Annotated in this window: 51 protein-coding genes (2 of these 51 running past the window's edge); 33 read left to right on the plus strand and 18 right to left on the minus strand. The window is 72.2% G+C overall.

Features of this window, described 5'->3' with window-relative positions:
• Both ABZX65_RS04035 and ABZX65_RS04040 read right to left on the minus strand, forming a co-directional pair.
• On the minus strand, positions 1 to 333 hold the 5' portion of the coding sequence (locus ABZX65_RS04035; RefSeq protein ID WP_355334269.1) for a c-type cytochrome. The gene continues 477 nt to the left of window position 1, outside the view; the window shows 333 of its 810 coding nt (coding positions 1–333); its start codon is at positions 331 to 333; its stop codon lies off the left edge, out of view.
• A 66-nt stretch (positions 334 to 399) separates the two neighbouring features.
• On the minus strand, positions 400 to 1,020 hold the full coding sequence (locus ABZX65_RS04040) for a heme-copper oxidase subunit III (protein ID WP_355334271.1): 621 nt from the start codon (positions 1,018 to 1,020) through the stop codon (positions 400 to 402).
• Positions 1,021 to 1,244: 224 nt separating this feature from the next.
• Here ABZX65_RS04040 and ABZX65_RS04045 point away from each other — a divergent pair, with 224 nt between their 5' ends.
• Positions 1,245 to 1,670 carry a hypothetical protein gene (locus ABZX65_RS04045; protein WP_355334273.1) on the plus strand — a complete coding sequence of 142 codons (426 nt, stop codon included), beginning with the start codon at positions 1,245 to 1,247 and terminating at the stop codon, positions 1,668 to 1,670.
• Between the two features lie 16 nt (positions 1,671 to 1,686).
• On the opposite strand, the gene ABZX65_RS04050 is transcribed toward ABZX65_RS04045, so the two are convergent.
• From ABZX65_RS04050 to coxB, 4 genes are all read right to left on the minus strand, one after another.
• The gene (locus tag ABZX65_RS04050; RefSeq protein WP_355334275.1) at positions 1,687 to 2,964 is read right to left on the minus strand and encodes an Ig-like domain-containing protein; all 1,278 of its coding nucleotides are present in this window, start codon (positions 2,962 to 2,964) and stop codon (positions 1,687 to 1,689) included.
• Between the two features lie 169 nt (positions 2,965 to 3,133).
• Positions 3,134 to 3,532: a cytochrome c oxidase subunit 4 gene (locus tag ABZX65_RS04055; RefSeq protein ID WP_188281472.1), complete on the minus strand. Its 399-nt coding sequence runs from the start codon at positions 3,530 to 3,532 to the stop codon at positions 3,134 to 3,136.
• Complete coding sequence (gene ctaD, locus ABZX65_RS04060; RefSeq protein ID WP_355334278.1) at positions 3,529 to 5,286, minus strand: cytochrome c oxidase subunit I; 1,758 nt, start codon at positions 5,284 to 5,286, stop codon at positions 3,529 to 3,531. Before ctaD ends, ABZX65_RS04055 begins: the two co-directional genes overlap by 4 nt.
• Positions 5,283 to 6,275, minus strand: coding sequence for a cytochrome c oxidase subunit II (coxB, locus tag ABZX65_RS04065; protein ID WP_188281474.1), 993 nt, complete (start codon positions 6,273 to 6,275; stop codon positions 5,283 to 5,285). The genes ctaD and coxB overlap by 4 nt, the downstream gene beginning before the upstream one ends.
• A gap of 248 nt (positions 6,276 to 6,523) precedes the next feature.
• Between coxB and ABZX65_RS04070 the strand changes: the two genes are divergently transcribed.
• Positions 6,524 to 7,912, plus strand: a complete 1,389-nt coding sequence (locus ABZX65_RS04070; RefSeq protein WP_355334282.1) for an aminotransferase class V-fold PLP-dependent enzyme — start codon at positions 6,524 to 6,526, stop codon at positions 7,910 to 7,912.
• A 21-nt stretch (positions 7,913 to 7,933) separates the two neighbouring features.
• On the opposite strand, the gene ABZX65_RS04075 is transcribed toward ABZX65_RS04070, so the two are convergent.
• Positions 7,934 to 8,914 carry a carbohydrate kinase family protein gene (locus tag ABZX65_RS04075; RefSeq protein WP_355334284.1) on the minus strand — a complete coding sequence of 327 codons (981 nt, stop codon included), beginning with the start codon at positions 8,912 to 8,914 and terminating at the stop codon, positions 7,934 to 7,936.
• Between the two features lie 136 nt (positions 8,915 to 9,050).
• On the opposite strand from ABZX65_RS04075, the gene ABZX65_RS04080 reads away from it, so the two are divergent.
• Complete coding sequence (locus tag ABZX65_RS04080; protein WP_355334286.1) at positions 9,051 to 9,308, plus strand: hypothetical protein; 258 nt, start codon at positions 9,051 to 9,053, stop codon at positions 9,306 to 9,308.
• Positions 9,309 to 9,451: 143 nt separating this feature from the next.
• Positions 9,452 to 11,077, plus strand: a complete 1,626-nt coding sequence (locus ABZX65_RS04085; RefSeq protein WP_355334288.1) for a hypothetical protein — start codon at positions 9,452 to 9,454, stop codon at positions 11,075 to 11,077.
• Between the two features lie 107 nt (positions 11,078 to 11,184).
• Here the strand turns inward: ABZX65_RS04085 and ABZX65_RS04090 are convergent, their stop codons facing one another.
• Positions 11,185 to 11,538 (minus strand): iron-sulfur cluster assembly accessory protein, encoded by a 354-nt coding sequence (locus ABZX65_RS04090; RefSeq protein WP_188281477.1) that lies wholly within the window; start codon positions 11,536 to 11,538, stop codon positions 11,185 to 11,187.
• A 269-nt stretch (positions 11,539 to 11,807) separates the two neighbouring features.
• On the opposite strand from ABZX65_RS04090, the gene nadA reads away from it, so the two are divergent.
• Together nadA and ABZX65_RS04100 are read left to right on the plus strand one after the other, a co-directional pair.
• Positions 11,808 to 12,980: a quinolinate synthase NadA gene (nadA, locus tag ABZX65_RS04095; protein WP_355334291.1), complete on the plus strand. Its 1,173-nt coding sequence runs from the start codon at positions 11,808 to 11,810 to the stop codon at positions 12,978 to 12,980.
• A 22-nt stretch (positions 12,981 to 13,002) separates the two neighbouring features.
• Positions 13,003 to 13,881 carry a GNAT family N-acetyltransferase gene (locus ABZX65_RS04100; protein ID WP_355334294.1) on the plus strand — a complete coding sequence of 293 codons (879 nt, stop codon included), beginning with the start codon at positions 13,003 to 13,005 and terminating at the stop codon, positions 13,879 to 13,881.
• 77 nt (positions 13,882 to 13,958) lie between these two features.
• Here the strand turns inward: ABZX65_RS04100 and ABZX65_RS04105 are convergent, their stop codons facing one another.
• From ABZX65_RS04105 to ABZX65_RS04120, 4 genes are all read right to left on the minus strand, one after another.
• Positions 13,959 to 14,669, minus strand: a complete 711-nt coding sequence (locus ABZX65_RS04105; protein WP_355334296.1) for a response regulator transcription factor — start codon at positions 14,667 to 14,669, stop codon at positions 13,959 to 13,961.
• Positions 14,666 to 16,081, minus strand: coding sequence for a histidine kinase (locus tag ABZX65_RS04110; protein WP_355334298.1), 1,416 nt, complete (start codon positions 16,079 to 16,081; stop codon positions 14,666 to 14,668). The genes ABZX65_RS04105 and ABZX65_RS04110 overlap by 4 nt, the downstream gene beginning before the upstream one ends.
• An 89-nt stretch (positions 16,082 to 16,170) precedes the next feature.
• A complete protein-coding gene (locus tag ABZX65_RS04115) occupies positions 16,171 to 16,449 on the minus strand; it encodes a hypothetical protein (protein ID WP_188282672.1) in 279 nt (92 codons plus the stop codon).
• Between the two features lie 156 nt (positions 16,450 to 16,605).
• The gene (locus ABZX65_RS04120; RefSeq protein ID WP_355334301.1) at positions 16,606 to 17,397 is read right to left on the minus strand and encodes a PspA/IM30 family protein; all 792 of its coding nucleotides are present in this window, start codon (positions 17,395 to 17,397) and stop codon (positions 16,606 to 16,608) included.
• 205 nt (positions 17,398 to 17,602) lie between these two features.
• On the opposite strand from ABZX65_RS04120, the gene ABZX65_RS04125 reads away from it, so the two are divergent.
• From ABZX65_RS04125 to ABZX65_RS04135, 3 genes are all read left to right on the plus strand, one after another.
• A complete protein-coding gene (locus ABZX65_RS04125; RefSeq protein ID WP_355334304.1) occupies positions 17,603 to 18,184 on the plus strand; it encodes a DUF3043 domain-containing protein in 582 nt (193 codons plus the stop codon).
• Positions 18,185 to 18,422: 238 nt separating this feature from the next.
• On the plus strand, positions 18,423 to 19,202 hold the full coding sequence (locus tag ABZX65_RS04130; protein ID WP_355334716.1) for a methyltransferase domain-containing protein: 780 nt from the start codon (positions 18,423 to 18,425) through the stop codon (positions 19,200 to 19,202).
• Between the two features lie 158 nt (positions 19,203 to 19,360).
• The gene (locus ABZX65_RS04135) at positions 19,361 to 20,452 is read left to right on the plus strand and encodes a trypsin-like peptidase domain-containing protein (protein WP_355334307.1); all 1,092 of its coding nucleotides are present in this window, start codon (positions 19,361 to 19,363) and stop codon (positions 20,450 to 20,452) included.
• 80 nt (positions 20,453 to 20,532) lie between these two features.
• Here the strand turns inward: ABZX65_RS04135 and ABZX65_RS04140 are convergent, their stop codons facing one another.
• The gene (locus ABZX65_RS04140) at positions 20,533 to 20,742 is read right to left on the minus strand and encodes a hypothetical protein (RefSeq protein WP_355334309.1); all 210 of its coding nucleotides are present in this window, start codon (positions 20,740 to 20,742) and stop codon (positions 20,533 to 20,535) included.
• A gap of 188 nt (positions 20,743 to 20,930) precedes the next feature.
• Between ABZX65_RS04140 and ABZX65_RS04145 the strand changes: the two genes are divergently transcribed.
• From ABZX65_RS04145 to ABZX65_RS04200, 12 genes are all read left to right on the plus strand, one after another.
• Entirely contained in the window at positions 20,931 to 22,115 is a 1,185-nt protein-coding gene (locus ABZX65_RS04145) for a bifunctional adenosylcobinamide kinase/adenosylcobinamide-phosphate guanylyltransferase (protein WP_355334312.1), read from the plus strand.
• A gap of 516 nt (positions 22,116 to 22,631) precedes the next feature.
• Entirely contained in the window at positions 22,632 to 23,816 is a 1,185-nt protein-coding gene (gene cobT / locus ABZX65_RS04150) for a nicotinate-nucleotide--dimethylbenzimidazole phosphoribosyltransferase (protein WP_355334315.1), read from the plus strand.
• Between the two features lie 91 nt (positions 23,817 to 23,907).
• Positions 23,908 to 25,662, plus strand: coding sequence for a phosphatidylglycerol lysyltransferase domain-containing protein (locus ABZX65_RS04155; RefSeq protein WP_355334317.1), 1,755 nt, complete (start codon positions 23,908 to 23,910; stop codon positions 25,660 to 25,662).
• 46 nt (positions 25,663 to 25,708) lie between these two features.
• Positions 25,709 to 26,440, plus strand: coding sequence for a hypothetical protein (locus ABZX65_RS04160; protein ID WP_355334320.1), 732 nt, complete (start codon positions 25,709 to 25,711; stop codon positions 26,438 to 26,440).
• An 87-nt stretch (positions 26,441 to 26,527) separates the two neighbouring features.
• A complete protein-coding gene (locus tag ABZX65_RS04165; protein ID WP_355334719.1) occupies positions 26,528 to 27,322 on the plus strand; it encodes an adenosylcobinamide-GDP ribazoletransferase in 795 nt (264 codons plus the stop codon).
• Between the two features lie 556 nt (positions 27,323 to 27,878).
• Positions 27,879 to 29,384 (plus strand): leucyl aminopeptidase, encoded by a 1,506-nt coding sequence (locus ABZX65_RS04170; RefSeq protein ID WP_355334322.1) that lies wholly within the window; start codon positions 27,879 to 27,881, stop codon positions 29,382 to 29,384.
• A gap of 238 nt (positions 29,385 to 29,622) precedes the next feature.
• On the plus strand, positions 29,623 to 31,011 hold the full coding sequence (gene lpdA / locus ABZX65_RS04175) for a dihydrolipoyl dehydrogenase (protein WP_355334324.1): 1,389 nt from the start codon (positions 29,623 to 29,625) through the stop codon (positions 31,009 to 31,011).
• Between the two features lie 51 nt (positions 31,012 to 31,062).
• Entirely contained in the window at positions 31,063 to 32,859 is a 1,797-nt protein-coding gene (gene sucB, locus ABZX65_RS04180; RefSeq protein ID WP_355334326.1) for a 2-oxoglutarate dehydrogenase, E2 component, dihydrolipoamide succinyltransferase, read from the plus strand.
• Between the two features lie 162 nt (positions 32,860 to 33,021).
• Complete coding sequence (locus tag ABZX65_RS04185) at positions 33,022 to 33,660, plus strand: GntR family transcriptional regulator (RefSeq protein WP_355334328.1); 639 nt, start codon at positions 33,022 to 33,024, stop codon at positions 33,658 to 33,660.
• A 226-nt stretch (positions 33,661 to 33,886) separates the two neighbouring features.
• Complete coding sequence (gene aceE / locus ABZX65_RS04190; RefSeq protein ID WP_355334331.1) at positions 33,887 to 36,553, plus strand: pyruvate dehydrogenase (acetyl-transferring), homodimeric type; 2,667 nt, start codon at positions 33,887 to 33,889, stop codon at positions 36,551 to 36,553.
• Between the two features lie 448 nt (positions 36,554 to 37,001).
• Positions 37,002 to 37,892: a GNAT family N-acetyltransferase gene (locus ABZX65_RS04195; RefSeq protein ID WP_355334334.1), complete on the plus strand. Its 891-nt coding sequence runs from the start codon at positions 37,002 to 37,004 to the stop codon at positions 37,890 to 37,892.
• Between the two features lie 119 nt (positions 37,893 to 38,011).
• A complete protein-coding gene (locus ABZX65_RS04200; protein ID WP_355334336.1) occupies positions 38,012 to 38,524 on the plus strand; it encodes a DUF4240 domain-containing protein in 513 nt (170 codons plus the stop codon).
• Between the two features lie 98 nt (positions 38,525 to 38,622).
• Here ABZX65_RS04200 and ABZX65_RS04205 read toward each other — a convergent pair whose 3' ends face one another.
• Positions 38,623 to 39,123 (minus strand): GNAT family N-acetyltransferase, encoded by a 501-nt coding sequence (locus tag ABZX65_RS04205; RefSeq protein ID WP_355334338.1) that lies wholly within the window; start codon positions 39,121 to 39,123, stop codon positions 38,623 to 38,625.
• A 73-nt stretch (positions 39,124 to 39,196) separates the two neighbouring features.
• Between ABZX65_RS04205 and ABZX65_RS04210 the strand changes: the two genes are divergently transcribed.
• Together ABZX65_RS04210 and ABZX65_RS04215 are read left to right on the plus strand one after the other, a co-directional pair.
• Positions 39,197 to 40,090, plus strand: coding sequence for a TIGR01777 family oxidoreductase (locus ABZX65_RS04210; RefSeq protein ID WP_355334341.1), 894 nt, complete (start codon positions 39,197 to 39,199; stop codon positions 40,088 to 40,090).
• A 297-nt stretch (positions 40,091 to 40,387) separates the two neighbouring features.
• Complete coding sequence (locus ABZX65_RS04215; protein ID WP_355334343.1) at positions 40,388 to 41,683, plus strand: NAD(P)/FAD-dependent oxidoreductase; 1,296 nt, start codon at positions 40,388 to 40,390, stop codon at positions 41,681 to 41,683.
• A 564-nt stretch (positions 41,684 to 42,247) separates the two neighbouring features.
• Here the strand turns inward: ABZX65_RS04215 and ABZX65_RS04220 are convergent.
• Positions 42,248 to 43,753 carry a regulator gene (locus ABZX65_RS04220; RefSeq protein ID WP_355334346.1) on the minus strand — a complete coding sequence of 502 codons (1,506 nt, stop codon included), beginning with the start codon at positions 43,751 to 43,753 and terminating at the stop codon, positions 42,248 to 42,250.
• A 292-nt stretch (positions 43,754 to 44,045) separates the two neighbouring features.
• Between ABZX65_RS04220 and lipB the strand changes: the two genes are divergently transcribed.
• From lipB to ABZX65_RS04240, 4 genes are all read left to right on the plus strand, one after another.
• Positions 44,046 to 44,882: a lipoyl(octanoyl) transferase LipB gene (lipB, locus tag ABZX65_RS04225; RefSeq protein WP_355334348.1), complete on the plus strand. Its 837-nt coding sequence runs from the start codon at positions 44,046 to 44,048 to the stop codon at positions 44,880 to 44,882.
• Between the two features lie 237 nt (positions 44,883 to 45,119).
• Positions 45,120 to 46,109, plus strand: a complete 990-nt coding sequence (gene lipA / locus ABZX65_RS04230; protein WP_355334351.1) for a lipoyl synthase — start codon at positions 45,120 to 45,122, stop codon at positions 46,107 to 46,109.
• Positions 46,110 to 46,431: 322 nt separating this feature from the next.
• Positions 46,432 to 46,638, plus strand: a complete 207-nt coding sequence (locus tag ABZX65_RS04235; RefSeq protein WP_355334353.1) for a hypothetical protein — start codon at positions 46,432 to 46,434, stop codon at positions 46,636 to 46,638.
• 31 nt (positions 46,639 to 46,669) lie between these two features.
• The gene (locus tag ABZX65_RS04240) at positions 46,670 to 47,359 is read left to right on the plus strand and encodes a DUF4191 domain-containing protein (RefSeq protein ID WP_355334356.1); all 690 of its coding nucleotides are present in this window, start codon (positions 46,670 to 46,672) and stop codon (positions 47,357 to 47,359) included.
• 92 nt (positions 47,360 to 47,451) lie between these two features.
• On the opposite strand, the gene ABZX65_RS04245 is transcribed toward ABZX65_RS04240, so the two are convergent.
• The gene (locus ABZX65_RS04245) at positions 47,452 to 47,919 is read right to left on the minus strand and encodes an RDD family protein (protein ID WP_188283232.1); all 468 of its coding nucleotides are present in this window, start codon (positions 47,917 to 47,919) and stop codon (positions 47,452 to 47,454) included.
• Between the two features lie 241 nt (positions 47,920 to 48,160).
• Here ABZX65_RS04245 and glnA point away from each other — a divergent pair, with 241 nt between their 5' ends.
• Complete coding sequence (glnA, locus tag ABZX65_RS04250) at positions 48,161 to 49,570, plus strand: type I glutamate--ammonia ligase (protein ID WP_188283233.1); 1,410 nt, start codon at positions 48,161 to 48,163, stop codon at positions 49,568 to 49,570.
• Between the two features lie 245 nt (positions 49,571 to 49,815).
• Here the strand turns inward: glnA and ABZX65_RS04255 are convergent, their stop codons facing one another.
• Complete coding sequence (locus tag ABZX65_RS04255; protein ID WP_355334361.1) at positions 49,816 to 50,352, minus strand: DinB family protein; 537 nt, start codon at positions 50,350 to 50,352, stop codon at positions 49,816 to 49,818.
• A 149-nt stretch (positions 50,353 to 50,501) separates the two neighbouring features.
• On the minus strand, positions 50,502 to 50,666 hold the full coding sequence (locus ABZX65_RS04260) for a hypothetical protein (RefSeq protein WP_355334363.1): 165 nt from the start codon (positions 50,664 to 50,666) through the stop codon (positions 50,502 to 50,504).
• 196 nt (positions 50,667 to 50,862) lie between these two features.
• Between ABZX65_RS04260 and ABZX65_RS04265 the strand changes: the two genes are divergently transcribed.
• The 5 genes from ABZX65_RS04265 to ABZX65_RS04285 form a co-directional block, all read left to right on the plus strand.
• Positions 50,863 to 51,654, plus strand: a complete 792-nt coding sequence (locus ABZX65_RS04265) for a VOC family protein (RefSeq protein ID WP_355334365.1) — start codon at positions 50,863 to 50,865, stop codon at positions 51,652 to 51,654.
• A 91-nt stretch (positions 51,655 to 51,745) separates the two neighbouring features.
• Positions 51,746 to 52,684, plus strand: coding sequence for a DNA-formamidopyrimidine glycosylase family protein (locus tag ABZX65_RS04270; protein WP_355334367.1), 939 nt, complete (start codon positions 51,746 to 51,748; stop codon positions 52,682 to 52,684).
• Positions 52,685 to 53,227: 543 nt separating this feature from the next.
• A complete protein-coding gene (locus ABZX65_RS04275) occupies positions 53,228 to 53,890 on the plus strand; it encodes a response regulator transcription factor (protein ID WP_355334369.1) in 663 nt (220 codons plus the stop codon).
• Between the two features lie 299 nt (positions 53,891 to 54,189).
• On the plus strand, positions 54,190 to 56,049 hold the full coding sequence (locus tag ABZX65_RS04280) for a hypothetical protein (RefSeq protein ID WP_355334371.1): 1,860 nt from the start codon (positions 54,190 to 54,192) through the stop codon (positions 56,047 to 56,049).
• A gap of 137 nt (positions 56,050 to 56,186) precedes the next feature.
• A protein-coding gene (locus ABZX65_RS04285) for a serine hydrolase domain-containing protein (RefSeq protein WP_355334373.1) crosses the window boundary here: on the plus strand, positions 56,187 to 57,425 show its 5' portion. 6 nt of this gene lie beyond the right edge of the window; the window shows 1,239 of its 1,245 coding nt (coding positions 1–1,239); it begins with the start codon at positions 56,187 to 56,189; its stop codon lies beyond the right edge, outside the window.

A 57,425-nucleotide genomic window follows, 5' to 3' on the forward strand; every position in this document is an offset into this window, starting at 1 on the left:
GTCGTAGATGACCTTCTTCTTCGGGATCTGCGCGCCGGGCTGCTGCGCGGGCATCCGGCCGGTGCCGACCTGGAAGTCGACGGCGGCGGAGCCGACGCCGACCAGGCTCGGTCCGTCGGAGCTGCCCTGGCCCGAAGTGCCGTGGCAGCTTGCGCAGCCGACGGAGTACAGCTTCTTGCCCTCAGTGATCGCGAGGGACTGGGCCGCGTCGTCGGCCTGCGCCTTCGGCGCCGGCGCGAGCGCGGCGTACAGCCCCCCGGTGACCGCGAGCGCGAAGAGTAGGACGACAAGCGCCGCCAGCGGGTGGCGCCGTCGTGCGGAGAGCTTTTTCACGGATTACCCCGGTGTCAGGATCTCTTGCGTCGATGCTTCTGGAATGTGTGTGCGGTGTGCGACCGGCTACTTGATCAGGTAGATCGTGGCGAAGAGGCCGATCCACACGACATCGACGAAGTGCCAGTAGTAGGACACGACGATGGCTGCGGTGGCCTGCTGGTGGGTGAACCGCTTGGCCGCGTACGTCCGCCCGAGTACCAGCAGGAACGCGATCAGTCCGCCCGTCACGTGCAACCCGTGGAACCCGGTCGTCAGATAGAACACCGAGCCGTAGGGGTCCGAGCTGAGCGAGATGCCGTCCTTCTTGACCAGTTCGGTGTACTCGAAGATCTGCCCGCCGATGAAGATCGCACCCATGATGAAGGTCACGATGAACCAGGAGCGGAGCTTCTTCACGTCGCCGCGCTCAGCGGCGAAGACGCCCATCTGGCAGGTGAAGGAGGAGAGCACCAGGATCGTCGTGTTCGTCGCCGAGAACGGGACGTTCAACGCATGGGCGTGTTCCTTCCAGAAGTCGGCACCCGTGACCGACCGAAGGGTGAAGTACATCGCGAAGAGGGCCGCGAAGAACATCAGCTCGGAACTCAGCCAGATGATGGTTCCGACGCTGGTGAGGTTCGGCCGGTTGACCGACGGGTGCGCGTGCCCGGTATCTACTGCTGTTGCTGTCGCCACGTCCGACATTATGTCGGTCGCTTATCTGGCGCTGACTCCGGGGGGTGCCATTCGGTGTGTCAAGGCCCGCAGGAGACCCGCGTGGCCTAGCGGCGCCGTCCCCCGAAGGAGGGATGACGGTGCGTCGGACGACCGGGCCGCCGATCTTCGCGGGCTACGAACCCTCCTCGCGAAGGCGCTGGCGGGAGTAGCATCCGACGCACTTGAGAACGCCTTCACGAGGAGGAACCACGATGCAGGCGACCGCCACGGTGCTGGTCTACAGCGACGACGCGAACACCCGGGAGCAGGTCCGGCTCGCCGTCGGCCGCAGGCCCGCCGCCGACCTGCCGCCGGTGGAGTACGTGGAGTGCGCGACGATGCCCGCGGTTCTCACCGAGTTGGAGCGCGGCGGCATCGACGTCTGCGTCTTCGACGGTGAGACCTCCCCCGCCGGCGGCATGGGGGTGTGCCGTCAGGCGAAGGACGAGATCTTCCGCTGCCCGCCGGTGCTGGTGCTGATCGGCCGTCCCCAGGACGCCTGGCTGGCGACCTGGAGCCGGGCCGACGCGGCGGTCGCCCACCCCGTCGACCCGGTCGCCCTCAGCGAGTCCCTGGCGGGGCTGCTGCGGGCCAGGCTGGCGCCGAGGACCACGGCCGTGGCGACGACGGCGCACTGAGCGCCGCGGCGGCCGGTCAGAGCGCCTGGGGGCGCAGCCGGGCCGGGTTGGAGACGGTGGCGGTGGTGGCGGTGTTCTGCGTCGCCGCGGACTGACCCGCGGCGCCGAGGGCACTGCCCTTCTTCCACTGCGCCCAGCTCAGATTCCAGTCGCCGAAGCCGTTGTCGAACGGCGTCATCGTGTCGCCGAGGCTGTGAGTGACCTCGACGATGTCGCCCTGCCGCACGTTGTCGAAGAACCAGTGGGCGTTGTCCATGCTCATGCCGGTGCAGCCGTGGCTGACGTTGGCGTACCCCTGCGAGCCCTCGGACCACGGCGCGGCGTGCACGTATTCACCGCTCCATGTCACCCGGGTGGCCCAGTAGACCGGCAGGTCGTAGGAGTCGGAGCTGCCCGCGGCGATGCCGATGCTCTCGCTCTGCATCCGGACGAACTGCTCCTTGCCGAGCACCACCTTGACGCCGTTGCGGGTGGAGAAGCCGGGCTTGCCGGTGGTGACGGGGAGCGTACGGACCACCTTCCCGTTCCGCTTGAAGGTCATCTGGTGGGTGCCCGCGTCGGTGAGCGCCTCGACCCGGTCGCCGGTGTGCAGTTCCAGGGACTTGTCGGTGCCGCCGTAGAGCCCGTCCTGGACGCGTACGCCGTTCAGGGTGCTGGTCACGTCGATCGTGGCGTCCGCGGGCCAGTACGTGCTGGGCCGGTAGTGCAGGGTGCGGTCGTCGACCCAGTACCAGGAGCCGGGGGCGGCCTGGGGGGTCGAGCTGACCTTGAGGTTGCCCTCGACGGCGGCGCGGGCCGCCGGGTCCTTGACCGGGACGCTCAGCTCGGCGGTGATCGGCTGTCCGACGCCGTACGTACCCGCGTCGGGGCCGAAGGCGACGTGCAGTCCCGCGTCCGCGGGCGTGGTGTCGAAACCGAGCGTCTTACGGCCGGGGCGGCCGTCGGAGTCCTCGGTGCTCACCCGGACCGTGTAGTGCGCGCCTGCGGCCAGCGCGCCGGTGGAGTGCCAGCTCAGGCCGTCGGAGCCGAGTTCGCCGCGTACGTAGCGCCCTGCGGCGTCCGTAGCGGTCACGTCGGTTATCCGGCTCCCGTCCTTCTTGATGGTCACCTGGAGTGGTTTGGACGGGTCGGCCTTGCCTCCGGCCGCGGAGCCGAACGCGACCTTGGCGGCGGCGTCGTGCGGCGTGGCGGCGAGCGGATTGCCGCCGCCGCCACAAGCGGTGAGCCCCACCGCGAGGGGCGCCACCAGCAGGGAGCAGCGCAGCGCGTTACGGCGTAGAGAATTGTGGCTCATGCACTCAAGTTAGGAACAACCGGGTGATTTCGCTCGGTGGATACGTGCAAAAGAGGTCGGGCGCGCGAACGGGCGGGCCCGGACACCTGAGTCGGTGTCCGGGCCCGCCCGTACTTCTGTTCCCTGGGTGACGCGGGTCCCGTGGGGGCCGCGTCACCGCCCTGCCCGGCTACTGGGTGCGGTTCTCACCGCGGTAGTACTCGAACACCCAGCCGTACACGCCGATCAGGATCACCGGCAGCGAGACGAACAGCAGCCACCAGCCGAAGATGATGCCCATGAACGCCAGCGCGCCGCCGGTGGCCAGCGCGAGCGGCTGCCAACTGTGCGGGCTGAAGAAGCCCAGCTCGCCGGCGTCGTCCGCGACCTCCGCGTCCTCCCGGTCCTGCGCGCCGGTGTCGGCCCTGCGCGCGGTGAACGCGAGGTAGAAGCCGATCATCGTGCTCAGCGCGAAGGCGAGGAAGAGCGCCGTGGTGCCCGCGGGCTCCTTGGACCACAGGCCGTACACGATGGCCGAGGCCAGGATGAAGACGGCCAGGCCGAGGAACATCTTGCCTTGGACCCTCACTGACCGGACTCCTTACGGTCGTGGTGCAGGTCGCCACTGACGCCCGAGAGCGCCTGGTCGGGACCCCGGTTGACGAGCGAGTCGATCGCCGAGATCTCCGGGTGGTGCAGGTCGAACGCCGGGGATTCGGAGCGGATGCGCGGCAGCGTGGTGAAGTTGTGCCGCGGCGGCGGGCACGAGGTGGCCCACTCCAGCGAACGGCCGTAGCCCCACGGGTCGTCGACTTCGACCTTCTTGCCGTACTTGGCGGTCTTCCACACGTTGTAGAGGAACGGCAGTATCGACAGACCGAGCAGGAACGAGCTGATGGTGGAGATGGTGTTCAGCGTGGTGAACCCGTCCGCCGCCAGGTAGTCCGCGTACCGGCGCGGCATGCCCTCGGCGCCCAGCCAGTGCTGGACGAGGAAGGTGCCGTGGAAGCCGAAGAACAGCGTCCAGAAGGTGATCTTGCCGAGCCGCTCGTCCAGCATCTTGCCGGTCATCTTGGGCCACCAGAAGTGGAAGCCCGCGAACATCGCGAACACGACGGTGCCGAACACCACGTAGTGGAAGTGCGCGACCACGAAGTACGAGTCCGAGACGTGGAAGTCCAGCGGCGGCGCCGCCAGGATGACACCGGTCAGACCACCGAAGGCGAAGGTGATCAGGAAGCCGATGGACCACAGCATCGGGGTCTCGAAACTCAGTGACCCCTTCCACATCGTGCCGATCCAGTTGAAGAACTTCACACCGGTCGGCACCGCGATCAGGAAGGTCATGAACGAGAAGAACGGCAGCAGCACCCCGCCGGTGACGTACATGTGGTGCGCCCACACGGTCACGGACAGACCGGCGATGGAGATCGTCGCGGCCACCAGGCCGATGTAGCCGAACATCGGCTTGCGGCTGAAGACCGGGATGACCTCGGAGATGATGCCGAAGAAGGGCAACGCGATGATGTACACCTCTGGATGGCCGAAGAACCAGAAGAGGTGTTGCCAGAGCAACGCGCCGCCGTTGGCGGCGTCGAACACATGCGCCCCGAATTTCCGGTCGGCCTCCAGGGCGAGCAGCGCGGCGGCGAGCACCGGGAAGGCCAGCAGGACGAGGACACCGGTCAGCAGCACGTTCCAGCAGAAGATCGGCATGCGGAACATCGTCATACCGGGTGCGCGCATGCAGATGATCGTGGTGATGAAGTTGACCGCGCCGAGGATGGTGCCGAAGCCGGACAGGGCCAGGCCCATGATCCACATGTCGGCGCCGATGCCCGGCGAGCGGACCGCGTCCGACAGCGGCGAGTACGCGAACCAGCCGAAGTCGGCCGCGCCCTGCGGGGTCACGAAGCCGCCGACCGCGATGAGCGAGCCGAACAGGTAGAGCCAGTAGGCGAACATGTTCAGCCGCGGGAACGCGACGTCGGGGGCGCCGATCTGCAGCGGCATGATCCAGTTCGCGAAGCCCGCGAAGAGCGGGGTCGCGAACATCAGCAGCATCACGGTGCCGTGCATCGTGAACGCCTGGTTGAACTGCTCGTTCGACAGGTACTGGTTGCCCGGCCGGGCCAGCTCCGCGCGCATCAGCAGCGCGAGCACGCCGCCGATGAGGAAGAAGGCGAACGACGTGATGAGGTACATCGAGCCGATCGTCTTGTGGTCCGTGGTGCTCATCCACGTGACGATGACCGAGCCGGGCTTGCGCCGGCGTGCCGGGATCTCGTCCGCGTAGGAGTCGTCCGCCGCGGCGGCGCCCTGCGGTTCGTTCAGAATGCTCATGTGGTCTTGGGCTCCGAGTTCTTCGCGTTGCCCGTGGTGGCGATGCCCGCCGGGATGTACCCGGTCTGGCCCTTCGCCGCCAGGTCCTTGAGGTGCTGCTTGTACTCCTCGGGCGAAACGACCTTCACGTTGAAGAGCATCCGGGAGTGGTCCACACCGCAAAGCTCGGCGCACTTGCCAAGGAAGGTGCCCTCCTTGCTCGGAGTCACCTCGAAGACGTTGGTGTGGCCGGGGATGACGTCCATCTTCATCAGGAACGGAACGATCCAGAAGGAGTGGATGACATCACGCGAGGTGAGGACGAACCGCACGCTCTCTCCCTTGGGGAGCCAGAGCGTCGGACCGGGGTTGCCGGTGTCCGGGTTCCTGCTGGCCGGCGTGCCCACGTCGTAGACGCCCTCGGCGCCGGGGGGCAGCAGCAGCTTGTTCGCGGGGATCTCGGACAGTTCCTTCGGCACGCCCGTGGGGGTCGCCGGGTTGCCGTCCACGTCCTCGACGTAGTTGAAGCCCCAGCTCCATTGGAAGCCGACCACGTTGATCACGTGCTGCGGCTTCTTGGAGGTGTCCAGGATCTTCGACTCGTCACGGGCGGTGAAGTAGAACAGCACCGCGATGACGATGATCGGGACGATCGTGTACAGGGCCTCAAGGGGCATGTTGTAGCGCGTCTGCGCGGGGACCTCGACCTTGGTCCGGCTGCGCCGGTGGAAGATCACGCTCCACAGGATCAGGCCCCAGACAAGGCAGCCGGTCACCAGCGCGGCGGCCCAGGAGCCCTGCCAGAGCGCGAGGATCCGGGGTGCCTGTTCCGTGGCAGGACTGGGCATGCCGAGGCGGGGATAGTCCTTGTACGAGCAACCAGTGGCGGTCGCAAGGACCAGGCCCGCGGCCAGCGCCCGCGGCAGCCATCGCCGCACCGGGCGCCGCGACGAGGGGGTACCTCCCACGCCGTTCTGGCCGTGGGGGAGGTCGGAGCCGTTGGGACTCACGTAGCGCCTTCCCGAGAGTCTCGCCCGAGCGTCCGGGTGCCCGGCCGCCTGCTGGTCGGTCGGTCCGTGCACGGGCAATTAGGTGTGGATGTTTATGCGGACCAAACCCTACTGGACGCTATTTGAGGTCACGCGGGGAGGGGGTACAACGCGCCGGGGCACACCCCGAAGGGATGGAATCCCGCACTCCGGGGGCCTTCTGACAGTGCGCCCGGCCGGTCGGCGCGGGCGGGTTGTAGCGTGCTGAGGTGTCCTATTTCGATATGGCTTCGGCCGCTCCGCTGCACCCTGTCGCCCGGCAGGCGCTGCTCGCCGCCCTCGACGAGGGGTGGGCCGACCCCGCGCGGCTGTACCGCGAGGGGCGCCGGGCGCGGCTGCTGCTCGACGCGGCCCGCGAGGCCGCGGCGGACGCGGTCGGCTGCCGCCCCGACGAACTGGTCTTCACTCCTTCGGGGACACGCGCGGTGCACACGGGTGTGTCCGGCGCCATGGCGGGCCGCCGTCGGACGGGCCGTCAGGTGGTGGTCTCGGCCGTCGAGCACTCGTCGGTGCTGCACGCGGCGGAGGCGTACGAACGGGTGACGGTGGGCGTCGACCGGTCGGGGCGGGTGGCCGCCGCGGACTTCGCGGCGGCGCTGCGCGCGGACACCGCGCTGGCCTGCCTCCAGTCCGCCAACCACGAGGTCGGTACGGTGCAGCCGGTCGCGGAGGCGGCGGCGCTGTGCCGGGCGGCCGGGGTGCCGCTGCTGGTGGACGCGGCGCAGTCGCTGGGCTGGGGGCGGGTCGAGGGCGAGTGGTCGCTGCTGACGGCGAGCGCGCACAAGTGGGGCGGGCCGTCCGGGGTCGGGCTGCTCGTGGTCCGCAAGGGCACCCGCTTCGCGCCTCAGGGGCCCGCGGACGAACGGGAGTCGGGGCGCGCGCCCGGCTTCGAGAACCTGCCCGCGATCGTCGCCGCCGCCGCGTCGCTGCGGGCGGTGCGCGAGGAGGCGGCCCGGGAGGCCGTCCGGCTGACGGCGTTGGTGGACCTGATCAGGTCGCGCGTGCCGCGGGTCGTACCGGACGTGGAGGTGGTCGGCCACGGCACGCTGCGGCTGCCGCACCTGGTCACCTTCTCCTGCCTGTACGTCGACGGCGAGGCGCTGTTGACCGGTCTCGACCGGGCCGGTTTCTCGGTGTCGTCCGGATCGTCGTGCACGTCGAGCACGTTGACGCCCAGCCATGTGCTCAAGGCGATGGGTGTGCTGTCCGAGGGGAACGTACGGGTGTCGCTGCCGCCGGGGACCGCCGCGGAGGACGTCGAGCGCTTCCTCGCGGTGCTGCCGGGGGTCGTCGCCGAGGTCCGCTCGGCACTGGGCGCGCCGTCGGCCGCGTCGGCCGGGCCCGGCCGACAGGGCGGGCGGGAGCCGCGGGAGTCCGCTCTGGTCGTGGACTCGCTCGGCAAGCTCTGCCCGATCCCGGTCATCGACCTCGCGCGGGTCATCGACGACGTGCCGGTCGGCGGCCTCGTCACCGTGCTGTCCGACGACGAGGCCGCCCGGCTCGACATCCCCGCGTGGTGCGAGATGCGGGCCCACGACTATCTGGGGGAGCGCCCGGCGGAGCGCGGCACCGCGTACACGGTGCGGCGCAGGGCCTGACGGGCGCTCATCCGGGAGGGTTCAGCGCGCGCCGAGGTGCGTGCGGACCTCTTCGGCGGCGGTGTCGCCGTACGCCTTGCTGAAGCGCTGCATGAAGTGGCCGCGGCGCAGCTCGTACTCCTGGGTGCCGACGGTCTCGATGACGAGGGTCGCCAGCATGCAGCCGACCTGCGCGGCGCGTTCGAGGCTGACGCCCCAGGCGAGCCCGGACAGGAAGCCGGCGCGGAAGCCGTCGCCGACGCCGGTGGGGTCGGCCTTGGTCTGCTCCTCGGCGCAGCCAACCTGGACGGGCTCCTCGCCCTTGCGGTCGATCCGGACGCCGTGGGAGCCGAGGGTGGTGACGCGGGTGCCGACCCGGTCCAGGATCTCCTCGTCGCTCCAGCCGGTCTTGGCCTCGATGAGGCCCTTCTCGTACTCGTTGCTGAAGAGGTACGCGGCGCCTTCGAGCAGGACGCGGATGTCGTCGCCGTCCATCCGCGCGATCTGCTGGGAGAAGTCGGCGGCGAAGGGGATGCCGCGGGTCCTGCACTCCTCGGTGTGCCGGATCATCGCCTCGGGGTCGTCGGCGCCGATCGAGACCAGGTCGAGGCCGCCGACGCGGTCGGCGACGGCCTGGAGCTCGATCAGCCGGGCCTCGCTCATGGCGCCGGTGTAGAAGGAGCCGATCTGGTTGTGGTCGGCGTCGGTGGTGCAGATGAAGCGGGCGGTGTGCAGCACCTCGGAGATCCGTACGGACGAGGTGTCCACGCCGTGCCGCTGGAGCCAGGCGCGGTACTCGGCGAAGTCGTTGCCCGCCGCGCCGACCAGGATCGGCGAGGTGCCGAGCTGGCCCATGCCGAAGCAGATGTTGGCGGCGACCCCGCCGCGCCGCACGTCGAGACCGTCCACGAGGAAGGACAGCGAGACCGTGTGGAGCTGGTCGGCGACGAGCTGATCGGCGAAACGGCCGGGGAAGGTCATCAGATGATCAGTGGCGATGGATCCGGTTACGGCGATACGCACGGCGGCAGGCTCCTGCGGGGGATCGACGAGAAGAGCAGGCGTCCCACGCTACCGGGTGCGGCGTAGCAGTCGGACACGGCGAAACTACCCGATAGTAGGGCTTTCTCGATGGTCCGCCCGTGCCTAGGGTCGAGGTATGAGGTCTACCCCCGCCGCACCCGTGCCGTCCTCCGCTTCCGCCCTTTCGGCCACGCCTCCGGTGTCCGCGTCGTTCCCGCTCGCCGAGCCCGAGTCGCTCGACCAGTTGCTCGGCGACTGCCGCCGGATGGCCGCGCACTGGCACACCCCGGCCGCCAAGGCCCAGGCCGTGGTCGCCCCCGCCAGCCTGCACGGCATCGTCGTCCCGCCCGCGTCCGCGCACGTGGTGCGCGGTATGGCCGAGTTCGGCGACTAGGGCCTGTCCGGCGTATCACGAACGGCCCCTTCGGCGGGGCCCGCGTCGCCGTTCCCCCGGACGGCGCAACGGGCCCGGCGGAACCGGAATCCGGCCCGCCGCGTCAGATCCGCATCTGACGTACGGAGCCGAAGGAGCACGCGGTGAGCACCGAACGCGACGACGACAACGCGGACCCGACGACGGAAGGGCCCCGCCCCGAGCGGTCCGCGCCCCGGCCACGGCTGTTGGTGGCGGCGGTGGCCGCGGCCGTCCTGCTGGCCGGTGGCGGCGGGGCGTACTGGGCGGCGACCGCGAACGAGGGCGGTCACCCGAAGGCCGGCCCGGCCCCGCTGCGGCTGAACGACGCCCCCGGCGAAGGCTCGGGCAGCGCGGACGGCGGCGGCGCGGACAACGGGACGAGCAGCGGTCCGGCGACCGGCGGCACGTACACGCTGACCGGCTCGCTGCCCAAGGGCCCCGACTCCGCCGCGGTCTACCGCGGGGAGGGCCCGGTCGTCGCGGCCGACGCGGAACGGCTGGCGAAGCTGCTCGGGATGAGCGGCCCGGCCACCGCGCAGGGCGACTCGTGGCGGGTGGGGCCGGGCGACGGCGCGGGGCCGACGCTGCTGGTCACCAAGGCCGCGCCGGGCACCTGGTCGTACAGCCGGTACGGCGCGACCACCGTCAACCCGGCGGAACCTGCCTATCCCCCGCGGCCGGTGAACCCCGGCGGCCCGGAGAAGAGCGGCCCGGGGACGGACACCGGCACGGACACCGGCTCCAGCGGTTCGAGCAACGCCGGCAGTCCCGGCACGAACGGACCGGTGTCCTCCGCCCCCGCGAGCGGTACGACCTCGACGCAGGCGCCGACGCCCGAGCCGCCGGTGTCCGAGCAGCGCGCGAAGGCGGTGGCCGCGCCCGTACTGGCCGGTCTGGGCCTGTCGGGCGCCACGGTCGACGCGCACGAGACGGCGGGCGCGCTCCGCGCGGTGACGGCCGACCCGGTCGTGGACGGCCTGCCCACGCACAACTGGAGCACCGGCCTCGACGTCGGCTCCGACGGGCTGATCACGCTGGCGCACGGCCGCCTCTCGGCGCTCGACAAGGGCGACAGCTATCCGGTGGTGAGCGCCGCGCAGGCGCTGAAGGACCTCAACGGGCAGGTGATGCACCCCGATCACGGGATCGCCGCCTGTCCGGCGAAGTCGGCGCCCGCGCCGAAGCCGAGCGCTCTGCCGACCACGCCCGGCGAGGACAGGACGCTCCCCCACACGCTGCCGTGCGTGCCGGGCAACGGCCATCCGATGGACGTGCGCGGCGCCGAGTTCGGCCTGTCGCTGGACTACGTGTCCGGCGCCCAGGTGCTGGTGCCGTCCTGGCTCTTCGAGGTCGCGCAGCCCGGTGTGAGCCGGTCGAGCGTGGAGGCGCAGCCCGCGGTGGACCCGGCGTACATCCAGCGTGACGCGCCCGGTACCGCCGTGCCGCCCTCCGGCGCGCCGGAGCAGCCGAGCGGGCCCGCCCAGCGGCACCACACGGTCGGTCTGAGCACCTACCACGCGGACGGCGGCACGCTGTCGCTGACCTTCTACGGCGGGGTGTGCAGCACGTACAGCGCGAAGGCCGCGGAGTCGGCGGACGAGGTGCGGGTGACGGTGACCGCGGCCGACAAGGGCGGCACATGCGTCACGCTCGCCAAGGAGTTCACCGAGAAGGTGACGCTGGACAAGCCGCTCGGCGGCCGTACGGTCGTGGACACCTCCAGCGGGCACCCGCTGAAGGCCCGCTGAGCGCACCGCGTAGGCCGGGCACACGTGAAGGCGGCGGCACCCCCTCGCAGGGGTGCCGCCGCCTTCGTGCTCCGGTGCGGCCGGGCGTGGGCCCGGCCGCGGACCGGTTAGCTGAACGAGTCGCCGCAGGCGCAGGAGCCGGTGGCGTTCGGGTTGTCGATCGTGAAGCCCTGCTTCTCGATGGTGTCGACGAAGTCGATCGAGGCGCCGCCCAGGTACGGGGCGCTCATCCGGTCGGTGACGACCTTGACGCCGCCGAAGTCCTTGACCACGTCGCCGTCGAGCGAGCGCTCGTCGAAGAAGAGCTGGTAGCGCAGTCCCGAGCAGCCACCGGGCTGGACGGCGACGCGCAGAGCGAGGTCCTCACGGCCCTCCTGCTCCAGCAGGGTCTTCACCTTGATGGCGGCAGCGTCGGACAGGAGGATGCCGTCCGTCGTGGTGGTCTCGTCCTGAACCGTCATGTGCTTCTCTCCCGGGTTGTACGGACTGCTGGCTACCGACTGCTAACCGGCAACCGCGCGGATTCATTCCGTGCGTGTCGAGGTCCGCTACGACTTATTCCCCTCCATGCTCGCACACCGCGGCGGCGGCGAGGGAGGGCGCCGGGAGCGGTGAGAGCGAATGCGTCACATTGACGAAACCGGCATCGTCAATCTGACACGAACGGGCTATCATAGATAACGTCAAGTAGACGAAAAGGTCTGCGCTGCAAAGAAAGGGCTACGGGCCCGTGACCACGACGCAACCGCTGGACGTACAGCCCACGCCTCTCGCACTCCTCCTGCTCGGCCGGGAGTCCGACCCCCGCAGCGAGCGCGGAGTCGAGTGCCCCGGGGACCTGCCCGCACCGTCCGACCCGGACCTGGTGGAGCGCGCCCGCGCCGCCAAGGCCCGCCTCGGCGACAAGGTCTTCATCCTCGGCCACCACTACCAGCGCGACGAGGTGATCGAGTTCGCGGACGTCACCGGCGACTCCTTCAAGCTCGCGCGGGACGCCGCCGCCAGGCCGGAGGCCGAGTACATCGTCTTCTGCGGTGTGCACTTCATGGCCGAGTCGGCCGACATCCTCACCTCGGAGCGGCAGCAGGTCATCCTGCCCGACCTCGCCGCGGGCTGCTCGATGGCCGACATGGCCAGCGCCGAGCAGGTCGCGGAGTGCTGGGACGTGCTCGCCGAGGCGGGCGTGGCCGACGTCACCGTGCCGGTGTCGTACATGAACTCCTCCGCCGACATCAAGTCCTTCACCGGCCGCCACGGCGGCACCATCTGCACCTCGTCCAACGCCCGGCGCGCGCTGGAGTGGGCCTTCTCGCGGGGCGAGAAGGTGCTCTTCCTCCCCGACCAGCACCTCGGCCGCAACACCGCCGTACGCGACATGGGCTTCTCGCTGGACGACTGCGTCGTCTACAACCCGCACAAGCCGAACGGCGGTCTGACCGTCGAGCAGCTCCGCGCGGCCAAGATGATCCTGTGGCGCGGCCACTGCTCGGTGCACGGCCGCTTCTCGCTGGAGTCGGTCGAGGACGTCCGCGCCCGGATACCCGGCGTCAACGTCCTGGTGCACCCCGAGTGCAAGCACGAGGTGGTCGCGGCGGCGGACTACGTCGGCTCGACCGAGCACATCATCACGATGCTGGACGAGGCCCCCGCCGGTTCCGCGTGGGCGCTGGGCACCGAGCTGAACCTGGTGCGCAGGCTCGCCAACTCCCATCCCGACAAGCAGATCGTCTTCCTCGACAAGACCGTCTGCTTCTGCTCGACGATGAACCGGATCGACCTGCCGCACCTGGTGTGGACGCTGGAGTCGCTGGCCGACGGCAAGCTCGTCAACCGCATCCAGGTCGACGCGGAGACCGAGCACTTCGCGAAGCTGGCACTGGAGCAGATGCTGGCCCTGCCGTAACGCGCGGCGCGATGATGGACGCGTGATCCTTCGACCGGTACGTGACGACGAGGAGGACGCCGAAGTCGTGCGGGTGATCTCGTCCGCCGCCTTCGGCGCCTCGCACGTGCTGAAGGGCGAGGCGCCGCAAGGGCCGTTACCGGCCGCGGAGATCGCCAGACAGCACAGCACCACCCGGCACCTGGCGCGCAGCGACCCCGGCGGCTGCTGGCTGATCGAGGACGGGACGGCGGGCCCGGTCGGGGTCGCGCTGTCCACCCGGCGCGAGGGCACCTGGGGCCTGTCGCTGCTGGCCGTGGTGCCCGGCGCACAGGGCAAGGGCGTCGGAAAGGCGCTGCTCGCGCGGGCGTTGGTGCACGGCAGGGCGTGCCTGCGCGGCATCATCTGCGGCTCGCGGCACCCGGTGGCGGCCCGTACGTACCGCAGGGCCGGTTTCACGCTGCACCCCGCGATGCGGCTCACGGGCCCGGTGGACGCGGCCGGTCTCAAGCCGCCGGACGGCGCGGTGCACGAGGGCACCGCCCGCCACCGCGACCTGCTGGACTCCCTCGACCGCAGGACCCGGGGCGGCGCGCACGGCGCCGACCACGAGGAACTGCTGCGCCACCACCGGCTGTTCGTGGTCGACGACCTCGCGGGCAGCGGCTACTGCTACCTGCGCGGCGGCAGCGTCGAGCTGATCGCCGCCACCTCGCGGCGTCTCGCCTCCCGCCTCCTGACCGCCGCGCTGCTGAGCGTCCCCGAGGGCGAGACCGCCCGCGTCGACCGGCTGACCGCCGAGCAGGACTGGGCCCTGGACGTCGGGATCGCCGCCGGCCTGGAGATCGCCAACGCCGGATTCGTCTGCCTGCGCGGCATGCGCCCGCCGATGCCGTACATCCCCTCGGAGACCTTCCTCTGAGGAGTCTGACGAGGCGGCTCCGCTGCGGGCGGGCGGGCGGTGGCGGGGCGGGCGACGGGCCCGGCCGGGGGGCGCGGTCAGCGGGGGTGGGGGCGGACCAGGCCCGACTCGTAGGCGGCGACGACCAGTTGGGCGCGGTCGCGGGCGGCCAGCTTGGCCATGGTGTGGTTGATGTGGGTCTTGACGGTGAGCGGGCTGACGCCGAGGCGCGCCGCGATGGCCGCGTTGGACAGCCCGCCCGCCACCTCGATCAGCACCTCCCGCTCCCGGACGGTCAGCGCGTCGAGACCGGCGACCGTACGGACCCCGGCGTCGATCTGCTGCGACACGAAACGCGCGATCAGGCTCTTGGTCGCGGACGGCGACAGCAGCGCGTCCCCCGCCGCCACCGTCCTGATGCCGCCGAGCAGTTCCTCCGGCTCCGCGCCCTTGCCGAGGAAGCCCGCGGCCCCCGCGAGGATCGCCTGCACCACGTACTCGTCGGCCTCGAAGGTGGTCAGCACCAGCACCGCGACCCCGGTCAGCTCCGGGTCGGCGGTGATCTCGCGGGTGGCGGCGAGGCCGTCGGTACGGGGCATCCGGATGTCCATCAGCACCACGTCGGGGCTTGCGGTCCTGGCCAGTTCGACCGCCTCCGCGCCGTCGGTGGCCTCCCCGACCACCTCCATGTCGGGCTCGGACTCCACCAGGACGCGCAGCGCGCCGCGCAGCAGGGCCTGGTCGTCGGCGAGGACGACGCGCAGCGGTCCCCGCGCGCGCCCGTCGGCGAGGCGGCCGGTGCCGATCATCCGGCGCTCCCCTGGGCGCGCGGCGGGACGGCCGGGGCGGCGGCCGGGTGCGGGGGCGTGGAGAGCGGGAGCCGGACCCAGACGCGGAAGCCGCCGCCGGGGCGGGCGCCGGTGCGGCACATGCCGCCGAGGGCGCTGGCCCGTTCGTGCATGCCGAGCAGGCCGTGGCCGCCGGGGGCGCCGTCGCGCGGATCGGCGGGACACGGCGGGCCGCCGTCCCCCGTACCGCCCGCGCCGCCCGCACCGCCCGTGCCGCCTGCACCGCTGCCGCGCCGGGGCCCCGGCAGCGCGCCGGAGGGCAGCAGCGCGGCGGCCTCGCCGGGCGCGCCGTCGTCGTCCACCACGACTTCGAGCACGCCCGGCTCACGGCGGATGCGGACGACGGCGCCCGCGCCGGGGCCCGCGTGCTTCTGCACGTTCGTGAGGGACTCCTGGATCACGCGGTACGCGGTGAGGTCGACGCTGGCGGGCAGCGGCGGCACGGCCGGGTCGTCCGCCGCGCTCCCGCCCCGCTCCCCCGGCCCGGCACGCGCGTCCTCGCGCACCTCGTGGCCGTCGACCGCGCATTCGACGGTGACGCGCAGCCCGGCGCGCAGGAAGCCGTCGAGGAGCTGATCGAGGACGGCGAGGCCCGGCGCCGGTTCCATCGGCGCCTCGGGCTCTCCCGACTGGCGCAACAGGCCGACGGTGGCGCGCAGTTCGTGCAGGGCGGACCGGCTCGCCTCGCGGACGTGCGCGAGGGCCTGTTTGGCCTGGTCGGGCCTGCTGTCCATGACGTGCGCGGCGACCCCGGCCTGCACATTGACCAGGGCGATGTGGTGGGCGACCACGTCGTGCAGCTCGCGGGCGATCCGCATCCGTTCCTCCGCCACCCGCCGCCTGGCCTCCTCCTCGCGGCTGCGTTCCGCGCGCAGCGCCCGTTCCTCGACGGCGGCGACGTACGCGCGGCGGCTGCGGGCCGCGTCACCGGCCGCCGCGGCCATGCCCGTCCAGGCGAAGACGCCGAAGTTGGACTGCCCGTACCAGGGCCCCGGACCGCAGGACATGGCCAGCGCGGTCAGTCCGACGCTGACCAGCAGGCCGGTCACCCAGGTGGTGTGCCGGTCGGTGCGGGCGGCGACGGTGCACAGGGCGAGGGCCACCGCGAAGATCACCGGGATCCGGCCGTCCACCGGGCGCAGCGCGATGAAGACCGCGGAGAGCACACAGGTGAAGACCAGCACCGCCCACGGGACGCGGCGGCGCAGGACGAGCGACCCGCAGGCCAGCGCCGCGAGCGCGGTGTCGACCAGGCCGAGCCGGTACGTCTGGATCCCGGCCACCGTGCCGGCCAGGATCACCGCGAAGACGAGGGCGGCGAGACCCGCGTCAGCCGTCCCCTGATGCGCCCGCAGCCAACGGCTGGGGCCCACGAGAGGATTTCTCGGCGGAAGCGGGTACTGCACGGTAGGCAACGGTACGGGAAGCCCGGCGCGCCCCGTACCCGCCCGGTGCCCCGCCCTCAGCCCGGGATCAGTCCGTCGTCGTTGAGCAGTTCACGGACCTCTTCGAGGCTCGCGTCCGGCGACGGCAGGATCAGTGTCGACGGCTCCAGGGAGTCGTCGGGCACCGGCTCCCCGAAGCGGCGGACCGCGTCGAGCAGGGCGCCCAGCGTGCGCCGGAAGCCCTCCTCGTCCCCGTTCCTGACCTCGGCGAGCAGCTCGTCGTCCAGCTTGTTCAGCTCGCCGAGATGGCTCTCGTCGAGCCCGACCTGGCCCTCCCCCATGATCCGTACGATCATGACGGCCTCCTCCGTAACCCTGCTGACGTGCCGCCCGGCGGCCGAGCCTGCCTGTCCTGCGTACCCCTGCGGCGCGCGTCCTGTCCACGTCCACCGCAGTCCACATCCACCGCTGGTCACGACCTACCGCCGGTCATGACCTCCTGCCGGTGAGACCTACTGCTTGTCGAACCGCGGGGTGTCCTGCGGCTCGGGCTTGGCGGCCTGACCGCCCTGCCCGCCCTCGATCGCCTGCGGCGCGCTGCCGCCGGCCAGCTCGGCCTTCATCCGCTGGAGCTCCAGCTCGACGTCGCTGCCGCCGGAGAGACGGTCGAGCTCGGACTGGATGTCGTCCTTGGCCAGACCGCTCGGGTCGTCGAGCGCGCCCGAGGCCAGCAGCTCGTCGAGAGCGCCCGCGCGGGCCCTGAGCTGCTCGGTCTTGTCCTCGGCACGCTGGATCGCCATGCCGACGTCGCCCATCTCCTCGGAGATGCCGGAGAACGCCTCGCCGATCTGGGTCTGCGCCTGGGCCGCGGTGTACGTGGCCTTGATGGTCTCCTTCTTCGTGCGGAAGGCGTCCACCTTGGCCTGGAGCCGCTGGGAGGCGAGCGTGAGCTTCTCCTCCTCGCCCTGGAGCGTGGTGTGCTGCGTCTCCAGGTCGGCGACCTGCTGCTGGAGGGCGGCCCGGCGCGACAGCGCCTCGCGGGCCAGGTCCTCACGGCCCAGCGCCAGCGCCTTGCGCCCCTGGTCCTCGTAGGTCGACGACTTCTTCTGCAACTCCGTGAGCTGCAATTCGAGCCGCTTACGGGAGGTGGCGACGTCCGCCACGCCCCGCCGTACCTTCTGCAGCAGTTCGAGCTGCTTCTGGTACGAGTAGTCGAGCGTCTCGCGCGGGTCCTCGGCCCTGTCCAGGGCCTTGTTGGCCTTCGCGCGGAAAATCAGTCCCATCCGCTTCATGACACCGCTCATGGGCCTCGCGCGCCCCCTTCTCCGGCAACTGCTCCAGCATGCCTCAGCACCTCTACAGACCCCAGCCTACGGGCCCTGGTTCCATTACCGCACTGTTCGGGTGCGGATGCGGTCATCCGTAGGGACGATCACGGTTCGGTGACCTCAGGCCCAAGGAGTAGGTGAGGGGCTGGGGCCGGGCCCGGGAACCACGTAACCTGGAGGTGTGTTCCGACGTCGTTCCGAAGATGAGCAGGTCTCGACCACCGCGGTGATCGAAGACCAGGTACGTGACCCGCAGGCTCCCAAGGGTCGCCCCACTCCGAAGCGCAGTGAGGCCCAGAGCCAGCGCCGCAAGGCCGTCACCGCGCCGACCGACCGCAAGGCGGCCACGCGGCAGGCCCGCGACGCCCGCCGCACCGAGATGGCCAAGCAGCGCCAGGCGCTGGCCGGTGGCGACGAGCGGTATCTGCCGGTCAGGGACAAGGGGCCGGTGCGCAAGTTCACCCGCGACTACGTCGACTCGCGGTTCCGGGTGGCCGAGTTCTTCCTGCCGGTCGCGGTCCTGATCCTCGTGATGAGCATCATCGGCTCCCTCCAGAGCCTGTCGCTGCTGCTGTGGCTGGTCGTGATCGTGGCGATCGTGGTCGACTCGTTCGTCACCGCCTTCCGGCTGCGCCAGCAGTTGCGCAAGCGGCTCCCCGACAAGAGCCACAAGGGCGCCGTCGCCTACGGGCTGATGCGCACCCTCCAGATGCGCCGTCTGCGGCTGCCCAAGCCGCAGGTGCAGCGCGGCGACCAGCTCTGAACGGCGGCGGATCCTGAACGACGCGAGGGCGGCCGACGCCGCCGGTTTCGGTCCGCCCGCTCCGGGCGGGGACGACCCGTCCGCCGGGTCCTTCGGCGCGGTGACGCCGTACGGGTCGGCGTATCCGGCCGGCGCGTACGGCTTCGGGACTCCGGCCGCCGGTGTGCCCGTCCCGCCCCCGGTTCCCGCCGCGGAGCCGCCCGGCGCGGGCGGCTTCTCCGGCGGCGCGGGCAACTGGCTGGCCGGGCTCGACGGCCTGCGCAACACCGTCAGGCAGGAGCTGGTCTCGCGCCAGCTCGACGAGCGCCTCACCGCGCACTTCCCGCCCAGCGGCGGCGCCCACGCCCGGCACCAGCGGTCGCTGCGCGTGCTGGACATCGGCCCCGGCCAGGGCACCCAGGCGCTGCGGCTGGCCCGCGCGGGCCACATCGTGACGGGTCTGGAGTCCGACCCGGCGATGCTCACCGCCCTGCGGGCCGCGGTCGCCGCCGAGCCGCAGGACGTACGCGACCGGATGGCGCTGCTGCGCGGCGACGGCCGCCAGACCGGCCGCCACTTCGGGCCCGCCTGCTTCGACGTCGTGCTCTGCCACGGCGTGCTCATGTACGTGCCCGACCCCGAGCCGCTGCTCGCCGCGCTCGCCAGGGTGCTGGCCCCCGGCGGCCTGCTCTCGCTGCTCGTGCGGAACGGCGACGCGCTGGCCATGCGGCCGGGGCTGCTCGGCGACTGGTCGGGCGCCCTGGGCGCGGTCGGCGCCACCAGCTACACCAACCGGCTCGGCCTGACCACCCGCGCCGACCGGCGCGAACGCCTCACGGCGACGCTCGCCGGGATCGGTGTGCCCCTCCAGGCGTGGTACGGGGTGCGGGTCTTCACCGACACCGCGCCGGACGGCGCGCGCCCTCCGCAGGACCCGCACGAGCTGGCCCAGCTGCTCGACGCGGAGGAGGCCGCCGGGCGGACCGATCCGTACCGCGCGGTGGCCGCGCTGCTGCACCTGTGCGGCGTGCGCTGCTGACCGCGCCTGCGTGAAGGTTGTCCGCACGGAGGTCCGTGTGGAGGCCCGAGTGAGGTCCCGCGGGGAGGCCCGGGCGGAGGGCGGTGTCCCGGCGGGGGCGGGACCCGTTTGGCCGTGCGGGCCGGGTCAGGGGCAGCCGCAAACGCGACAATTCAGGCATGAGTGGATCGCGTACCCCTTGGCACCGCACCCGGTTCCTGCTGCCCGGCGCCGCCGCCGTCTGCGCGACGGCGATGTTGGCCTCCGGTTGCAGCTCCGACTCCGGCTCGGCGGCGAGGTCGGCCCCCGCCACGGTGGCGCCCGCGGCCGACACGTCCTCGTCGGGGAGCAACGACCTCCAGACGTCGTACGAGAACACCGTGAAGAACGTGCTGCCGTCGGTCGTGCAGATCACGACGAACTCCGACCTCGGCTCCGGGGTCGTGTACGACGACAAGGGCGACATCGTCACGAACGCCCATGTGGTCGGCACCGCGAAGAGCTTCCAGGTCAATCTGGCCACCGGCGGCAAGGCGCTGGCCGCGACCCTGGTGGCGACCTACCCGGCCGAGGACCTGGCCGTGATCAGGCTGTCGTCGCCGCCGAGCGGTCTGCACCCGGCGAGCTTCGCGGACTCCTCGAAGGTGGCGGTCGGCCAGATCGTGCTGGCGATGGGCAATCCGCTGGGGCTGTCGAGCAGCGTCACCGAGGGCATCGTGTCGGCGACCGGCCGCACGGTCAGCGAGGGCGCCACGGGCGGCGGGACCGGCGCGACCATCCCCGACATGGTGCAGACCTCGGCGTCCATCAATCCGGGCAACAGCGGCGGCGCGCTGGTGAACCTCGCCAACCAGGTCATCGGCATCCCGACGCTGGCCGCGACCGACCCGCAGCTCGGCAACGGCTCGGCGCCCGGCATCGGCTTCGCGATCCCGTCCTCGACGGTCACCCGGATCGCCGGCCAGATCATCAAGGACGGCAAGGTCGTGGACTCCGGCCGGGCGGCGCTCGGCATCACCGTGCGCGGCGTCGTGGACAACGGGCTCCAGCCCGCGGGCGCCGCGATCGTCTCGGTGACCAAAGGGGGCGCCGCCGAGAAGGCCGGGCTCACAACGGGCGACGTGATCACCAAACTGGGCTCGACGCCGATCACCACGGCGCAGACGCTGACCGAGGCGCTGGCCTCGTACAAGCCGGGCGACAAGGTGCGGGTCGGCTACGAGCAGGACGGGGCGGCGAAGACCGTGGAGGTCACGCTGGGCTCGCTGTGAGCGCGGTACGGCATGACGACGGCGGTGCCGCACCCCGTGCGCGGGTGCGGCACCGCCGTCGTTCCGGACAGGCCCCGAGGTCAGTCCTCGTCGCCGTGCAGGCTCATCGGGCCGTAGATCTTGGTGTCGCCGTCGAAGAGGTGGACCTGGTCGGTGCCGCCTTCCAGCAGTTCCTTCCAGACCTCGCCCACCCAGGACTCCGCGTCGCCCTGTGTGGTGAACTCCTCGGGCTGCACCGCGGGCTGCACCTCGGTGCCGTCGGCCTTCTCGAACCGCCACGTCCACGCCATGTGTGTCTCTCCTCGGTCCCGTCGGTCCACCGTGCCGCCCGCACTCCCGTTCCCGCCGCCGCGAGCTGCGGGGATCACCGGGCGCGTGCCGCCTGCACCGCAGCGTATCGGGAGTCCTCGCCGTATCGGGAGTCTCCGCATGGCGGACCCCGCGCGCCCGGCGCGGCAGGACGCGAGACGATCGTCCCGTGGAACTGACTCTGCTCGGCACCGGCGGCCCCGAGGGGCTGCCGCTGCCCGACTGCCCCTGCGCGGCGTGCGCGCTCGCCGTCGGCGCGGGCGCGCGCGGCGCGACCGCCGTTCTGGTGGACGGTGTGGTGCTGCTCGACCTGACGCCCGGGGTGGCGCTGGCCGCGGCGCGGGCCGGGCACACGCTCGGCGGGCTGCGCCTGGTGCTGCTCTCGCACCCGCACGACGGCCCGGCCGTGGAGATCCCGCCGGGGCTGCCCGCCCCGACCCGCGTCCCCGACGGGCAGCGGCTCGCGCTGATCACCGGGCACCATGTGCAGGCCGTCGCCATGGACGCGCCCGGCACCGGGTACGCCGTCGAGTCCCCCGACGGGCTGCGCGTGCTCTACCTCCCGCCGGGCGGCGCGCCCGCCGGGACGCCGGACGGGCAGGTGCCGTACGACCTCGTCCTGCTCGACGCCGTCCGACGGCCGGACGCCCTCGCCCGGCTGCGCGCCGCGGGCGCCGTCGGGCCGACGACCGACGTGGTCGCCGTCCACCTCGACCACGGGGCGCCGCCGCGGCCGGAGCTGGGCCGACGGCTGGCGGCCCTCGGGGCCCGCGCGGTCCCCGACGGTACGACGCTGACCGTCGGGGACTACCAGGAGGTGCCGGACATCCCGCGCCGGACCCTCGTGCTGGGCGGGGCCCGCTCGGGCAAGTCCGCCGAGGCCGAGCGGCGGCTGGCCGGTTTCCCCGGGGTCCTCTACGTCGCCACCGGGGGGTCTCGCGACGGCGACGACGAGTGGGCCCGCCGGGTGGCCGCCCACCGCGAGCGCCGGCCCGCCTCGTGGCGCACCGAGGAGACCTGCGACCTCGTCCCCCTGCTGACCGCCCCCGGCCCGCCCCTGCTCATCGACTGCCTCGGCCTCTGGCTCACGTCCGTCCTCGACAAGGCCGACGCCTGGGCGCCGGGGGCTTCCCTCGACGAGGTACGCGGCCGTACCGCCGAGCTCGTCGCCGCCTTTCGCCGCACCCCGCGCACCGTCGTCGCCGTGTCCAACGAAGTCGGCTCCGGCGTCGTCCCCTCCCACCCCTCCGGCCGCCTCTTCCGCGACGAGCTCGGCCGTCTCAACGCCGCCGTCGCCGCCGAATCCGAATCCGTCCTCCTCCTCGTATCCGGCCTCCCCCTCCCCCTCCGCTGACCCCTTCGCCCGGACGGCGAACCGACCTTCTAGCGGCGCGGGGAACGCTCCCGCACGTCACCACCCGCCCCGGCGGGGCAATGCGGCCGTCCCCGGACCACCCGCCGGTGGTGGGTCGCCCGCGCAGTTCCCCGCGCCCCCCACGGGGCGGGCCGCCCCTTGTCCGGGCGCCAGCCACATGTCTTTAGGGGCGCGGGGAACTGCGCCACCAGCCACCACGCTCCCGCACGACACCACCCGCCCCGGCGGGGCAATTCGGCTGTCCCCGGACCACCCGCCGATGGGGGCCGACCGCGCAGTTCCCCGCGCCCCTGACGGGGCGGGCCGTCCTTCGCCCGGACGGCGAACCGACCTTCTAGCGGCGCGGGGAACGCTCCCGCACGACACCACCCGCCCCGGCGGGGCAGATCGGTTGTCGCCGGACCACCGGCCAGTGGGGGCGGGGCCTCGGGGAGGTTGGGGGTGGCGGGTGAACCCGTGAGGCCACGCCGGCGAGGCGACCGGTAGGGTTCACGGGTGAGCGGCATCGACTTGGACGACTTCGGCTCCCTCGTGGAGCGGCCCGACGCTGGGGTTCGACGCGACTCGCAGGAGCGCTGGCAGAAGCTGGTGCGTCCGGCGGGAGGGCTGGGGAAACCGGCCGAGCTGGCGGACTGGCTGGCGGCGGTGCGCGGCGAGGTGCCGACCGGGCCGATCGCGGCGCCGCGCGCGCTGATCTTCGCGGCCGACCACGGCGTGGCCTCGCTGGAGGTGTCGGCGCGGAAGGCCGGTACGGCCACCGAGTTGGTGAAGGCGGTGCTGGACGGCACCGCACCGGCCAGCGTGCTGGCGCGCCAGTACGGCGCGCACGTCGACGTCATCGACATGGCGCTGGACTGCGACCCGTCCGAGCTGCCGGACTACGTGACGGCGCACCGCGTGCGCCGCGGCTCCGGCCGGATCGACATCGAGGACGCGCTGACGCGGGAAGAGGCCGAGCAGGCGTTCCGGGTCGGCATGACCGTCGCGGACGAGCAGGCGGACTCCGGCACGGACCTCGTACTCCTCGGCGACCTGAGCGTCGGTGGCACGACGCCCGCCGCCGTACTGATCGCGGCGCTGTGCGGCACGGACGCCTCCGTCGTCACCGGCCGCGGCTCCGGCATCGACGACCTCGCGTGGATGCGCAAGTGCGCCGCGATCCGTGACGCGCTGCGCCGGGCCCGCCCGGTCCTCGGCGACCAGCTCGCGCTGCTGGCCGCGGTCGGCGGCGCCGACTTCGCCGCGATGACCGGCTTCCTGCTCCAGGCGGCGGTCCGCAAGCTCCCGGTGGTCCTCGACGGAGTCGTCAGCGCCGCGTGCGCGCTGGTCGCCCAGCGGATCGCCTTCCGGGCGCCGGACTGGTGGCTGGCGGGTCACGCCAGCGGCGAGCCGGGCCAGGCGAAGGCGCTGGACCGGATCTCCCTCGAACCGCTGCTCGACCAGGGCGTGCACCTCGGCGGCGCGGCCGGCTCCCTGCTGGCCCTCCCCCTCCTCCAGGCCGCGGCGGCGCTGTCGGCCGAACTCCCGTACCCGGCGGAGAAGCCGGCCCCGGAGCCGGACCCGGAGCCGGAGAAGGACACCGAGGACGCCGAGGAAGCCAAGGACGCCGAAGAGGCAGAACCGCAGGCAAAGGCCGAGACGGAGCCGGCGCCGCAGCCGGAAGCCGACCCCGCCTCGTAACCGAAAAGCCCCTCGGCGGAACCGTCCCCGCCGAGGTGCGAGCGGCCCGGCGCGACCCTAAATCGGGCATTACGTCATAAAATCCCCTCCTATGGGAACGGGCAGCACCACCAGCACACAGCCGCGCCCTCACGCGTGTCCGGGACGCGCGGCCACCTTCGCCGTCCGCTACCTGCGCACCGTCGCGTGCGTGAATCTCCTCGGCGCCGTCTGGGTCTCCTTCGGCCAGGACATCCGCCGCCACAACGTCGAGGACTACTTCACCCCGTACCTGCTGAGCGCGGGCTTCACCTCCGGCGCCTTCGCCCTCTTCCTGGCCGTCACCATGCGCCGCCGCAAGCGCGCCGCGTGGATCCTCAACCTCGTGCTGTGCGGGCTGTTCCTGGCCGCGCTGTCGGTCAGCATGGTGTGGCCCGACATCCACCGGCACGCGCAGAACTGGATCTCGCTGGCGCTCACCGCCGCCTTCCTGGCGGCGCTGCTCGTCGGCCGCGGCGAGTTCCGGGCGAAGGGCGACCCCGCCAACCCGCGGGACGCGGCCCTGGTGGCCGCCGCCGGTCTGCCGCTGGCCGCGCTGCTCGGCACCGCGCTGGTCACGGTCACCAACGACGACCAGGGCGCGGGTTTCGGCGACTGCCTCGGCTACGCGGTCCTGCGGCTGGTGTCCCTGGTGCCGGACGACAGCGGCTCGCTGACCATCTCCACGCCCGGCTGGGTGGACGTCGTCATCAACGCCATGAGCGCCCTGCTCTTCCTGCTCGTGCTCTTCGTCGCCTTCCGCTCGCCGCGCGGCCGGGCGCTGCTGTGCCCGGCGGACGAGGAGCGGCTGCGCGGCCTGCTCGACCGGCACGGCGACCGCGACTCGCTCGGCTACTTCGCGCTGCGCCGCGACAAGAGTGTCATCTGGTCGCCCAGCGGCAAGTCGGCCATCGCCTACCGGGTGGTGGGCGGTGTCTCGCTGGCGTCCGGCGACCCGATCGGCGACCCCGAGGCGTGGCCCGGCGCCATCGAGGCGTGGCTGGCGGAGGCGGCGGGGCACGCGTGGGTGCCCGCCGTGATGGGCGCGAGCGAGGAGGCCGGTACGGTCTACGCCCGGCACGGCCTGGACGCGCTGGAGCTGGGCGACGAAGCCATCGTGGACACCGCCGAGTTCACCCTTGAGGGCCGCGCGATGCGGACGGTCCGGCAGGCGTACAACCGGGTCGCGCGCTCCGGCTGCACCGTACGCATCCGCAGGCACGCCGACATCCCGGCCGCGGAGATGGCGGCGCTGCTGGAGCGGGCCGACCGGTGGCGGGACGGCGGCACCGAGCGCGGCTTCTCGATGGCGCTGGGGCGGCTGGGCGACGCGGGCGACGGGCAGTGCGTGATGGTCGAGTGCCACGACGGCGACGGCGTGCCCCGGGCGCTGCTGAGCCTGGTGCCGTGGGGTCCGCGCGGGCTGTCGCTTGACCTGATGCGGCGTGACCGGGGCGCGGACAACGGGCTGATCGAGTACATGGTGATCGAACTCGTCCAGCGGGCGGACGAGGTCGGCGTCGAGCAGATCTCGCTGAACTTCGCGATGTTCCGGTCGGTCTTCGAGCGCGGCTCACGGCTCGGCGCGGGGCCCGTCCTGCGGGTGTGGCGGTCGCTGCTGACGTTCTTCTCGCGCTGGTGGCAGATCGAGTCGTTGTACCGGGCGAACGCCAAATTCCGCCCGATCTGGGAGCCCCGCTATCTGCTCTTCGGCAAGTCCAGCGAACTGCCCCGGATCGGTATCGCGGGCGCCCGCGCCGAGGGTTTCCTCGAAGCGCCCAGAATGCCGTCGCCACTGCGCCGCAGAGAACGGTTCACCGCCAAGTGAGGGGCCCCGCGCGGGCCGCCGGGGGGCCCGGGCCCGCGGAGGCGCGGTGAGCGCGTCCGACAAGGTGCGGGAGTTCGCGCGCGCCGAGTGGGGGCAGATGGCGTACGACGTACGCGACCGGCTCTGGGCGCGCGGCCTGCGGGCGATTCCGCTGACGCTGTGGTCCTGCGTGGGCATCCTCTGCCTCCAGCTCGTCCAGCACGCGCAGGGGCCGAGCGACTGGGTGGACCGGCTCGGCGGCATCTACTGCACCCTGCCGTGGTGGAAGGCGCTGCTGCGCACGCCCCTGTCGCTGTTCATCCCCGATCCGACGCTGCCGATCTGGGGACTTGTCATCCAGGTCGTGGTGGTCTTCGGGATCGCCGAGACGACGCTGGGCGCGCGCCGGACGCTGGCCATCGCGCTGTACACGACGCTGGCCGGCACGACCTTCGCCCGCTACTCGTACTGGGTCGGCCCCGACGGCTTCCTCGGGCTGCCCGTCGTCGAACTCATCGGCCGCGACACCGGGCCCTCCGCCGCGGTCGTCGCGCTCGGGGTGTACGTCGCCTGCCGGTACCACGCCTGGTGGACGGCGGCGGCCGTGGCCATGTCCATGGTCATCGAGGTGCTCGCCCTCGCCAATCTCGCCGGTTACGAGCACCTGACCGCGATCATCGCCGTCCTGCTGCTCTTCGCCGTCGAGACCTGGTGGGCGCGGCGGCGGCGCCGTACCGATTCCTCCGGGGACGGCCCCTCGGGGGCCGGCGGCGACGACCACGCCGACCTGGTGCGCTGAGCCCGCGGCCACGCTGACCTGGCGCGATAGCCTCACGCGGTGACCGAACCCGAACCCGAGGCCGTGTCCGGGCCCTTGCCCGAGCCCTTGCCCGAGCCCGGCGGCAGGGCGACCGTCGGCGACGCCCTGCGCTTCGCCTTCGGCACGCTCAGCGTGCTGCCGGTGACGGTGACGCGCTGGGACCGGGCGGCGGCGCGCGGCGGGATGCTGGCCGCGCCGCTGGTCGGCGCCGTCGTCGGTCTCGGCGCCGCGCTCGGCGGCGGCGTCCTGACCGCACTCGGCGCGAGCCCGCTGCTCGCCGCCGTCGGGGCGGTCGCCGTGCCCGCCGTCGCCACTCGCGGCCTGCACCTGGACGGGCTCGCCGACACCGCCGACGGGCTCGGCAGCGGGCTGCCCGCCGAGGGGGCGCTGCGCGTCATGAAGCAGTCCGACATCGGGCCCTTCGGCGTCCTCACCCTCGTGCTGGTCCTGCTCGCCCAGACCGCCGCCCTCGCCTCCTGCTACGCGCACGGCTGGCGTTACGGCTGCACCGCCGCCGTGCTGTCCGCCGTCCTCGGCCGCGCCGCCATGACGCTCGCCTGCCGTACGGGTGTACGCGCCGCCCGGCCCGGCGGCCTCGGCGCCGCCGTCGCCTCCGCCGTGTCCCTGCGGGGGGCCTGGTCGGCCGGCGTCCTCTGCTGCGCCCTCGCCTGCGCCGCCGGCCTCCCCTTCGGCGGCCTCACCCCCCTCCGCGCCGGCCTCTCCGCCGCCCTCGCCCTCCTCTGCGCCGAACTCCTCCTCCGCCACGCCGTCCGCCGCCTCGGCGGCACCACCGGCGACGTTTTCGGCGCCCTCTGCGAAACCGCCACCACCACCTCCCTCCTCCTCCTGGCCCTCCGCTGACCCCCTCCGGGGCGTGCGGTGACCCGCGGCAGCGTTCCCCGCGCCCCTCAAAAGACCGGCCCGCCGCCCGGACAAAAGACAGTGCGCCCCACCAGGGGCGCGAGGAACTGCGCGACCAGCCCCCACCGGCCGGTGGCCCGGCGACAACCGAACTGCCACGCCGAGGCGGGTGGTGACCCGCGGCAGCGTTCCCAGCGCCCCTGAAAAGACCGGCCCGCCACCCGGACAAAAGACAGCGCGCCCCACCAGGGGCGCGAGGAACTGCGCGACCAGCCCACACCGGCGGGTGATCCGGGAACAACCGGATTGCCCCCCGGGGCGGGTCATGACCTGCCGAAGCGTCGTGGGTGAGCGCGCGCACGCGGCGGCAGGTGGGGGGCGGGGAGGAGTGGCGGGAGAGGGGTGGGTGGGGGAGCGCGCCGCAGGCGTAGGGTCGGGGATTGGGCAACGGGCGCGTGCCGCCCCGCTGATGTGGCGGAATACGATGCCCGGGGCCGGGCCGGGCCAACCAACCGGCCGCAGCACAGGACCTCGACCGAATAGGACCCCCTCCACCGTGACTGCTCTGACACTCAGTACCTCCTCCGCCGCAGCGTTGCGTGCGGACGCCGTCGTCGTGGGCGTGACCAAAGGGGCCAAGGGCCCCAAGGTCGCACCGGGGGCGGAGGCGGTGGACAAGGCGTTCGACGGAAAGCTGGCCGCCGTACTGGAGACGCTGGGCGCCTCGGGTGCGGACGGCGAGGTGACCAAGCTCCCGGCACCCGCGGGCCTGAAGTCCGCGGTGGTGGTCGCGGTCGGCCTCGGCGACACCCCCGAGGACGGCACCGGCTTCGACGCCGAGGCGCTGCGCAGGGCCGCGGGCGTCGCCGCCCGCGCGCTCGGCGGCGCGAAGAAGGCGGCGTTCGCGCTGCCCGCCGCCGACCCGGCGGACCTGGAAGCGGTCGCCACCGGCGCGCTGCTGGGCGCGTACGCGTTCACCACGTACCAGGCCGAGAACGGCAAGGGCACGCTCGGCGAGGTCGCCGTGACCGGTGCCAAGCCGCGCGACAAGGCGCACAAGGCCGCGGCGGCCCGCGCCGTCGCGGTGGGCGCCGAGGTGAACCGGGCGCGCGACCTGATCAACACCCCGCCCAACGACCTGAACCCGAAGGCGTTCGCCGCCGCCGTACAGGCCGCGGGCAAGGAGCACGGCCTCAAGGTCGAGGTGCTGGACGAGAAGGCGCTGGCCAAGGGCGGCTACGGCGGCATCCTCGGCGTTGGCCAGGGCTCGGCGACGCCGCCCCGGCTGGTCCGGGTGGCGTACACCCACGCCAAGGCGACCCGTACCCTCGCCTTCGTCGGCAAGGGCATCACGTACGACTCGGGCGGCATCTCGCTGAAGCCGCCGGGGCACAACGAGACGATGAAGTGCGACATGAGCGGCGCCGCCGCGGTGTTCGCCGCGGTCGTGGCGACCGCGAAGCTCGGCCTCGAGGTCAATGTGACCGGCTGGCTCGCGCTGGCCGAGAACATGCCGGGCGGCGGCGCCACGCGCCCCGGCGACGTGCTGAAGATGTACAGCGGCACGACGGTGGAGGTGCTGAACACCGACGCCGAGGGCCGTCTGGTGCTGGCCGACGCGCTGGCCCGCGCCTCCGAGGAGGCCCCGGACGCGATCGTCGACGTGGCGACGCTGACCGGCGCGATGGTGCTGGCGCTGGGCGAGGGCCGGTTCGGCATCATGTCGAACGACGACGGCTTCCGTACCCGGATCCACACCGCGGCGCTGGCCGCGGGCGAGGACTCCTGGCCGATGCCGCTCCCCAAGGAGCTGCGCAAGACCTTCGACTCCCCCACCGCCGACATCGCCAACATGGGTGTGCGGCCGGGCGGCGGCCTGATCGCGGGGCTGTTCCTGAAGGAGTTCGTCGGCGAGGGCATCACCTGGGCCCACCTGGACATCGCGGGCCCCGCCTTCCACGAGGGCGCGCCCTTCGGCTACACCCCCAAGGGCGGCACCGGCACCGCGGTCCGCACCCTGCTCAGCCTGGCCCACCAGGCCGCGGACGGCGATCTCCTCTGACCGCCGCGCCGCACCCTGCTCCGAACAGGTGAGATAGGTCACTTACGGCCCCGGACGGCGCGTCCGGGGCCGTATTCGACGGGTCTCACCCCACAGGCCGATGACCCGTCCGCCGCGAACAAGTGCGAAGATGTGGTTCGGCACGACAGGGCCCCCTTTTAGACAAAGCGGCCGAACCAAAGCCGCCGCCCGGTCATGGTGGACCGGCTCCGGCGAACCCATGCATGGAGGACGTGACGTGGCGAACGACGCCAGCACTGTTTTCGACCTAGTGATCCTCGGCGGCGGCAGTGGCGGCTACGCAGCCGCGCTGCGTGCCGCGCAACTGGGACTGGACGTCGCCCTGATCGAGAAGAACAAGCTCGGGGGCACCTGTCTGCACAACGGCTGCATTCCCACCAAGGCGCTGCTGCACGCCGGTGAGATCGCGGACCAGGCTCGCGAGAGCGAGCAGTTCGGCGTGAAGGCCACCTTCGAGGGCATCGACATCGCGGCCGTCCACAAGTACAAGGACGACGTGATCGCGGGCCTGTACAAGGGCCTCCAGGGCCTGGTGGCCTCGCGCAAGGTGACGTACATCGAGGGCGAGGGGAAGCTGTCCTCCCCCACCTCGGTGGATGTGAACGGCCAGCGGATCCAGGGCCGGCACGTCCTGCTCGCGACCGGTTCCGTACCGAAGTCGCTGCCGGGCCTGACCATCGACGGCGACCGGATCATCTCCTCCGACCACGCGCTGGTCCTGGACCGGGTGCCGCAGTCGGCGATCATCCTGGGCGGCGGCGTGATCGGCGTCGAGTTCGCCTCGGCGTGGAAGTCCTTCGGCACCGACGTGACCATCGTCGAGGGTCTGCCGCACCTGGTGCCGGTCGAGGAGGAGAACAGCTCCAAGCTGCTGGAGCGCGCCTTCCGCAAGCGCGGCATCAAGTTCAACCTGGGCACCTTCTTCCAGAGCGCCGAGTACACCGACAGCGGTGTGAAGGTCACCCTGGCGGACGGCAAGACCTTCGAGGCCGAGGTGCTGCTGGTCGCCATCGGCCGCGGCCCGGTCTCGCAGGGCCTGGGGTACGAGGAGCAGGGCGTCGCGATGGACCGCGGCTATGTCCTGGTCGACGAGTACATGCGCACCAACGTGCCGACGATCTCGGCCGTCGGCGACCTGGTCCCGACGCTCCAGCTCGCGCACGTCGGCTTCGCCGAGGGCATCCTCGTGGCGGAGCGGCTGGCCGGTCTCAAGACCGTGCCGATCGACTACGACGGTGTCCCGCGCGTCACGTACTGCCACCCGGAGGTCGCCTCCGTCGGCATCACCGAGGCGAAGGCCAAGGAGCTGTACGGCGCGGACAAGGTCGTCACGCTGAAGTACAACCTGGCGGGCAACGGCAAGAGCAAGATCCTCAAGACGTCCGGCGAGGTCAAGCTCGTCCAGGTGCGCGACGGCGCCGTCGTCGGCGTCCACATGGTCGGTGACCGGATGGGTGAGCAGGTGGGCGAGGCCCAGCTCATCTACAACTGGGAGGCGCTGCCCGCCGAGGTCGCGCAGCTCATCCACGCGCACCCGACCCAGAGCGAGGCGCTCGGCGAGGCCCACCTGGCCCTCGCGGGCAAGCCGCTGCACTCGCACGACTGACCCTCCTCCACGCCACCCCATCCGCACAGATCGTTAGGAGTAACCGCAACCATGGCGGTTTCCGTAACCCTGCCGGCGCTCGGCGAGAGCGTGACCGAGGGCACTGTCACCCGCTGGCTGAAGGCCGAGGGCGAGCGCGTCGAGGCCGACGAGCCGCTGCTCGAGGTCTCGACCGACAAGGTCGACACCGAGATCCCCTCCCCCGCGTCCGGCGTGCTCGCGTCCATCAAGGTCGCCGAGGACGAGACGGTCGAGGTCGGCGCCGAGCTGGCCGTCATCGACGACGGCAGCGGCGGCGGCGCGCCCGCGGCTGCCCCGGCTGCGGCGGCCGAGCCCGAGCCCGCCCAGGCACCCGCGGCTCCCGAGCCCGCCCAGGCACCTGCGGCTCCCGAGCCCGCTCAGGCGGCTCCGTCCACCGAGCAGGCGGCGCCCGCGCCCGCCCCGACCGCCGAGGCGGCCAGCGGTGGCGGCGGCGCGAGCGGCACCGACGTCGTCCTGCCCGCGCTCGGTGAGTCCGTCACCGAGGGCACCGTGACCCGTTGGCTGAAGGCCGTCGGCGAGAGCGTCGAGGCCGACGAACCGCTGCTGGAGGTCTCGACCGACAAGGTCGACACCGAGATCCCGTCGCCGGTGGCGGGCACCCTGCTGGAGATCCTGGTCCAGGAGGACGAGACCGCGGAGGTCGGCGCGAAGCTGGCCGTGGTCGGCGCCGCTGGTGCCGCCCCGGCCGCGGCGCCCGCGCCCGCGGCCCCGGCTCCCGCCGAGGCACCCGCCCCGACTCCGGCCCCGGCCCCCGCGGCTCCCGCCCCCGCCGCACCGGCTCCCGCACCGGCCGCTCCGGCACCGGCCCCCGCGCCTGTCGCCGCCGCACCGGCTCCCGCGCCCGCCGCACCCGCGCCCGCCGCCCCGGCTCCCGTCGCCACCAGCGGTGACGACGGCGCCTACGTCACCCCGCTGGTCCGCAAGCTCGCCTCGGAGAGCGGCGTGGACCTCGGCTCGGTGCGCGGCACCGGCGTCGGCGGCCGCATCCGCAAGCAGGACGTCATCTCCGCCGCGGAGGCCGCCAAGGCCGCCGCGTCGAAGCCGGCGCCCGCCGCGGCCCAGAAGGCGGCACCCTCGGTGTCGCCGCTGCGCGGCCAGACGGTCAAGATGACCCGGATGCGCAAGGTCATCGGCGACAACATGATGAAGGCCCTGCACTCGCAGGCGCAGCTCACCAGCGTCGTCGAGGTGGACCTGACCCGCGTGATGCGGCTGCGCAACGCGGCGAAGGACGCCTTCGCGGCCCGTGAGGGCGTGAAGCTGTCCCCGATGCCGTTCTTCGTCAAGGCGGCGGCCCAGGCGCTGAAGGCCCACCCGGTCATCAACGCCCGGATCAACGAGGACGAGGGCACGATCACCTACTTCGACTCCGAGAACATCGGGATCGCGGTGGACTCCGAGCGCGGTCTGATGACCCCGGTCATCAAGGGTGCGGGCGACCTCAACATCGCCGGTATCGCCAAGAAGACCGCGGAGCTCGCGGGCAACGTGCGGGCCAGCAAGATCACCCCGGACGACCTGGCGGGCGCGACCTTCACGATCAGCAACACCGGTTCGCGCGGCGCGCTGTTCGACACGGTCATCGTGCCGCCGAACCAGGCCGCCATCCTCGGTGTCGGCGCGACCGTCAAGCGCCCGGTGGTCGTCGAAACCCCCGACGGCACGGTCATCGGCGTCCGGGACATGACGTACCTGGCGCTCTCCTACGACCACCGGCTGGTGGACGGCGCGGACGCCGCCCGTTACCTGACGGCGGTCAAGGAGATCCTCGAAGCGGGCGAGTTCGAGGTCGAGCTGGGCCTGTAAGGCCGCACACGGGCCTGTACGGCGTGTATGACGGAGCCCCCGTCCCTCTTCCGGGACGGGGGCTCCTTCGCGTCCCGGCGGGCCCCCGCAGCGGCCTGCGGGGAGGCAGCGCCGCTTCCTGGTCGTATCGTCTATGTCACGCAAACCGTGAAGGAGCGCCCCATGGCCCCTGCCGTCGTCCAGCACCTGGTCGTCCACAGCCTGCGTGAGCAGATCCGGGAGCACATCCTCGAAGGCATCGTGAGCGGGCGCTGGAAGCCGGGCGAGCGGATCGTGGAGCGCCGGATCGCGGTGGAGCTCCAGGTCAGCCAGACGCCGGTGCGGGAGGCGCTGCGGGAGCTGGAGACGCTGCGGCTGATCGAGTCCGCGCCGAACAAGGGCGTACGCGTACGGAGCCTGACTGCCGCCGACCTCAAGGAGAGCTATCCGGTGCGCGCCGGGCTCGAACAGGTCGCCGCGGAACTGGCCGCGGCCCGGCTCGCCGCCGACCCCGCCGCCCTCGAGCGCGAGGTGGCCGCCCTGCGCGACGCCGACGCCGCCCTGGACAGCGAGGCCCAGGTCAGACACACCGTCGCCTTCCACCACGAGCTGGTGCGCGCGGCCGACAACGCCGTATTGCTGCACGCCTGGGAGTCGCTGGGCATCGAGGTCTGGACGACGCTGTCCATCCGCTGGCTGAGCCCGGAGCCCCGCCCGTACGCGGCCGAGCACCAGGACATAGTCGACGCCTTCGTACGCCGTGACCCGGACATCTGCGGTCTCATCAAGTCCCACGTCCTGAGCTGCGCTCCCCAGGTCTGACGACACCCCCGCGGCCCCGGCGGCCGGCGGTTTCCGTGACATGCAAGGCCACAAGGCCGAGGCACCCCGTGCCTTAAGGTCTGGCACCCCGTGCCGTCTTGGAATTACTGGCCCGGAAGCCATTGATCGATCATCGATCGTCGGCGTATCGTCGTCGGTGGGGAACAGCCCTGTCGTGCCGACAAGCGCATTCCCCACCCCCAACCTCCGTTCGAAGGCGGCACCCATGCCCGACGACGTACGCCCCCCGCGGGGCCAGCTCGACCAGATCCCGGACCGCGACCCGGAAGAGACCTCGGAGTGGCTCGCGTCGCTGGAGGCGGTCGCCAAGGCGGCCGGTCCGCACCGGGCCGCGTATCTGATGCGTCGCACCCTGGAAAGCGCCGGGGCGGGCGTCGGGCTTCCGTCGCTGCTCGAAACCGAGTACATCAACACGATCCCGACCTCCGCCGAGCCCGCCTACCCGGGCGACGAGGCACTGGAGGCGCGGATCACCGCGTGGAACCGGTGGAACGCGGCGGCCATGGTCACCCGCGGCAGCCGCCTGGGCCTCGGCGGCCACATCGCGACCTTCGCCTCGGCGGCCTGGCTCTACGAGACCGGCTTCCAGCACTTCTTCAGGGGCAAGGAGGGCGCGGGCAGCGGGGACCAGCTCTATCTCCAGGGCCACGCCTCCCCCGGCATCTACGCCCGCGCGTTCCTCGACGGGCGGCTGACCGAGGGCCAGCTCGACCGCTTCCGCCAGGAGGCGAACGGCGACGGCCTGCCCTCGTACCCGCACCCGCGGCGGCTGCCCTGGCTGTGGGAGTTCCCCACCGTCTCGATGGGCCTCGGCCCGCTGTCGGCGATCTACCAGGCGCGGTTCAACCGCTATCTGGAGCACCGCGGCATCAAGGACACCTCGGACTCCCACGTGTGGGCGTTCCTCGGTGACGGCGAGATGGACGAGCCCGAGTCGACCGCCGCCCTGGCGCTGGCCGGCCGCGAGGGCCTGGACAACCTCACCTTCGTCATCAACTGCAATCTCCAGCGGCTCGACGGCCCGGTCCGCCCCAACTTCAAGATCGTGCAGGAGCTGGAGTCCCAGTTCCGCGCGGCGGGCTGGAACGTGGTCAAGTCGCTGTGGGGCGCGGCCTGGGACGACGTGCTCGCCCAGGACGTGGACGGCGCGCTGCTCAAGCGGCTGCGCGAGGTCCCGGACGCGCAGTTCCAGACGTACGCCACGCGCGACGCGGCCTATCTGCGCGAGCACTTCTTCGGCGCGGACCCCTCGCTGCGCACGATCGGCGCCCGGCTGACCGACGCCAAGCTGACCGAGCTGTTCCAGAGCTCGCGCGCGGGGCACGAGCCGCGCAAGGTCTACGCGGCCTACCGCGCGGCCGTCGAGCACAAGGGCGCGCCGACGGTGATCCTGGCGCAGACCGTCAAGGGCTGGACGCTGGGCGCGGGCTTCGAGTCGCGCAACGCCAACCACCAGATGAAGAAGCTGACGGGCGCTCAGTTCCGTACGATGCGCGACCTGTTGGAGCTGCCGATCCCGGACAGCGCGCTGGACGCGGACGTGGTCCCGTACTGGCACCCCGGGGAGAACTCGCCCGAGGTGCGGTACCTGCGCGAGCGGCGGGCGGCGCTCGGCGGTCTCGCCCCGGCCCGCAAGGTGGTCGCCAAACCGCTGCCGCTGCCGCCGGACAAGGCGTACAAGGCGTTGGAGAAGGGTTCAGGCACGCAGGAGATCGCCACCACGATGGCGTTCGTGCGGCTGGTCAAGGACCTGATGCGGGAGAAGGAGACCGGCCGCCGCTGGGTGCCGATCGTCCCCGACGAGGCCCGCACCTTCGGCATGGAGTCGCTGTTCCCCTCCGCGGGTCTGTACTCGCCCAAGGGGCAGACGTACGACCCGGTCGACCGCGACCAACTCCTGTACTACAAGGAGGCGAAGGACGGTCAGATCCTCAACGAGGGGATCACCGAGGCCGGTTCGCTCGCCGACTTCACGGCCGCCGCGACCGCGTACGCGACGCACGGCGAGCCGATGATCCCGTTCTACATCTTCTACTCGATGTTCGGCTGGCAGCGGACCGCCGACCAGTTCTGGGCGCTCGCCGACCAGCTCGGCCGCGGCTTCGTGATCGGCGCCACCGCGGGCAAGACCACGATGACCGGCGAGGGCCTGCAACACGCCGACGGCCACTCGCACTTGATCGCCTCCACCAACCCGGCGGCGCTCTCGTACGACCCGGCGTTCGCGTACGAGGTCGCGGTGATCGTCCGCGAGGGTCTGCGGCGGATGTACGGGCCGGACGCCGAGGACGTCTTCTACTACCTGACGGTCTACAACGAGCCGAAGGTGCAGCCCGCGATGCCCGAGGGCGTCGAGGACGGCATCCTCAAGGGCCTCTACCGCTTCCAGCAGGCGCAGGACCCGGCGGCGGACGCGGCCAGGCTGCAACTGCTGGCGTCCGGCACCGCGATCCACTGGGCGCTGGACGCGCAGCGGATACTGGCGCAGGAGTGGGGTGTGGCCGCCGACGTGTGGTCCGCGCCGTCCTGGACCGAGCTGCGGCGCGAGGCGCTGGAGTGCGACGCGGCCCGGCTGCGCGGCGAGGAGCGGGTGCCGTACGTGACGCGGGCGCTGGAAGGCGCGCCGGGTCCCGTGGTCGCGGTCAGCGACTGGATGCGGGCGGTGCCCGACCAGATCGCGCAGTGGGTGGAGCAGGACTGGACGTCGGTGGGCACCGACGGCTTCGGCCTGTCCGACACCCGCGACGCGGCCCGCCGCCACTTCGGGGTGGACCCGCGGTCGCTGGTGGTCGCGGCGCTCGCCGCGCTCGCCCGGCGCGGCGACATCAAGCCCGAGACGGTCAAGGAGGCCGCCGAGCGGTACGGCCTGTAAGGCCGATGGCGGACGGGCGCGGTACGCGTCCCGTCCGCGCCCCGAACAGCCCTGGTACGGCCGCGCGCGGACCTTCGCACCCCGCGCGGCCGTATCCGCCTCAGAGAATATTCATAGGTTTCAGCAGACGTTTCCGGCCACCCGCGAGTCACCCCGTGCCACCGGCCGCGGCGGCCCTCCGCAGAGCCCGCGAAACCGCGCGCGGCCCGTACCGTACGGGATGTGCGGCGGTACGGGTGCGGCCCGGTGGAACGCGAGAGGTGTGTGAATCGGCTAGCGCCCGCTCCCGTCCTGGCCGGAAAGAGATTGCGGGCGCATACAGCTACCGGCTACGTTCCCTCGGATGCCACCAAATCCCAGCCCTCTGACGGCTCCGACCGCCGAGGATTTCCGCGCCTGGCACCGGGTGCAGTCGGCCGCTCTCGCACACGACCGGCCAGGTGAGCCCGTGCTGTCCGCCACCGCCCTCCAGGCGAAGCTGACGACGACGGGGAACCGCAGCAGGCTGCTGCTGTGGCTGGTGCGCAACGCGAACGAGGAGCCGGTGGCCACCGCGACCCTGCGGCTGTTCAGCGAACCGGGGCGCAGCCACCTCGCCGAGGTCAGGATGACCGTCCACCCCGCCTACCGGCGGCTGGGCACCGGCTCGCGGCTGCTGTCCACGGTGACCGAGGCCGCGGCCGAGGCGGGCTGCCGCAGCGTGGTCACCGAGGTCATGGCGGGTACCCCGCACGAGGGATTTCTGGCCACCCGCGACTTCCATCCGGTCCTGCGGCTGACCTGGCAGCGGCTCGCGCTCGACGACGTACCCGACCGTATCCACAAGCTCCCCGACGTCCCGCACCCCGGCTACCGGCTGACGTCCTGGGACGGGGTCGTCCCCGACGTGCTCGCCGAGAGCTTCGCGGACGCCCGGCGCGCCATGGACGACATGCCGACCGGCGCCATGGACTTCGGCGAGGTGCGCTGGGACGTGGCCGCGGTCCGCGAGGCCGCCGAGGTGATCGCCCGGCGCGGCGAGCAACTGCTGACGGTCGCCGCGGTGGACGCGCTCGACGGCTCCGTCGCCGGTTACACCGAGCTGGTGATACCGGCGGAGGGCGCGGGCACCGCCCAGCAGTACGACACGGCCGTCCTCCCCGCGCACCGCGGCCACGGCCTCGGGCTGTGGGTGAAGGCCGAGATGCTGCGCCGGGTACGGGAGGAATTCCCGCAGCTCACCGCCGTGCAGACGGACAACGCCGACGACAACCGGCACATGCTGGCCCTCAACACCGCGCTCGGCTTCCGGCCGCTGCGCCGCACGGTCGAGTACCAGCTCACCCTCGGTCGGCGCTGACCCCCCGGACCTCGTACAGTGGGCGACCCACCCCGCACGGATGGAGTCCGTAACGACACGGGCGCATCCGGGGCACTCCGCGTGCGGGTGCGCGCGGCAACCGGGAAGCTGGACCAGTGATGGACGAGACGGAGTTCTGGGAGATCGTCGACCGTACGCGAGAGGCGGCGGACGGCGATCCGGAGGAGCATGCCGACCTGCTGATCGAGCGGCTGGCCCAGCTCGACCCGGACTCCGTGGTGGACTTCGCCCGGCACTTCGAGACCCGGTTCGTCCGGGCCTTCCGCTGGGATCTGTGGGGCGCCGCCGACATCATGCTGGGCGGCGCGGACGACGAGTCCTTCGACTACTTCCGCTGCTGGCTGATCGGCCAGGGCCGCCATGTCTTCGAGGGCGGTCTGGCCGCCCCCGACGACCTGGCCTTCCTCGTCACCGAGTTCGACCCGGAGACGGACGGCGACGCGGAGGATCTGGGCTACGCGGCGGACGAGGCGTACGAGCAGCTCACCGGGGTCCGGCTGCCGGACCTCGAACTCGCGCAGCCGGAGCAGCCGGAGGGCGAGTCGCTGGACATGGACGATGAGCGGGCGATGGCGGAGCGGTATCCGCAGCTGTGGTCGCGCTTCGGCTGAGCCGGTTCTGGCGGCGCGGTTCTGTCGGTTCTGTCGGCGCGCCTCTGTCGCTCGGCTCGGTTCTGTCGACGGGGCTCTGGCGGCGCGGTTCTGTCGGCTCAGACCGCCGTGAGGTCGACCGCCCGGCCCATCAGGACGTCGTCCACGTAGGCGCCGTCCAGCAGGAACTCCCCCGGCAGCACGCCCTCCACGGCGAAGCCGACCGACTCGTAGAGCCGCCGGGCCGGGGCGTTGTGCCCCAGCACCCGCAGGGTGATCCGGACGGCGCCCTGCCGCCGCGCCTCGGTGACGGCGGCGTCCATCAGCGTGCGCGCGATGCCGCGCCCGCGCGCCCAGGTGTCGACGGCCAGACCCTGTATCTGCCGCACATGCGCGTTGCAGGCCAGGGCGGTCGGCGGGACCAGCTTGAGATATCCGGCCAGCCGGCCCTCGGCCTCGGCGACCAGGACGTACCGGTGTCCGTCGGGCGAGCCGTAGAAGGCGGCGCCGGGCGCCGGGGCTGGCTCTACGGAGTGCAGCGGGGACCAGGTACGGGCGTCGAGCGCCGCGAGGGCGGAGTCGTCGGCGCGGGTCGCGGGCCGGACGGTCGCTGAGGTCATGCCGGTCACTGTGCCATGGCGCGCCGCGAGCCGGCATCGGACGTCCCGGGCCGTCGGCGGGCACAATGCGACTATGCGTATCGCAGTCACGGGTTCCTCCGGTCTGATCGGCTCCGCCCTGTCCCGCTCGCTCGCCGCGGACGGCCACGACGTCGTACGGCTGGTGCGGCGCGCGCCCGTCGGTCCCGCCGAGGTGCGCTGGGATCCGGCGCGCGGCACGGTGGACACCGCGGGTCTCGAGGGCTGCGAGGCCGTCGTGCACCTGGCGGGCGCCGGGATCGGCGACCGCCGCTGGACCGACAGCCGCAAGAAGGAGCTGGTGGACAGCCGGGTGCTCGGCACCGGCGCCGTCGCCAAGGCCGCCGCCGCGCTCGACACCCCGCCTCGGGTCCTGGTCAGCGCGAGCGCCATCGGCATCTACGGCGACACCGGCGACACGGCCGTCGACGAGGACAGCCCGGTGGGCAGCGGCTTCCTGGCCGAGCTGTGCCAGGAGTGGGAGGCCGCGGCCGATCCCGCCCGCGCGGCCGGCATCCGTACCGTCCACCCCCGTACGGGCCTGGTCGTCGCCAAGGGCGGCGGCGCGTGGGCGCGGCTGTTCCCGCTGTTCAAGGCCGGGCTCGGCGGACGCCTGGGCGACGGACGGCAGTTCTGGAGCTTCATCGCCCTGCACGACGAGGTGGCCGCCATTCGCTACGCGCTGGACACGGCCGATCTGTCCGGGCCGGTCAACCTCACCGCGCCCGAGCCGCTGACCAACCGTGAGATCACCGCCGAGATGGGGCGCGTCCTGCACCGCCCCACCGTGGCCGCGGTCCCGGAGTCCGTCCTGCGCCTGGTCCTCGGCGAACTGGCCCAGGACGTCACCGGCAGCCAACGGGTCCGCCCCAAGCGCCTCTTGGACTCCGGCTTCCGCTTCGCCTTTCCCGAATTCGCCCAGGCCGTGACGGCGGCTCTCGCCGAATAGCCGCTGCCGCGGCGCCTACGACGGCGGGGCGGGGCGTCGCGCGGGCGGAGGGGCGGCTCGCGAGCGGCGGGCCGTCGCGCGGGCGGCGGCCGGATTGGCGACCGGGCCGGAGAGGTGACCGGGCCGGAGACATTCGGCCGGGGGTGCCGAAAAGCGCTGGATAAGGGCTGGAATCGGCGGGTTGCCCCGGCATCAGATGGCTTTGATGAGGGCATGACCTTTACCAGCGTTCTGCGACGCCTCGGGCGTGACGCCGACGTGAGCGGGGATTCGAACCCGACCTCGGGGAGGGGCACAGTGCTCTCACCAGCACGCCGTGACGTCGCGGGAATCGTGGACGTCGTCGTGATCGGCGCAGGCATATCCGGGCTGTCCGCCGCGCATCAACTCATCGGCGGCGGCCTGTCGGTCACCGTCCTGGAGGCCGCCGACCACGTCGGCGGCCGCATGGCCACCGACGTGGTGGACGGCTTCCGGCTCGACCGCGGCGCTCACCTGCTCAACACGTCCTATCCGGAACTGCGCCGCACGCCGGGGCTGCGGGGGCTGCCGCTGGCGCCGCTCGCGCCCGGCGCCCTGGTCAGAGCCGACGGGCGCGGTTACCGGGTCGGTGACGCGCGCGGCTCCCGTACCGTTCGCGGCTCGGCCCGTGCCCCGATCGGCTCCACGCTGGACCGGGCCCGGCTCGGCACCACCCTCAACCGCCTTGCCGCGACGCCCGCCTCACGGCTCGCCAGCCGCCCCGAGACGACCGCCGCGCGGGCGCTGAGCGCACGCGGTTTCGCGCCGCGGACCGTCGAGGGCTTCGTACGGCCGCTGCTGGCCGCCCTGTTGTGCGACCCGGAGCTGCAAACCTCCAGCCGCTGCGCCGACTTGGTACTGCGCGGCTTCGCCCGCGGCCGTACGTGCCTGCCCGCGACGGGCGCGGCGTCCGTACCGCGGCGGCTCGCCGCGGGGCTCCCGCCGGGCGCGGTACGGCTCGGCACGCGCGCGGTGCGGGTCGCCGTCAACTGCGTGCAGACCGAGGACGGCACCGAACTGCCCTGCCGGGCCGTGCTGGTGGCCACCGGGGCGCGGGCCGCGGCCGAACTCCTGCCGGGGCTGCGGGTGCCGTCCTTCCACGAGGTCACCGTCCTGCACCACGCGGCGCCCGTCCCACCCGTACGCGAGCCGGTGCTCGTCCTCGACGCCGACCGCATGGGGCCCGTCTCGCACACTCTCCCGGTCAGTGAGATCGACCCGAGCCGGGCGCCGGCCGGGCGCGCCCTCGTCACGTCCGTCGTCCTCGGGCCGCCGCCCGACGGGGCGGGCGACAAGACCGTCCGCGCTCACCTCGCCGAGCTGTACGAGACCTCCACCGACGCGTGGGAGCTGCTCGCCGTCCACAACGATCCCGAGGCCGTGCCGGCCATGCCCGCGCCCCACGATTTGCGGCGTCCCGCCCGGCTCCTCGACGGGCTCTACATCTGCGGTGCCCACCGCACCACCAGCACGCCCCAGGGCGCCCTTCTCTCCGCCCGCCGCGCCGCCCACAGCATCCTCCGCGACGCCGTCCCCCACCCCGCCGACACCCCCACCCCCCAGGCCGCCTAGCCCCTGCCCCATCGGGGCCGGTTCTTCGCCCGCGCCACCGTCGGTGGCCGAGCGCGCACTTCCCCGCGCCCCTGAAAAGATCGGCTCGCCGCCCGGCCGAAAGACAGTCGCCCCGCCAGGGGCGCGAGGAACTGCGCGAGCAACCCACCACCGGCTGGTGGCCCGAAGAACCACCGAACCACCCCACCGGGACCGGTGGTGACCTGCGGTCTGGACGAAAGACGGTGCGCCCCGTCAGGGGCGCGAGGAACTGCGCGAGCAACCCACCACCGGCCCGGTGGACCGAACACCGCCGAGCTGCCCCGCCGGGGCCGGTGGTGACCCGCAGGAGCATCGTGGCTGAGCGCGCAGTTCCCCGCGCCCCTAAAAGGATCGGCTCACCGCCCGGCCGAAAGACAGTCGCCCCGCCAGGGGCGCGAGGAACTGCGCGAGCAACCCACCACCGGCCCGGTGGACCGAACACCACCGAACCGCCCCGGCGGGCGGGGGGAACGTCAGGGGACCGCGCCCCTGGGGGGGGGACCCACTTGCGGGAGGTGGGTAAGGGACCGTGACCGGAGGTCGTCATGGGGCGACCAGCCCCAAGGCGACGGCGCGGTCGCGAAAGGCGCGAACGGCCGCGGCATCGCGATACGGCTCAAGGCGCCGCCCGAAGTCCCGCACGTACTCGACGGCGCGAGCCGACCGCATCTCGGTGGCCTGCTGCATGACCTCGATGCCGAGAGCACAGGCGACGTCCACCTCCCCGAGCCCGAGGCGAGCGGAAGCGAGCACGGTGCGGCAGAAGAGCCGGCTGCGGGCGTACGCGGGGGCACGGAGCTGGAGGGAGCGCTCGGCGTGCTGCGCGGCGGCCCGGTGCAGTTGGAGGTCCCGGTGGCAGTGCCCGAACTCGTCGGCGAGCTGGGCCTCGTCGAAGAAGCGCGCCCAGGAGGGCACCTCGTCACCGGAGCGGGCCGCCCCGAGCGAGCGTTCGGCCCGCGCGAGCGCCGCGGAACACGCGCGGATCTCACCGAGCAGCCCGTGCCCGCGGGCCTCGGCACTGTGCAGCAGGGCCTGGACGACGGCGGGCGCGCCGGAGCCGACGCCCTGCTGGGCGACCCGGGCGAGCTGGACGGCCTCGCGGCCGTGCCCGAGGTAGACGGCCTGGCGGCTCATGGTGACGAGCACGTAGCCGCCGTAGACCCGGTCTCCCGCGGCCTGCGAGAGCCGTAGCGCCTGGACGAAGTAGCGCTGCGCGAGCCCATGCGCGCCGATGTCGTACGACGTCCATCCGGCGAGCCGGGTGAGGTCGGCGACGGAGGAGAACAGGCGGCGGCCGAGTGCCTCGCCGTAACTGCCGCGCAGCATCGGCTCGGCCTCGTGCTCCAGGTAACGGACGAGGGCCTGGCGGGCGTGGCCGCCGCCGTACGCGTGGTCGAGCCCCCGGAAGAGGTCGCCGACGGCGCGCAGGGCGGCGATGTCACCGGCCCCGACCTTGGCGCGGGGCGGCCCGGCCTTGGCCGCGAGCCCCGGCCCCGGCGCGGGTCCGGGCGCGGCGGACGGCGGGAGCCCCAGGGGGCCGGGGCCGCGGCTCTGCGCGGGCACCCGTACCGGCGTGGCGTCGGCGCCCCGCGCGACTCTCTCGTCGGCGCGGCCGATCAGCCAGTCGCGGCTGGGCACGACGAGCCCGGCCGCGGTGAAGGCGATCTTCCGCAGCTCCGTCTGGTTGCCGGTGTCCTTGCGCCACAGGCCGCTGACGATGTCCACCGCCTCGTCGGGCGACCCGGCGAATTCGAGGCCCGCGTAGACCGGCGCGCACGCGTCGAGCCCGAGGTCCTGGGCGGAGAGCCGGCGGCCGAGCCGTTGGGTGAAGACCTCGGCGATCAGCGCGGGTGTGGTGCCGCGTGGCTGCTGGCCGCGCAGCCAGCGGGTCACCGAGGTCTTGTCGTACCGCAGGTCGAGGCCGTGCTCTATGCCGAGCTGGTCGACCCGGCGGGCGAGCCCCGCGTTGGAGAAGCCTGCCTCCGCGATCAACGAGGCGAGTCTGCTGTTGGGACGGGTCGGGGTTCGCTGCGTGGAACGGTCCGTCATCGGCAGTGCGGTCCACTTCCTGGGACTGGGGAGGTAACCGGAACGGCGTGAATGTAACGGTCGGTACCGGGAAGCTCACCGTAAGACCTCGTTATTCGCCCGAATGGGCGATAAGGACTCTCAAGGGTCGGTAAACCGCCCCGGTCGGTCGGAGGCACCGTGCTATGGCGCCGTTCTCAAGCCCCGCCCCCACAGGACGGGAAGCTTCGGCCCCGCTCGGGCCCCACGGACCCGCCGCCGTACAGTGGCAGAGGCGCGAAACGAGCACCGCCGGGTACGCAGAGGAGTGGTCATGGGGTTTCCGCAGGACGCCGCGCGGACGGACGAGCTGCGCTTCGTCCACCTGGGGTTCGGGGCCGACGCCGTCGAGTACACCGAGGCGTGGCAGGAACAGCGCCGGGTGCACGCCGCACGCGTGGAGGACGAGATCCCCGACACCTGCCTGCTCCTCGAACACCCGCCGGTCTACACGGCGGGACGCCGTACGACCGACAGCGAGCGCCCCCTGGACGGCACCCCCGTGGTCGACGTGGACCGCGGCGGCAAGATCACCTGGCACGGCCCCGGCCAGCTCGTCGGCTACCCGATCCTGAAGCTGCCGCGCCCGGTCGACGTGGTCGCGCACGTACGCCGCCTGGAAGAGGCGCTGATCCGTACCTGCGCCGAATTCGGTCTGGAGACCACGCGCGTGGAGGGCCGCAGCGGGGTGTGGGTGCTCGGTGACCCGGTGGCGGACCGCCCGGCGGTCAACGGCCTGACCCTCGACCTCGACCCGCGGGTGGGAGCGGGCTCCTCGTCGAAGGGGGGCGAGGACAGCGAGTTCGACCCGCGGCTGAACGGCCCCGAGTACGCGCCCTCCAACGCCGGGCAGCGCCGCGAGGACCGCAAGCTCGCCGCGATCGGCATCCGCGTCGCCAAGGGCGTGACGATGCACGGCTTCGCGATGAACTGCGACCCGGACAACACCTGGTTCGACCGGATCGTGCCCTGCGGCATCCGCGACGCGGGCGTCACCTCGCTCTCCAACGAACTGGGCCGCGACATCGGCGTCACCGAGGTGCTGCCGGTGCTGGAACGGCACCTGGCGGACGTCCTGGGCGCGGTCGTACCGCTGCCGCGGGCCGTATAGCCGGGGCGGTGGGCCGTACGACGGGGGCTCACGGGCCGTATCGCCGGCCGTACGACCGGGGGCTGACGGCCGGGGCCGGTGGCCGTACCGCCGGGCCTCGGCGGTAGCAGGTATCCGGCCGGGAATGCGGCTACGACACGGCTGGTTGCTTCCAGAGGAAGCCGCACGGATCAAGCCGTACGAATCACGGGCGTACTCTGGTGTTCGCCGAAGAATCGAAGCTTTAGGGAGCCGGTCGTGTCCGCAGTCGCACCCGACGGACGCAAGATGCTGCGCCTGGAGGTCCGCAACAGCCAGACCCCCATCGAGCGCAAGCCCGAGTGGATCAAGACCCGCGCCAAGATGGGCCCCGAGTACACCCAGATGCAGAAACTCGTGAAGAGCGAGGGGCTGCACACGGTGTGCCAGGAGGCCGGCTGTCCCAACATCTACGAATGCTGGGAGGACCGCGAAGCGACCTTCCTCATTGGCGGCGACCAGTGCACGCGGCGCTGCGACTTCTGCCAGATCGACACCGGCAAGCCGCAGGCGCTCGACCGTGACGAGCCGCGCCGCGTCGGCGAGTCCGTCGTCACGATGGACCTCAACTACGCCACGATCACCGGCGTCGCCCGCGACGACCTGGAGGACGGCGGCTCCTGGCTGTACGCGGAGACCGTCCGGCAGATCCACGCCATGACGGCGGCGCGCGAGGGCGGCCACACCAAGGTCGAGCTGCTCATCCCCGACTTCAACGCCGAGCCCGCGCAGCTCGCCGAGGTCTTCGGCTCCCGCCCCGAGGTGCTCGCGCACAACGTCGAGACGGTGCCGCGGATCTTCAAGCGGATCCGTCCCGGCTTCCGCTACGAGCGCTCGCTCGAAGTGATCACCCGCGCCCGCGAGGCCGGTCTGGTCACCAAGTCCAACCTGATCCTGGGCATGGGCGAGGAGCGCGAGGAGATCAGCCAGGCGCTCCAGGACCTGCACGACGCGGGCTGCGAGCTGATCACCATCACGCAGTACCTGCGGCCGTCCGTGCGGCACCACCCGGTGGAGCGCTGGGTGAAGCCCGCGGAGTTCGTGGAGCTGAAGGAGGAGGCCGAGGAGATCGGCTACGCGGGCGTCATGTCCGGACCGCTGGTCCGTTCCTCGTACCGCGCCGGACGGCTCTTCCAGCAGGCCGTGGACAAGCGGCTGCGGGAGGGCGAGCGGCTGGCCGTGGGCCCGGTGGCGGCGCCCTCCGTATGACCCGGCCGTGACCCCGTCATGGCCCCGGCCGTGACCCCCGTCATGGCCCCGTTCCGACTCTCGGTTCCGACCCTCGTCGTGTGAGTCCGCTCACCGCCGACGACGCCCCGCCGGGCGAGTGACCTGGCGGGGCGCCGTGCTGCCGGAGTGAGGCTTTCATGCGAGATTGACCGAGTGGTCACCGACTGGTAACACGTTGTGGCGACCCTGGTGTCACGCACGGGGCTCTTCGAGTCACCGGCGCTGCCCGCACCACGCGCGTCATCACGTACCGCCCGCACCTTCCTACTCTCAGCTCTCAGCCGCATATGAGGGGGACGCCATGCCGTCCGAGTCCGTGCACATCCGTCCGGCCGTGGCGCTGCGCGCCGTGGAGTCCTTTCTGCTGCGCGGCGGGCAGCAGACAGCCCGCCGTAACGCCTGGGCAGCCGTCGTCGAGGACCGCCGCAGGGCCCGGGACCGGCGGGAGGCGCAGCACGAGATGGACGCCCTTGTGAGCGCCGCACGGGGAAGCGCCCTCAACGACTGAGCGGGCACCCCCCTCGCGTATCCTGAGCGGCATGGCGAGGAAGGAAACACCCGAGAACCCCGAGAATTCTGGACGACTGAAGCAGATCGTCCAGACCTACAAGATGACCAGGCAGGCCGACCCCAAGGTCGGGCTTGTCGTTGCGGCTGTGGGAATCGTCACCTTCGGTGTCATCCTCGCCCTCGGCTTCTTGATCGGTCACCCCATCTACGCAGGCATCCTTGGCTTCCTGCTGGCCTTCCTCGCGATGGCGGTCATCTTCGGCCGCCGGGCCGAGAAGGCCGCGTTCGGGCAGCTCGAAGGCAAGCCGGGCGCCGCCGCGGCCGTTCTGCAGAATGTCGGACGCGGCTGGACCGTCACCCCGGCCGTCGCGATGAACAAGAGCCAGGACGTGGTGCACCGCGCCGTCGGCAAGGCCGGTGTCGTCCTGATCGGTGAAGGCAACCCGAACCGCGTGAAGGGCCTGCTGGCCGCCGAGAAGAAGAAGGTCAACCGGGTCGTCTTCGACGTGCCGGTGCACGACTTCATCGTCGGCAACGGCCCGGACGAGCTGTCGCTGAAGAAGGTGCGCACCACGCTGCTGAAGCTGCCGCGCGTGCTGTCCGGCCCGAAGACGACCGAGGTGAACGACCGGCTGCGGGCGCTCGGGGATCTGATGAGCAACATGCCGATCCCGAAGGGCCCGATGCCCAAGGGGATGCGGATGCCGAAGGGCCGCTAGGCGGTCGGGCTCGGAGGTCGTTGTACGAAGGGGGTCCGGGGACGCTGTCCCCGGACCCCCTTTTCTGTGCCTTCTTCTGCGTCCCGGCTGGGTCAGATCCGTACCTGTACGGACTTGGCGGCCTTGTCGTGCAGGCCGCGGGTGTCGCGGTCCCAGATGACGGCGGGGACGACGAGCAGCAGCAGCGCCGTACGGATGACGACGGCGACGGCTCCCAGACGGCCGCCGTCGAGGCGTACGACGCGCAGGCCCATCAGCCGCTTGCCCAAGGTGGTGCCGACGGTCAGCAGCAGGACGACGCTGACCACGCCGAAGACGACGAGTGTCCAGGTATTGGACTTGCCGGCGTCACGGTGCGCGATCAGGCCGTATGCGATCAGCAGGCAGAGGAACCAGTCGATGAAGAGCGCCACGACGCGGCGCCCCACCGGCGCGATGGAACCCGGCCCGTTCTCCGGCAGTCCGAGGCGCTGCCCGCGGTAGCCGAACTCCACGCCCATCTGCTCGGCGGCGGCACCCGGGCCCGACAGCCACGATCCGATTGCATCCCTGTTGTCCACCCGACCACGGTAACCCGGCGCCGTCCGCGGCCCTACAGCGCGGTCGCGGAGGGGGCCTTCCGGACGCCCACCCGTACGGCGCTGCCCGGGTGCCGCCCCGGCGTCGCGGTTAACGCCTCGGAAACAAATGGGTCATGCTGGAGAAATCCCTGATCCCTATGGTCGGGGCAGTGTGCGCCACCGCACTGGCGCGCCTCGAGTTGTCAACCCGACCCGTGGGGCCGGGCCTAGGAGGAGTGGGATGTTCCAGAACGCCGACGACGTCAACCGGTTCATTACGGACGAGGACGTCAAGTTCGTCGACGTCCGGTTCTGTGACCTGCCCGGCGTCATGCAGCACTTCACGGTCCCGGTCTCGACGTTCGACCCGACCGATGAGCTTGCTTTCGACGGCTCGTCGATCCGCGGCTTCCAGGCCATCCACGAGTCGGACATGGCGCTGCGCGCCGACCTCTCGACGGCCCGCGTGGACCCGTTCCGCCGGGACAAGACGCTCAACATCAACTTCTTCATCCACGACCCGATCACCGGCGAGGCGTACAGCCGTGACCCGCGGAACGTGGCGAAGAAGGCCGAGGCGTACCTCGCCTCCACCGGCGTCGCCGACACCGCGTACTTCGGCCCCGAGGCCGAGTTCTACGTCTTCGACAGCGTCCGCTTCCAGACGTCGGCGAACGAGTCCTTCTACCACATCGACTCCGAGGCCGCGGCCTGGAACACCGGTGCGGTCGAGGACAACCGCGGCTACAAGGTCCGTTACAAGGGCGGCTACTTCCCGGCCCCGCCGGTCGACCACTTCGCCGACCTGCGCGCCGAGATCTCCCTCCAGTTGGAGGCCTCCGGCCTCCAGGTCGAGCGCCAGCACCACGAGGTGGGCACCGCGGGCCAGGCGGAGATCAACTACAAGTTCAACACGCTGCTCGCCGCGGCCGACGACCTGATGCTCTTCAAGTACATCGTGAAGAACGTCGCGTGGCGCAACAACAAGACCGCGACCTTCATGCCCAAGCCGATCTTCGGTGACAACGGCTCCGGCATGCACGTCCACCAGTCGCTGTGGCAGGGCGGCACGCCGCTCTTCTACGACGAGCAGGGTTACGCGGGCCTGTCCGACATCGCCCGCTACTACATCGGCGGCATCCTCAAGCACGCGCCGTCGCTGCTCGCCTTCACCAACCCGACGGTGAACTCGTACCACCGCCTGGTCCCCGGCTTCGAGGCCCCGGTCAACCTGGTCTACTCGCAGCGCAACCGGTCCGCCGCGATGCGCATCCCGATCACGGGTTCCAACCCGAAGGCCAAGCGCGTCGAGTTCCGCGCCCCGGACCCGTCCTCGAACCCGTACCTCGCCTTCTCCGCCCTCCTCCTCGCGGGCCTCGACGGCGTCAAGAACAAGATCGAGCCCGCCGAGCCGATTGACAAGGACCTCTACGAGCTCGCCCCCGAGGAGCACGCGGGCGTCCCCCAGGTCCCCACCTCCCTCCCCGCCGTCCTCGACGCCCTCGAGGCCGACAACGAGTACCTCCAGGCCGGCGGCGTCTTCACCTCCGACCTGATCGACACCTGGATCGACTACAAGCGCACCGCCGAAATCGCCCCGATCCAGCTCCGCCCGCACCCCCACGAGTTCGAGCTGTACTTCGACATCTAAGCCCGGGGTTACGCCCCGTGCGGCAACCCCCACCAGATGTACCGGAGCCCCGCCACCTCCCTCCCGGAGCGTGGCGGGGCTCCCTCGCGTCGGCGGTGGGATCGATCCCCGGGACAGCTCCCGTCAGGCCGGAGAAGGCCAGGTGGCTGCGAGGATGACGTCCGCGTGGGCATCGGGCCGCGCCGCCCGTGGCCGTGGTCGGCCGGGCGGATTCTGCTGATGGTGGTGTGCGCGAGGGGCGTCGGTTATTCGCCGGTGGCGCCGTCGATGGCCTCGCGGAGGAGATCGGCGTGGCCGAGGTGGCGGGCGTACTCCTCGATCACGTGCTCGAGGACGAAGCGCACGTCGGCGGCGCCGAATTCCGGGTTCGGCATGATGCGGGTGAGGTCGGCGGTCACCTTCGTGAAGAGCTGCCGCGACTCCTCGCACGACGTCAGGTAGTCCTCGTAGACGTCCTCGGCGGACGTGGCGTCCGACTCGTCGTACCACTCGTCGCCGTCGGGGGTGGTGTAGGTCCGGTAGGGGAAGAAGCGAGGCACGGTGTCGGCCAACGTCCGCTGGAACCAGGCACGTTCGACTCCTTGCAGGTGGCGCATGAGTCCCAGCAGCGTCAACGCCGAGGATCGCAGGGGGCGTTGACGCAGTTGGGCGTCCGAGAGGCCCTCGCACTTCCACAGGAAGGTCGCCCGGTGGTAGTCGAGATTCGAGGCGATCACCTCCAGCCAGGAGCCTGACAGCACGCGGTCGGGCCGGACGATGTTCTGCACCACGATGTCGCTCACGCTGGGGTCTCCCTACCGGTCGTGCTCGGCCGAGTTCGTACGTCCCCAGGAAGACCTCACCGCGTGCCGGAACTCATCGCCCGCCCGCGATTCGAGGAGAGGCGGCCAGGAGCGCGCCGCCGATCTCCACCGCGAGACCGGCGGAAGGCTCAGTCCGCGTCCGTGTCCGCTGTTTCGCTGGGCGTCGGCGGCCTCTTCTCGTCGACGGCTTCGCTGTATGAGGCCAGTACCTCGTCCATCACCTCGTCCTCCAGGGTCTCCCTCTGGTAGAGCGTCTTGTCCTCGGCGGGGGTGGTGCCCGGCTCATCCGTCATGACCTTCGCATGTCCGCGACGACGAGGTTGATACCGACCAAGGCCGCCTCCGATCCGCGGGAGACGCTTCGTAGGGGGCTCCCCACGCCGCCGGACACGGTCCGTGGCGGCGGGGTGGGGTTGGGGGGAAGGCGGGCGAGGGGGTGTATACCGTGTATACAATGGGGTGGGGCTTCTGGCCCATGGGTTTGAACTGATGACGGAAGGCAGGCACGTCAGCATGCTCACCACGGATTCCATTCTCGGATCGGCCACATGGATCGACATCGCGGCGAAGGACACGGTGGCCGCGGCCGGTTTCTACGGGGCGGTGTTCGACTGGACGTTCCACCCGGCGGGGCCTGACGCCGGGAGTTACGGGACCTTGCAGAAGGACGGGAAGATCGTGGCGGCGCTGGGGCCGCTGGTGGACGAGGGGGCGACCCCGGCGTGGACGGTGTACTTCGAGACGCCGGACGTGGAGGCCACCGCGAAGGCGGTCGCGCAGGCCGGTGGGGCGGTGCGGGCCGAGCCGTTCGACGCGCGGGACGCGGCGCGGATGGCGGCGGTCACCGATCCGGGCGGGGCGGAATTCGCGCTCTTCCAGCCGAAGGCCCTGAAGGGGCTGGAGACCACGTCGGTGTACGGGTCGCTGGGGTGGGTCGAGCTCCAGACGGCGGACCCGGCCGCGGCGCTGGAGTTCTACCGCGGGCTGTTCGGCTGGCGGGGGGCGGACACGCAGGTGGGTGACGCGCCGTACACGTTCGTCTCGACCTCGGAGGGCGACCAGGGGAACACGGCCTTCGGCGGCATCACGGCCGCGCAGGAGGGTGTGAGCCCGCGCTGGGTGCCGTACTTCGACGTGGCGGACGCGGACGACATCGTCACCCGCGTCCAGGGCGCGGGCGGGACGGTGCTGGTGCCGACCGTGGACGTGCCGGGCATCGGCCGGATCGCCTGGTTCGCCGACCCCTCGGGCGCGACCTTCGCCGTACTCCAGCCCGCCTGATCCCGGCTGTCCCGCGCCGCCCCGGGGCCGTACGCCCCGGGGCGGCGGTCTGTCCGGGGCGGGTCGGGCGGCGGCAGGGCAGACTGGGGGTATGCCTGAATTGCCGGAGGTCGAGTCCCTGAGCAGGTTCCTGGCCGAGCAGCTGGTCGGCCGTACGGTCGAGCGGGTGTACCCGGTCGCCGTGCACGCGCTCAAGACGTACGACCCGCCGATCGGAGCGCTGGAGGGGCGGACCTTCGACGCCGTGGGGCGGCACGGCAAATTCCTCGACCTCACGGCCGGGGAGCTGCACCTCGTGGTCCACCTGGCGCGGGCCGGGTGGGTGCGGTGGACGGAGAAGATGGCGGACGCGCCGCCGCGCCCCGGCAAGGGACCGCTGGCACTGCGCGTACGGCTCACCCCGGTAGCGGGAAACGGGGACGGGGCCGGAAGCGACACCGAAAGCGACGCCGGAAGCACGGCCGGAACGACCGGTGGCGAGGGAACCGGCTTCGACGTCACCGAGGCCGGCACCCAGAAGGGCCTCGCGGTCTACGTCGTACGGGACCCGCTGGACGTTCCGGGCGTCGCGCGCCTCGGCCCCGACCCCTTCGCCGCCGACTTCACCCTCGCGGCCTTCACCGAACTGCTGGCGGGCAAGCGCAGCCAGATCAAGGGCGTACTGCGCGACCAGAGCGTGATCGCCGGGATCGGGAACGCGTACTCCGACGAGATCCTGCACGCGGCGCGCATGTCGCCGTACAAGCTGGCCGCCACGCTCACCGAGGACGAGGTGGCCACGCTCTACGACGCGGTCGGTACGACGCTGGCCGACGCCGTCGAGCGGTCGCGCGGGCTGCCGCTGCGCGATCTGAAGTCGGAGAAGAAGAGCGGGCTGCGGGTGCACGGGCGCAAGGGCGAGCCGTGTCCGGTGTGCGGGGACACGATCCGCGAGGTGTCCTTCAGCAACTCGGCGATGCAGTACTGCCCGACGTGCCAGACGGGTGGCAAGCCGCTGGCCGACCGGCGGATGTCCCGGCTGCTCAAGTAGGCGCACACGTGAGCTCGCGCGATCACTCCACCAGTCGCTCAGGCAGCCGCTCAGGCAGGCGCTCAGGCAGGCGCTCAAGCGCTTGCCCGCGCGGCTGCCCAAGCGGCCGGTCAACTGGCGCCGCATGGGCCCGCGTCGAGGTCTCGCCCGCTCAAGTGCGGTACGCCCCGCTCCGGTTCGGCGGACGCAGGGGTTCCGAGTTGGTTGACCGGTGACGTTAACCGTTGGTAGCGTAATGAGGCAAAAATGTGATCACCTGCTACCGGGTGTGGGCTCCTGCCATGCCAGGTGGATACCAGGGGAGTACCAGGTGTGATCGAACGCGATGGGGAACGCTCAGGCCCGTAAGTGCTCCCGCAGTCGCCCTCGTTGGCCCTTTTCGGCCAATCGGGGTGGCGTCGCGTTGTGGAAAGGCGCCCGCTCGGGGGCAGGCCGCCGATGTGGTTCTTACTCGGAAGAGACACGGGCGGATTTATGACTTCGGAAATTCTCCACCATTCGCGTCGCATGCCGTTTCCCGCGCGGCTCCGCGTGGTGTTGTTCATGGAGGACCAGATCCTGCGCCTCGGGGTGCAGGCGATCATGTCGGGTCTCGCGACCGGCGTGGAGACGTACTTCGCGGCGAACGAGTTCGACTTCATCGGCAGGGTGCGCGAACACGCCCCCGATGTGGCGGTGTTGACCGCGACCAACCGGCGGCTGTGGACGGTCGTCGGGGAAGCCGGGAGCGCCGGGGCGACCGGAAGGGTCGGGGCCGCCGGGGGCGAGAACCCGTCACCACGGCTGCTGTTGGTGATCGAGCAGCATCAGACGGGAGACCTGGCGGGGCTGCCCGCCGACGGTTATCTGATCCGGCAGGACCTGTCGGCGGCCGGAATGGCCCGCGCTCTCGACCAGTTGGCGGCCGGGGAGATGGCGATTCCGGTGGAGCTGGGCCGCAGCCTCATCCAACAGGCGGCGGCAGCGGCCCCGGTGAAGCGGCGCGGGGCGCTGACGTCACGTGAGAACGAGACGCTGGTGCTGCTGGTGCGCGGCCTGAGCAACAAGCAGATCGGCAGGCGCCTGTTGATCTCCGAGCACGGCGCCAAACGGCTGGTGAGCAGCGTCCTGCTGAAGCTCGACGCCACGAACCGGACCAGCGCCGTCGTCAAGGCGATCAGGATGGGGCTGGTCGACGAGGCGACGCTGGCGGACACCGCGAACTGACGGCTGCGCCCGCCCGCGTGAGACGTGAGCCCGTACGGACAGGGGCCGTACGGGCGCGGGCGGCGCCACGGCCACAGGCGGCGCGGGCGCGGGCCGTACGAGCGGAGACGGCACCAGCACCGGCACCGGCACCAACCAAACGAGCGGCGGCCGCACGCGCCCACCTCGCCCGGCCGCAGGCCCCAACGGCTCACCTCACGCGCCCGCCGCGAACACCCGCGTAAATTCCGTTGAACATTCGGCGTACGAGGCGGCCAACCCCGCCGTACCGCGCGGGCGCGCGGCTAGTGTCAGCGGCCGTGACCTCCGTTCCCGACATCGACGACGGCGCCGGGACCTCCGCGCGGCCGGCCCCCGGAACCGACCGGGCGCCGGGCCTGGACGCCCGCCCGGAAGCGGTCCCGACGCCCCACGGCCCCGGCGAAGGCGACCACGACCGCGACCGCGACCGCACGACCACCCCGTACCCCCTCCCCGTCCGCCTCGCCGCGGCCCTCCTCGGCCTCGCCGCCGTCGCCGCCATGTGCTGGAGCGGGCTCAACCACGACGTGCGGTACGTCCTCGGCGGCATGCGGGCGAGCGGGCGCGGCGGGATTCCGGCGTCCGGCACCTTCGTGCACCGGCCGCTCGCGTACCGCTGGCCGCTGTCGTGGCTCGACCACCTCACCGCCGGGCCGGTCGCCGTGCGCGAGGCGTCGATACGGCTGCTGGTGATCGTCGTCGCGGCGGCCGTCGTGTGGTGGCTGCGCCAGGGCCTCGCCCGCCACCTGCCGCGCCGCGAGGCGAACGCGGTGGCGGGAGCCGTGGGGCTCGCGCTGCTCTTCGCGCCCGCCTGGGACTTCCTCCAGCCGGAGTGGGTGGCCGTGCTGTGCGCGGTGGCCGGTCTCGCCGCCGCGCTCGCGCCGCGCCGCGCCTGGGTGGCCGTCGGCCTCGGCGGCGTGCTGGTCGCGCTCGCGGTGCTCGTGAAGTACACGACCGCGCCCACGGCGCTGCTGCCGCTGGGCGCGCTCCTCGTCCTGGACCGGAGGCGCGGCTGGCTGACCACGGCAGCCGCCGCCGTCGCCGCCGCCGCGGGCTTCGCGCTGGCGATCCTCGTGCAGCCGCGCGAGTGGCGCTGGTTCAACGAACTGTCCGCGCTGAACCCCAACACCCCTTTGCAGAACGGCCTGCACTCCGCCGACGTGCACGCGCTGATCACCACGGTCGGCACCGAGGCGCTGATGAACCCGGTGGTGGCGCTGCTGCCCGCCGCCGTGGTGCTGCTCGCGCGCGGCAGCGCGTCCCGCGCCGCCCGCTGGGCATGGCCGCTGCTGACGGCGGCCGGGGTCGCGGGCGTGCTGGCCGCGCTGGTGGTGCAGGGGCAGTGGTTCCAGTACCACCTGGCCGCGCTCCCGGTGCTGGCCGCCGCCCTGTGCGGTCTCGCCGTCGCCCGCCGCCCCGACCTGCCGCTGCTCGCCGGGGCCCTGCTGCTCGGCGTCGCCGTCCCCCTGATCGCCGGGCAGTCCTGGAACTGGCGGCACGCGCACGAGACGGCCGCGTACACGCTGGTCTCGGCGGTCGTCGTGGCGACGCTGCTCACGGCCTCGCTGCACGGGCGAGCACGGGTACGGGGACGAGTACGGGCACGGGTACCCGGACAGGTGCCGGTACGCGCCCCCTCCCCCGGCCTCCTCCTCCGCTCCGTCCCGGCCCTCGCCCTGCTCCTCGCGCTGGCGATCCCGGTGTGGCCGACGACGCCGTACTCGTACGACACCCGGCACTCGACCTTCACCTCGCTCGAACGCGCCGACACCCGGCACGAGTTGACCCGGTGGCTGACCGGCGTCCGGCACCGTATCGGCGCGGACACCCCCGTCACGTACCTGGCGTTCGGCGACATCGGCTATCTGCTCGGCAACCCGACGCACTGCCGCTACCCGACGCCCGACTTCCTCCAACGCACGCGCTACGACCGGTCGATCACCAGTCAGGTCAGCTACCGCGAGAATCTGCGCTGCCTGAGCGACCCCGCCTCGCGCTACGCCGTGCTCGACACCTTCTGGTTCCCGCTGGGCCAGGTCGCGCCCGAGGCGGCGGACACGATCCGCGGCCGGTTCGACTGCCACCGGCCCGTCGCCGCCCTGCCCGCCTACCACTTGGTGATCTGCCCGCGCCGCTGACCCGCTGTCGGCGGCCCGGACCGGGGGTTGTCCCCACCGGGCGTTCGGGTGACAGCTCCATCGATCATGGTGCGCGGCGCGGGTTGGATGGACGCAGTCCGCACGGGGCGGGCTGGGTCGTCCAACGGGGAGCCGTCATGAGGGTGTCGTTGTCGGGGAAGCGCACGATCGTGGCGGCGTGGTCGGTGGCACTGGCCGCGTCGGCGCTGGCTGCGGTGCCCGCGCACGGCTCGGGCGGCCGACACCACTACGGGCAGGGGGACTTGCGCGGCGACCTGGCCGCGGTGCGGGCCGCGGGGGACGGCCAGGTCAATGTCGTGGCGCGGGTCGACACCCCGGACGGGCCGCTGCGGGCGCGGTTCGGCACGGCGGGACGCGGCTCCAAGGAGCCCGTCCCGTGGGAGCCGGAGTTCCGCGCGGCGAGCACCACCAAGACCTTCACGGCGGTCGTGGTGCTCCAACTGGCCGCCGAGGGCAAGCTGTCGCTGGACGACACCGTCGAGCACTGGCTGCCCGGCGTGGTGCGCGGCCACGGCAACGACGGCTCGCGGATCACGGTGCGGGACCTGCTGCGGCAGACCAGCGGGCTCTACGACTACGTGGCCGACCCGTCCGTCCAGGACCGGCTCTTCCACCACTTCGACGAGAACCGCTACGACGTGACGCCCGCCCCGCAGCTCGTCGCCGTCGCGATGAGCCACCCGCCGCTGTTCACACCGGGACCGGCGGGTACGGCCCGGCAGTGGGCGTACTCCAACACCAACTACCTGCTGGCCGCGATGATCGCGGAGAAGGCGAACGACAGGGCGGAGCGGACGACGGGCGGATCGGGCGCCACCTGGCGGGAGTTGGTCGAGCACCGCGTCATCGCGAAGCTGGGGCTGCGGCACACGTACATCCCCGGCGACAATCCGTTCCTGGTCGGGCCGCACGAGCGGGTGACCGTGGACGCTCCCGGCGGCGGGGTGCTCGACGCGACCGAGCTGAGCTTCCAGCACACGGCGGACTCCGGGGTGGTGAGCACGCCGGGCGACCTCAACACCTTCTTCCGGGCGCTCGCGACCGGCGAACTGCTGCCCGCCGAGCAGTGGCGGGAGATGCGCGAGACGGTGCCGTACGACGATCTGCCGGTGCCGCCGTCCGGCAGGCAGGGCGGTTACGGGCTCGGGCTGCGGGTGGTCCCGCTGAGCTGCGGCGGCGTCTCCTACCTGCACGAGGGCGACGGTTTCGGCGTGTACACCCGGCCCGCCGTGAGCGCCGACGGCCGCCGCGCGGTGACGGTGTCGGTGACCACCACCACCGCGCTGATCGACCAGGACAAGGTCAATCGCGCGGTGGAGGCGCTCACCGACGACGCGCTGTGCGACCGTCAGGCG

Source organism: Streptomyces sp. NPDC003300 (assembly GCF_040610915.1).
In the GTDB taxonomy this organism is placed as follows: Bacteria; Actinomycetota; Actinomycetes; order Streptomycetales; family Streptomycetaceae; genus Actinacidiphila.

Bases quoted from the DNA above. Each gene is read 5' to 3' on its own strand.
- ABZX65_RS04040 (WP_355334271.1), bottom strand. From the start codon at position 1,020: ATGTCGGACGTGGCGACAGCAACAGCAGTAGATACCGGGCACGCGCAC.
- ABZX65_RS04045 (WP_355334273.1), top strand. From the start codon at position 1,245: ATGCAGGCGACCGCCACGGTGCTGGTCTACAGCGACGACGCGAACACC.
- ABZX65_RS04050 (WP_355334275.1), bottom strand. From the start codon at position 2,964: ATGAGCCACAATTCTCTACGCCGTAACGCGCTGCGCTGCTCCCTGCTG.
- ctaD (WP_355334278.1), bottom strand. From the start codon at position 5,286: ATGAGCATTCTGAACGAACCGCAGGGCGCCGCCGCGGCGGACGACTCC.
- ABZX65_RS04080 (WP_355334286.1), top strand. From the start codon at position 9,051: ATGAGGTCTACCCCCGCCGCACCCGTGCCGTCCTCCGCTTCCGCCCTT.
- ABZX65_RS04090 (WP_188281477.1), bottom strand. From the start codon at position 11,538: ATGACGGTTCAGGACGAGACCACCACGACGGACGGCATCCTCCTGTCC.
- ABZX65_RS04105 (WP_355334296.1), bottom strand. From the start codon at position 14,669: ATGATCGGCACCGGCCGCCTCGCCGACGGGCGCGCGCGGGGACCGCTG.
- ABZX65_RS04115 (WP_188282672.1), bottom strand. From the start codon at position 16,449: ATGATCGTACGGATCATGGGGGAGGGCCAGGTCGGGCTCGACGAGAGC.
- ABZX65_RS04120 (WP_355334301.1), bottom strand. From the start codon at position 17,397: ATGAGCGGTGTCATGAAGCGGATGGGACTGATTTTCCGCGCGAAGGCC.
- ABZX65_RS04135 (WP_355334307.1), top strand. From the start codon at position 19,361: ATGAGTGGATCGCGTACCCCTTGGCACCGCACCCGGTTCCTGCTGCCC.
- ABZX65_RS04140 (WP_355334309.1), bottom strand. From the start codon at position 20,742: ATGGCGTGGACGTGGCGGTTCGAGAAGGCCGACGGCACCGAGGTGCAG.
- ABZX65_RS04155 (WP_355334317.1), top strand. From the start codon at position 23,908: ATGGGAACGGGCAGCACCACCAGCACACAGCCGCGCCCTCACGCGTGT.
- sucB (WP_355334326.1), top strand. From the start codon at position 31,063: ATGGCGGTTTCCGTAACCCTGCCGGCGCTCGGCGAGAGCGTGACCGAG.
- ABZX65_RS04185 (WP_355334328.1), top strand. From the start codon at position 33,022: ATGGCCCCTGCCGTCGTCCAGCACCTGGTCGTCCACAGCCTGCGTGAG.
- aceE (WP_355334331.1), top strand. From the start codon at position 33,887: ATGCCCGACGACGTACGCCCCCCGCGGGGCCAGCTCGACCAGATCCCG.
- ABZX65_RS04200 (WP_355334336.1), top strand. From the start codon at position 38,012: ATGGACGAGACGGAGTTCTGGGAGATCGTCGACCGTACGCGAGAGGCG.
- ABZX65_RS04205 (WP_355334338.1), bottom strand. From the start codon at position 39,123: ATGACCTCAGCGACCGTCCGGCCCGCGACCCGCGCCGACGACTCCGCC.
- ABZX65_RS04210 (WP_355334341.1), top strand. From the start codon at position 39,197: ATGCGTATCGCAGTCACGGGTTCCTCCGGTCTGATCGGCTCCGCCCTG.
- ABZX65_RS04220 (WP_355334346.1), bottom strand. From the start codon at position 43,753: ATGACGGACCGTTCCACGCAGCGAACCCCGACCCGTCCCAACAGCAGA.
- lipB (WP_355334348.1), top strand. From the start codon at position 44,046: ATGGGGTTTCCGCAGGACGCCGCGCGGACGGACGAGCTGCGCTTCGTC.
- ABZX65_RS04235 (WP_355334353.1), top strand. From the start codon at position 46,432: ATGCCGTCCGAGTCCGTGCACATCCGTCCGGCCGTGGCGCTGCGCGCC.
- ABZX65_RS04240 (WP_355334356.1), top strand. From the start codon at position 46,670: ATGGCGAGGAAGGAAACACCCGAGAACCCCGAGAATTCTGGACGACTG.
- glnA (WP_188283233.1), top strand. From the start codon at position 48,161: ATGTTCCAGAACGCCGACGACGTCAACCGGTTCATTACGGACGAGGAC.
- ABZX65_RS04260 (WP_355334363.1), bottom strand. From the start codon at position 50,666: ATGACGGATGAGCCGGGCACCACCCCCGCCGAGGACAAGACGCTCTAC.
- ABZX65_RS04265 (WP_355334365.1), top strand. From the start codon at position 50,863: ATGACGGAAGGCAGGCACGTCAGCATGCTCACCACGGATTCCATTCTC.
- ABZX65_RS04270 (WP_355334367.1), top strand. From the start codon at position 51,746: ATGCCTGAATTGCCGGAGGTCGAGTCCCTGAGCAGGTTCCTGGCCGAG.
- ABZX65_RS04275 (WP_355334369.1), top strand. From the start codon at position 53,228: ATGGAGGACCAGATCCTGCGCCTCGGGGTGCAGGCGATCATGTCGGGT.